Genomic DNA, 57017 nt, shown 5'->3' with positions numbered 1-57017 from the left:
TACGACCATCCGGCCGATGAGATTGCGCGGCGGCTGGCGGACCATGGGCTCACCCAGGTACTCTTCAACGCACCGCCCGGCGACTGGACCGCGGGCGAACGGGGCCTGGCCTGCCTGCCAGGGCGCGAGGCCCAGTTCCGCGCAGACCTGGCGCGCGCGCTGGAATACGCCGCCGCCCTGCGCTGCGAACGGGTGCATGTGATGGCGGGCGTGGTGCCGCCGGATGTGTCCATGGCGCGGGCCGAGCAGACCTTTGTGGAGAACCTGGCCTGGGCCGCACCGCAGGCGGCCGCCTGCGGCGTGCGGCTGCAGATCGAGCCCATCAACGGGCGCGACATGCCGGGCTACATGCTGCAGCGCCAGGCGCAGGCCCATGCCTTGCTGGAGCGCGTGGGTGCTGCCAACGTGCAGGTGCAGATGGACCTGTACCACTGCCAGATCATGGAGGGCGACCTGACCATGGCGCTGCGCCGCTATCTACCCACGGGCCGGGTGGGCCATGTGCAGATCGCCGGCGTGCCCGAGCGCCATGAGCCGGACCTGGGCGAGGTGCGCTACGAACACCTGTTCGGCGTGATCGATGCGTTCAGTGGCCCGGCGGGTTTTGACGGCTGGGTCGGGTGCGAGTACCGGCCGCGCGACGCGTCGGCCGGCGGCACCACGGCGGGGCTCGATTGGCTGCGCCTTTGGCGAGGTGGATCCCCCTGATGCCCGCATATGGATTCTGGGCGGGCCTGTACGCCACGGGGCAAGAGGGCCATCCTCTGCGCTTTCTGTAAAGGAGTGTTTCCATGAACCAGCCTGCCTCTGACACCACCGCTTCGACCGTCCGGCTGCACCGGGTGCTGCGGGCTCCGCCGGATCGTGTCTACCGAGCGTTTCTCGATGCCGACGCCATGGCCAAGTGGCTGCCGCCCTTCGGCTTCACGGGTCGCGTGCACAACATCGACGCGCGGGTGGGCGGCAGCTACCGCATGTCGTTCACCCACTTCGGCAATGGCCAGCAGCATGCCTTTGGCGGCACCTACCTGGAGCTGGTGCCAGGAGTGCGCCTGCGCTACAGCGATGCGTTCGAGGACCCGAACCTGCCGGGGCAGATGCTCACCACGGTGGAATTTCGCGCCGTGGCCGTGGGCACGGAGCTGATGGTGGTGCAGGAAGGCATTCCCGCCGCCATCCCGGCCGAGGCCTGCTACTTGGGATGGCAGGAGTCGCTGCTGCAACTGGCGCAGCTCGTCGAGGCCGAAGTGACGGGGTGATGCCGGTACTGGAGGGCGAAATATGAATGGAAAATGGCTCCGGCGCTTGTACATCAAGCGCTGATAGCTATTATTTTAGGAGTTGCGGGCTTTAACGCAGCACCAGCACCGGCACCGTGCACAGCCGCAGCAGGGCGGTGGTGGTGCTGCCCACGATGAGCTGGCGGATGCGGGAGTGCCCATAGGCGCCCAGCACCAGCAGCACGTTGCCGCGCGATTGCAGCAAGGCGGGCAGGGCCTCTTCAGGCACGCCGGGCACGATCTGGGTGGTGATGTCGAAGCCGGCCTGCTCCAGATGCGCCTGGGCACTCTGCAGCCGTTCCAGCATTTCCAGTGTGGGCTCGCCGGCCATGGCCAGCAGGCCGGGCATGCCGCGCAGCAGCGGGCTGCGGGCCACGGCCTCCACGGCGCGCCGGGCCGTATCGCTGCCGTCGAAGGCGACGACAAAGCCGGCAGGCGCGGTGAAGTCGGGTGTGGTCATCACCAGAACGGGCTGGCGCACGCTGCGGATCACGCTCTCCACGCGGTGGTCCAGCCGCAGCCTGCGCGGCGCTGTGGCACGGTGCTGGCGCCCCAGCACGAAGAGGCGGGCGCTGGGCTCGTGCTCCAGCAGTACGTCGGTCAGTTCGCCATGGCGCAGCAGCGCTTGCAGCGACGGCACGCGGCTGGCATCCACCCGGGCCTGGGCCTCGGCCAGCATGCGGCGCGCGGCCTCTTGCGCAACCTGGCTGCGCTCTTCGTCCAGCGTGTTCAGGCGCTGCAGCAGCAGATCCTGCGCGCCCATGCCGATCACGCCGCTGTAGTCGCCCACGGGGGGCATGGGCTCGGGCCGCTCCAGCGCGTGCAGCAGGGCCATGGGGGCCTGGAGGCGCTGCGCGGCCCAGAAGGCGCCATCCACCACGGCGTGGGTGGTGGCCAGTCCATCGATGCAGGCGTACACGGTGTGGGGGGTGGTCATGGGGCTCCTCCTGTGGCATCCGGGCAGGCCGGCGCGGGGCCGGTGGCGATGGGCACAGTGTGGCACCGCAGCGTGGTGCGCGCCAGCCTGCGTTGGTTGCGGGCCGGACTGGATCGGTGCAACGCCGGACGCGATCCGGGCAAAGGCCTCCGTCCCTGAAGAGAGGGCAAAAAGCAAAAAAGCCGCTAACTTGCATTAGCGGCTTTTTCTTTGTTTTGGTGCCCAGGAGAGGACTCGAACCTCCACGATGTTACTCGCTAGTACCTGAAACTAGTGCGTCTACCAATTCCGCCACCTGGGCATTTCAGGAAAGACTCAGATTGTATATCAAAAAAAATCACTCGAACGCACCCGTCTCGCAAAATTCATTGGACGAGATTGAGGGCAGCGTACAGGGCCACAGGGACGGGCATGGGTTTGTCATCCGCGACGATGGTGAGCCCGACATCTACATTCCTCCCAACGAGATGCGAGCGGTGCTGCACAAGGATCGCGTGCGGGTTCGCATCGTGCGCCAAGACAGGCGCGGCAGGCCTGAGGGGCGCATTGTCGAGATTGTGGAGCGGCCGCCGCAGCCCATCATCGGCAGGCTGCTGCAGGAGAGCGGTGTTTGGCTGGTGGCCCCCGAGGACAAACGCTATGGGCAGGACGTGCTGATTCCCAAGGGTGCCACGGGGGCTGCAACCGCCGGCCAGGTCGTCGTGGTGCAATTGACCGAGCCTCCGGCGCTGTTTGGTCAGCCCGTGGGGCGGGTGGTCGAGGTGCTGGGGGAGGTCGATGACCCGGGCATGGAGGTGGAGATCGCTGTGCGCAAGTATGGCGTGCCGCATGAGTTCTCCGAGGCCTGCCTGGAGCAGGCGAAGGCATTGCCGGACAAGGTGCGCGCGCAGGACAAGCGCCGCCGTGTCGATCTCACGGATGTCCCGCTCGTCACCATAGATGGCGAGGATGCGCGTGACTTCGACGATGCCGTGTACTGCGAGCCGGCGAAGATCGGCCGGAGCAAGGGGTGGCGCTTGCTGGTGGCCATTGCCGATGTGAGCCACTACGTGGAGACGGGCAGTGCCATCGACGTGGATGCCTACGATCGCGCCACGAGCGTGTATTTCCCGCGGCGTGTGATCCCCATGCTGCCGGAGAAGCTCTCGAATGGCCTGTGTTCACTGAATCCGTATGTCGAGCGCCTGTGCATGGTGTGCGACATGATGGTGACTGCCAAGGGGGAGATACACGCGTATCAGTTCTATCCGGCAGTGATGCTCAGCCACGCCCGCTTTACCTACAACGAGGTGGCTGCCGTGCTGGCCAATACGCGGGGCCCGGAGGCCGTCAAGCGCCAGGAGCGCGTGGCCGATCTGCTCAATCTGCACGATGTCTACCGTGCGCTGCTGGCGGCGCGGCAGCAGCGCGGGGCTGTTGACTTTGAAACCACGGAGACCCAGATCGTCTGCGATGACAACGGCCGCATCGACAAGATCGTGCCGCGCGTGCGGACCGAGGCGCACCGGTTGATCGAGGAAGCCATGCTGGCTGCCAATGTCTGCAGCGCGGACTTCATCGAGCAGGCTGGTCGGGCGGGCCTGTATCGCGTGCACGAGGGGCCCACGCCGGAGAAGCAGGAAATCCTGCGCGCCTACCTGAAGGCCATGGGTGTTGGCATGTCGATCGGGGATGAGCCGCGGCCAGCCGAGTTCCAGGCCATTGCGGAGGCCACCAAGGATCGGCCCGACGCGCAGCAGATCCACACCATGCTGCTGCGCTCCATGCAGCAGGCGATCTATACGCCGATCAACAGCGGGCACTTCGGTCTGGCGTTTCAGGCCTATACCCATTTCACCAGCCCCATTCGCCGCTATCCCGACCTGCTGGTGCATCGTGTCATCAAGTCCATTCTGGGCGGCACCAAGTACGCCTTGCCGGCCTTGCCGACCCCTGGGGAGGCTCAGTTCAAGCTGGCCAAGCGTCTCGCCGCCAAGGCTGCCGAGCCATCCATCCGTCCGCGCAAGGGCGGGGCCATCAGTGTCCGTGAAACCCAGGCCTGGGAGGCCGCCGGGCTGCACTGCAGTGCCAACGAACGCCGCGCCGACGAGGCCAGCCGCGATGTGGAGGCGTGGCTCAAGTGCCAGTACATGCGCGAGCATCTCGGGGAGGAATACAGCGGTGTCGTCAGCGCCGTGACCAGCTTTGGCATCTTCGTGACCCTGGATGCGCTGTACGTTGAAGGGCTGGTCCACATCACGGAGCTGGGTGGGGAATACTTCAAGTTCGACGAGGCCCGGCAGGAGTTGCGTGGCGAGCGCACAGGCATCCGCTATTCCATTGGCGCACGCGTGCGGGTGCAGGTGAGTCGCGTGGATCTGGACGGCCGCAGGGTGGATTTTCGGTTGGTGAACGAAGGGGGCGAGGCCCTGCCGACCAGGCCTTCGAAAGGGCGTGAGCCGTCCAAGCGCCGCTCGGCTGAGGAGGAGCGCTCGCGCGCGCAGGTGCATACGGCTGCCAAGGGCGGCGGAACAAGGCCGATGAAGGAGAAGGTCCAGGGTAAGCCGGCTGCTGGCAAAAAGCATGGCACCGGCAAGGGTGGTAGCAAGGGACGTCGGTCGCGAGGCTGACCGCAAGGTCGCTGTCCGTCCATACGGATGGATATCAAAACCAGGAAAGATCAGGCATGAGTGAGACTTCAAGGATTGCCATCGTTACGGGGGCGGGGACCGGCATTGGCCGGGCAGCGGCGCTGGCCTTGCTCAAGGATGGTTGGAGCGTGGCCTTGGCGGGGCGGCGTGAGCAGCCGTTGCTCGATGTTGTGCAAGAGTCGGGGGCCGGTGCGCGAGCCCTGGTCGTCCCGACGGATGTGGCGGATCCCGTGGCCGTGCACCAGCTGTTTGATGGAGCGGTGCAGCGGTTTGGGCGGGTGGATCTGCTGTTCAACAATGCGGGAGTGGGTGCGCCGGCCATTCCGCTCGAGGACTTGTCGGTGGAGCAGTGGAAGAGCGTGGTGGACATCAACATGAATGGCATGTTCTTCTGCATCCAGAACGCCTTTCGGGTGATGAAGGCGCAGTTGCCGCGCGGCGGGCGCATCATCAACAATGGCTCCATTTCGGCCCATGCGCCACGACCCAATTCCATCGCCTATACGTCCACCAAACATGCCGTGATGGGCATGACGAAGTCGGCCTCTCTCGACGGGCGCAAATACGACATCGCTGTGGGGCAGATCGATGTGGGCAATGCACAGACGGAGCTGGCGCAGCGCATGACGCAAGGGGTGCAGCAGGCCAATGGCCAGGTTGCCGCGGAGCCTCTGATGGATGTGGGCGTCGTGGGGCAGTCCGTGCTGTACATGGCGAATCTGCCACTGGAGGCCAATGTGATGTTCCATACCGTCATGGCCACGAAGATGCCTTTTGTGGGGCGTGGTTGAGGGGGCCTTGTCTTGCCCGTGATTGCTCTCTCGAGTGCCAGCAAGGTCTGGGGTAGGGTGAAAGACCGATACGATCAATGCCCGCCGCGCTAGCGAGCGTTTTTTGAGCGGAAGGACTGATCGCATGGATATCAAGACCGCGTGGCCGGCGCGGGCTCCATCTTCCTCGGAACGGCAGCCCTGGTGGGTGGTGTGCCTTTGCGCGCAGTGGTGTGGGGTGTGCCGTGAATACCGGAGTGCCTTCGAGGCGCTGGCAGGAGATTGGCCGCAGGTTCGATTTGAGTGGGTGGACGTGGAGGACGAGGAGGCGGTCGTGGGGGACGTCGATGTGGAAACCTTCCCCACCATTTTGATTGCCGATGGCCGGGTGGCGCGATTTTTTGGGCCGGTGCTGCCTCAGTCGAGGGTTCTGGGGCGCATGCTGCAAGGCTTGCAGGAGGATCCGGATTCACACCCTGCCGATGCCCAGGCGCAGGCGCTGTTTCAGCGGATTGCTGCCAGCAGGTAGCAATGGCGGGATGCAAGATGCGTGCCGCTGGTCTTTGCATGGCGGCGCGTTAGCGGCTACAATACCCGCTTCACGACCAAAACGGGCGGGTACTCACCGCCCGTTTTTTTTGGGCGTTTGCTTTTTGGTTTGCGGCTGCTGGTGATTTTGCGGGCCGCGCAAGCCTTTCAACTGGAATTGGATAGAGCGCACACACGTGGCATTGCAGCAAATCGTTGAACAGACCGTGGCCGGGTTGGGCTATGACCTGGTGGAGATTGAGTGCTCCGCGGGAGGCTTGCTGCGCATCACCATTGATTTGGTGTGGGCTCCTCCTGCAGAGGGCGCCGAGGCCCAGGTCGCCGAGCAGTTCATCACCGTCGAGGACTGCGAAAAGGTCACGCGCCAGCTGCAGTTTGCGCTGGAGGTCGATGGCGTGGATTACAAGCGCCTGGAGGTGTCCTCGCCCGGGATCGACCGCTTGCTGCGCAATGAACAGGATTTCACGCGCTTCGAGGGCGAGGTGATCGATATCACTCTCAAGCAGCCCATGGGAGCCGCGGCAGGTGGGCAGGTGCATGCCAATCGCAAGAAGTTCCGTGGCGTGCTGGAGCGTGCGCAGGCCGGCGGCTGGCAGATCGTCTGGAGCGATGAGCCGCCGGTCAAGCCGGGGCAGCGTGTGAGCAAAAAACGTATACCTGCGCCACTGCAGGCCCTGGGGTTCACGCTGGATGAACTGCGAGAGGCGAGGCTCGCGTCCATCGTGGACTTTAAGGGGCGGGGTGCTAAGCCCGGCAGCTTGGGCTGAGGGTCTGCAAACAGGGGCTGGCGTGTCATGGCGGCAGCCCGCCAGGATCGAGAAACAGGAGAGTCGTCGCATGAATCGCGAATTGTTGATGTTGGTAGAGGCCATTTCGCGCGAAAAGAACGTGGAACGCGATGTGGTCTTGGGTGCGGTGGAGTCGGCACTGGCGCAGGCCACAAAGAAGCTGTACCAGGGCGAGGTGGACATCCGCGTGTCCATTGACCGTGACAGTGGCGAATACGAGACTTTCCGCCGTTGGCTGGTGGTTCCTGACGATGCGGGGCTGCAGAACCCCGAAGCCGAGGAGCTGCTCATGGATGCCCAGGAGCGTGTTCCCGACGTCGAGGTGGGCGAGTACATCGAAGAGTCGGTGGAGTCCGTTCCCATCGGGCGCATCGGAGCCATGGCGGCCAAGCAGGTGATCCTGCAGAAGATCCGCGATGCTGAGCGAGAGATGCTGCTCAACGACTTCATGTCGCGTGGCGAAAAAATCTTCACCGGCACCGTCAAGCGCATGGACAAGGGCGACATCATCGTCGAGTCCGGCCGCGTGGAAGGGCGCCTTCGCCGCGGCGAGATGATCCCCAAGGAAAATCTGCGCAATGGCGACCGTGTGCGCGCCATGATCATGGACGTGGATCTCACGCTGCGTGGCGCGCCCATCATCCTCTCGCGCTCTGCGCCGGAGTTCATGATTGAGCTGTTCCGCAACGAGGTGCCCGAGATCGAGCAGGGTCTGCTGGAAATCAAGAGTTGCGCACGCGACCCCGGCAGCCGCGCCAAGATCGCCGTGCTCAGCCATGACAAGCGGGTGGACCCGATCGGCACCTGTGTGGGCGTGCGCGGCACGCGGGTGAATGCCGTGACGAACGAGCTGGCCGGAGAGCGCGTGGACATCGTGCTCTGGTCGGATGATCCGGCGCAGTTCGTGATTGGTGCCTTGGCACCGGCCAACGTAACATCCATCGTCGTCGACGAGGAAAAGCACGCCATGGACGTGGTGGTGGACGAGGAAAACCTTGCCATCGCGATTGGTCGGGGAGGTCAGAACGTGCGTCTGGCCTCCGATCTCACGGGCTGGAAGATCAACATCATGGACGCCGCCGAATCGGCGCAGAAGCAGGCCGACGAAACCGATGCGGCCCGCAAGCTGTTCATGGACAAGCTCGATGTGGACGAGGAAATCGCCGACATCCTGATCCAGGAAGGTTTCGAGAGCCTGGAAGAGGTGGCCTACGTGCCGCTGCAGGAAATGCTGGAGATCGAGAGCTTCGACGAGGACACCGTGAACGAACTGCGTGCACGGGCCAAGGATGCGCTGCTCACCATGGAAATCGCTCGTGAAGAGAGCATGGACAACGTGTCGCAGGATCTGCGGGACCTCGAAGGGCTGAACGCCGAGTTGATCGCCAAGCTGACGGCTGGCGGAGTGCATACACGTGACGACCTGGCCGACCTGGCCATTGATGAACTGACCGAACTGACCGGGCAGTCTGCTGAAGATGCGACGGCCTTGATCATGAAGGCGCGCGAACACTGGTTCACGGGACAAGAGTAAAGGTCAGGGAGGTTCGAATCCAATATGTCGAGTAATACTGTTGCTGAGTTCGCTGCAGAGCTCAAGAAATCGCCTGATACCTTGCTGGATCAACTCAAGTCAGCCGGTGTGGCCAAGTCCTTGCCGTCCGATGTCCTGAATGAAGCCGACAAGCAGAAGCTGCTGGCCTTCCTTCAGGCAAGCCATGGAACGGCAGGCGGCGATCGCAAGAAGATCACGCTGGTGAAGAAGTCCACCAGCGAGATCAAGCAGGCCGATGCCACCGGCAAAGCCCGCACCATCCAAGTGGAAGTGCGCAAGAAGCGCACCTTCATCAAGCGCGACGACAGCGCCGAGTCCGCGTCCGAGTCCGTTGCAGCGGCGCCGTCCGCAGAGGATCTGGAGCTGGCCCGCCGCGAGGAAGAGGCGCGCCGCCAGGCCGCGTTGATCAGCCGGCAAGAGGAAGAACTGGTCGCTGCGCGGCGCGAGCGCGAAGACCGCGAGCGGCGCGAGCGTGAGGCCGAGGAGCGCGCGGCGGCCTACGCCGCGCAGCAGGCCGAGAAAAAGGCGCAGGAATCCGCGGAGCGCGCGGAGGCCCAACGTGAGGCAGTGGCCGAGGCCGAGGCACGCAACGCGGCCCAGGCAGAGGCACGCGCCAAGGCCGAGGCCGAATCCAAGGCCCGCGCGGCTGAAGAGACAGCGCGCGCCGCAGACCTGGACGAGCGTCGCCGCAAGGCCCTGGCCGAGGCCGAGGCCATCCGTGCCATGATGGCGGCCCCCAAGAAGGTGCTCGTGGCGAAGAAGCCCGAGGAAGCCAAGCCCGTCGCCAAGCCTGGGACCACGGCCGACGCCAAGAGGGGCACGCTGCACAAGCCGGCCACCGGTTCGAGCGGTGTTGCCCGGGCAGGGGCGCCCGCAGCACCGGGAAGCGGCGCTGGCAAGGAAGTGAAGTCGGCCAAGCTCTCGTCGAGCTGGGCCAACGACACGGCCAAGAAAAAGGAAATCAAGACCCGCGGCGACAGCAGCGGTGGCGTGGGCCGTGGCAACTGGCGTGGTGGGCCGCGTGGCCGCCGCGGCAATGACCGCGATGCCCAGCCCCAGCAGCAGGCGCCGGTCGAGTTCCGCGCGATCGAGGTCCATGTGCCCGAAACCATCACCGTGGCCGAACTGGCCCACAAGATGGCCATCAAGGCGTCGGAGGTGATCAAGGCCCTCATGAAGATGGGCCAGATGGTCACTATCAACCAGCCGCTGGACCAGGACACCGCCATGATCGTGGTGGAGGAAATGGGCCACACGGCCAAGGTGGCGGCTCTGGACGATCCGGAAGCCTTCACCGACGAGGAAGTCTCCAGCGCGGATGCCGAGCTGCTGCCCCGCGCTCCCGTGGTGACCGTCATGGGCCACGTGGACCACGGCAAGACCTCGCTGCTGGACTACATCCGTCGTACCAAGGTCGCTTCGGGCGAAGCCGGCGGCATCACCCAGCACATCGGTGCCTATCACGTGGAAACACCGCGCGGCATCGTCACCTTCCTCGACACCCCGGGTCACGAGGCCTTCACGGCCATGCGTGCCCGCGGTGCGCAGGCCACCGACATCGTCATCCTGGTGGTGGCGGCGGACGACGGCGTGATGCCCCAGACCAAGGAAGCCATCAAGCACGCCAAGGCGGCCGGTGTTCCGCTGGTGGTGGCCATCACCAAGTCCGACAAGCCCGATGCCAACCCCGAGCGCGTCAAGCAGGAGCTCGTGGTGGAAGAGGTGGTGCCCGAGGAATACGGTGGCGACTCGCCCTTCGTGGCCGTGTCCTCCAAGACCGGCATGGGCATTGACGAGCTGCTTGAGCAGGTGCTGCTGCAGGCCGAAGTGCTGGAGCTCAAGGCGCCGGTCGAGGCCGCCGCCAAGGGTATCGTGATCGAAGCCCAGCTGGACAAGGGCCGCGGTACCGTGGCCACCGTGCTGGTGCAGTCCGGTACGCTGAAGGTGGGCGACGTGGTGCTGGCGGGCCAGACCTACGGCCGCGTGCGTGCCATGCTGGACGAAGACGGCAAGCAGACCAAGGAAGCCGGTCCGTCGATCCCCGTAGAAATCCAGGGCCTGAGCGAAGTGCCGCAGGCCGGCGATGACTTCATGGTGCTGAGCGACGAACGCCGTGCCCGTGAAATCGCCACCTACCGCGCCGGCAAGTTCCGCAACACCAAGCTGGCCAAGCAGCAGGCGGCCAAGCTGGAGAACATGTTCGCCGAGATGAATGCGGGCGATGTGCAGACGCTGCCCATCATCATCAAGGCCGACATGCAGGGCTCGCAGGAGGCCTTGGGCACATCGCTGCTCAAGCTGTCTACGGACGAGATCAAGATCCAGCTGGTGTACTCCGGCGTGGGTGGCATCAGCGAGTCGGACGTCAACCTGGCCATTGCCGCGAAGGCGGTCATCATCGGCTTCAATGTGCGTGCCGACGCCCAGGCCCGCAAGACGGCCGAAGGCAACGATGTGGATATCCGCTACTACAACATCATCTACGACGCCGTGGATGAGGTGAAGTCGGCCATGTCGGGCATGCTGGCACCCGAGAAGCGCGAAGAGATCATCGGCATGGCCGAGATCCGCACCGTGTTCGTGGCAACCAAGATCGGTACGATTGCTGGCTCTTACATCACGCAAGGCCATGTCACCCGCAATGCCCACTTCCGCCTGCTGCGCGACAACGTGGTCATCTACACGGGCGAAATCGAATCGTTGCGCCGCATGAAGGACGACGTCAAGGAAGTCAAGGAAGGCTTCGAGTGCGGTATCAAGCTCAAGAACTACAGCGACATTCGCGAAGGCGACATGCTCGAAGTGTTCGAGATCAAGGAAATCGCCCGTACGCTGTAAGGCAGGCTCCAGATGGCTGCGAAGAAATCCTCCACGCCCAACCGCGGCTTCAAGGTCGCGGACCAGATCCAGCGCGATCTGACCGAGCTGATCCGCGAGTTGAAGGACCCGCGGATCGGCATGGTCACGCTGCAGGGCGTGGAAGTCACGCCCGACTATGCGCACGCCAAGGTGTTCTTCAGCGTGCTCGTGGGTGATGCCGAGGCGACCCAGGAGGCGCTGAACCAGGCTGCAGGCTTCCTGCGCAACGGCCTGTTCAAGCGCCTGCATATCCACACCGTGCCCACGCTGCACTTCGTGTTCGACCGCACCACCGAACGGGCGGCCGACATGAATGCGCTGATCGCGCGCGCGGTGGCCTCCCGTTCCAAAGACGACGACGAAGCATGACCGCGCGCGCTCCCCGCATCCGGGTGCAGCGGCGCCCGGTGCACGGAGTGCTGCTGCTCGACAAACCCCTGGGCCTGTCCAGCAACGACGCCTTGCAGAAGGTGAAATGGCTGCTGCGCGCCGAAAAGGCGGGCCACACGGGCACGCTGGACCCTCTGGCCAGCGGCGTGCTGCCGCTGTGCTTTGGCGCGGCCACCAAGTTCAGCCAGTTGCAGCTGGAGGCGCCCAAGACCTACGAGGCCGTGGCGCTGCTGGGTGTCACGACGAGTACCGGCGATGCCGAGGGCGAGGTGCTGCAGCGCTGCGAGGTGGATCCCGCGCAGCTCACGCCCCAGCGCCTGGCCGCCGTGCAGCAGCAGTTCACCGGCCCCATCCGGCAGGTGCCGCCCATGTACAGCGCGCTCAAGAAGGATGGCAAGGCGCTGTACGAATACGCGCGCGCCGGCATCGCCGTGGAGCGCGAGGCGCGCGATGTCACGATTCATGCATTAAAACTGGCCCTAACGCAGACCAGTCAAGCGCAAATAGCTATAAAAATAATAGTAACCTGCAGCAAGGGCACCTACATCCGCACGCTGGGCGAGGATATCGGCCAGGCGCTGGGTTGCGGCGCGCATCTCACCTTCCTGCGCCGCATCGACACCGGGGGCATCGGCGTGGAGCGCTGCGTCACCCTGGAGGCGCTGGAGGCCATGGACGAGGCTGCACGCATGGCCTGCGTGCAGCCCGTGGAAACGCTGCTGGCGCAGCATGCGGTTGTCACGCTGGACGACGACAATGCCGGGCGTTTCCTCTCAGGCATGCGCCGGCGTGGGGCCTGGCCCGATGCGCCGGCCGTGGCCGTGTTCGGTGCGCGTCCGCGCGCACTGCTGGGCGTGGGCCATGTGCTGCGGGGCGAGCTGATTCCAGATCGGCTGCTCAGTCCCATCGAAATTCAACAAATTCTGGAGAGCTCGCCGCGGGCTGAACGCGGCACATTGGAAGCAACAACGCTATGAGCAAACAAATCCGCAACATCGCCATCATCGCCCACGTCGACCATGGCAAGACCACCATGGTGGACCAGCTGCTGCGCCAGTCCGGCACCTTCGCCGAGCACGAGAAGGTCGTCGACACGGTGATGGACAACAACGCCATCGAACGCGAGCGCGGCATCACCATCCTGGCCAAGAACTGCGCCGTGAGCTGGGGCGGAACGCACATCAACATCCTGGACACACCTGGCCACGCGGACTTCGGCGGCGAGGTGGAGCGCGCCCTGTCCATGGTGGACGGCGTGGTGCTGCTGATCGACGCGCAGGAAGGCCCCATGCCCCAGACGCGCTTCGTGACCAAGAAGGCGCTGGCCCTGGGCCTCAAACCCATCGTGGTGGTCAACAAGGTGGACAAGCCCGGCGCGCGCCCCGACTACGTGGTGAACGCGGCCTTCGACCTGTTCGACAAGCTGGGCGCTACCGACGAGCAGCTGGACTTTCCCGTGGTCTACGCCTCGGGCATCAACGGCTGGAGCGCGCTGGAGCAGGGCAACCCCGGCGAGCAGTGGGGCCCCGACATGTCGGCGCTGTTCGAGACCATCCTCAAGCATGTGCCGGCCGTGAAGGGCGACCCGGCCGCGCCGCTGCAGATGCAGGTCTCGGCGCTGGACTACTCCACCTTCGTGGGTCGTATCGGCGTGGGCCGCATCACCCAGGGCACGCTCAAGGCGGGCCAGGAGGTGCTGGTGATGGCCGGCCCTGATGGCGAGAGCTACAAGGGCCGCATCAACCAGATCCACCAGTTCCAGGGCCTGGACCGCGTGCAGGTGAGCGAGGCCGGCCCCAGTGAGATCGTGCTCATCAACGGCATCGAGAACGTGGGCATCGGCGAGACCATCACCGATCCCGCCAACCCGCAGCCGCTGCCCATGCTCAAGATCGATGAGCCCACGCTGACGATGAACTTCTGCGTGAACACCTCGCCGCTGGCGGGCCGCGAAGGCAAGTTCGTGACCAGCCGCCAGATCTGGGACCGCCTGCAAAAGGAACTGCGCTCCAACGTGGCGCTGCGCGTCAAGGAAACCGATGCGGACGGCATCTTCGAAGTGTCGGGCCGCGGTGAGCTGCACCTGACCATCCTGCTGGAGGAAATGCGCCGCGAAGGCTACGAGCTGGCCGTGTCCAAGCCCCGCGTGGTGATGCGCGACATCGACGGCGTGCGCTGCGAGCCCATCGAGCTGGTGACGGCCGACATCGAGGAAGGTCACCAGGGCGGCGTGATGCAGGCGCTGGGCGAACGCAAGGGCGAGCTGGTGAACATGGAGGCCGACGGTCGCGGCCGCGTGCGCCTGGAGTACCGCATTCCGGCGCGCGGCCTGATCGGCTTCACCAACGAATTCCTGAACCTGACCCGCGGCTCCGGTCTGATCGCCAACATCTTCGACAGCTATGAGGCCCACCGCGGCGACATCGGCGGCCGCAAGAACGGCGTGCTGATCTCCATGGACGACGGCGAAATCTTCACCTATGCCCTGGGCAAGCTGGACGACCGCGGCCGCATGTTCGTGAAGGCCAACGACCCCGTGTACGAGGGCATGATCGTCGGCGTGCATAACCGCGACAACGACCTGGTGGTGAACGCCACGCGCACCAAGCAGCTCACCAACTTCCGCGTGAGCGGCAAGGAAGACGCGATCAAGATCACGCCGCCGATCGACCTCACGCTGGAATACGGCGTGGAGTTCATCGAGGACGACGAGCTGGTGGAGATCACGCCCAAGAGCATCCGCCTGCGCAAGCGCTATCTGAAGGAACACGAGCGCAAGCGCGCCAGCCGCGACGGCGCGTGACGCCAGGGCGTGCGAGCGCCTTGTGCTTCCACCGCGGACCGGGCGGCGATGCCCGCGGGCCGCACATGACAGGGCGAGCCCGTCCGCCAGGACGGCTCGCCCTTCGCACATCCGGGAGCGAGGGCGGCTGCCAGCCGCTACCATGGCCGGTGGCCCCGCCACCCGTGGTGGCCAAGATGTCGCTGGCCGTAGCCGGGCGCTGACAAGCGCCGGCCACGGCCGTGCCGATGGGGGGTGCACCGGCGGCCGGTGTGCCCGTTTTCAATGCAATGCTTGGATGGAAGGAATAACAATGACGGAGATGACGGCGGAAGTCGTGACCGAGGTGCGCGGCCAGGTGGGCTGCATCACACTGAACCGCCCGAAGGCGCTCAACGCCCTGTCGCTGGGCATGGTGCGCAGCCTCATGGCCACGCTGCTGGCCTGGCAGCAGGACGACAAGGTGCTGGCCGTGGCGATTCGCGGCAACGGCCGCGAAGGCCCGTTCGGCGCCTTCTGCGCGGGCGGTGACATCCGCTTCCTGCACGCCGCGGGCAGCTCGGGCAACCCGGAACTCGAGGATTTCTTCACCGAGGAATACGCCCTCAACCACCTCATCCACACGTTTGGCAAGCCCTACATCGCCTTCATGGACGGCATCGTCATGGGCGGCGGCATGGGCATCAGCCAGGGCGGCAGCCTGCGCATCGTGACCGAGCGCACCAAGATGGCCATGCCCGAGACGGCGATCGGCCTGTTCCCCGACGTGGGCGGCGGCTACTTTCTCTCGCGCTGCCCCGGCCGCGTGGGCGAGTGGCTGGCCCTGACGGGCGACGCCATCGGTGCGGCGGACGCCATCGCATTCCAGCTGGCCGATGGCTTCCTGCCATCGGAGCAGCAGGTCGCCGTCTGGGAGGGGCTGGGCGCGCAGACGTTCGCCGACGGCACCGCCGTGCAGCAATGGGTTGCTTCACAATTTGTAGCTGCTGGCGCTTGTTCTGTAAGTGCTAGAGGCCAAATTGACCAATATTTCGCCCTGACCGACGTGCCGGCCATCGTGGCCGCCCTGGAGGCCGCGGGCGACGACTGGTCGCGCGCCACGGCCGCCACGCTGCGCAAGCGCTCGCCGCTGATGCTGCATGTGGTGCTGGAGCAGATCCGCCGCGCACGCGCCATGGACCTGGCCGACGACCTGCGCATGGAGCGCGACATGGTGCGCCACTGCTTCTACCTGCGCCCCGGCCAGAGCGAGACGGTGGAAGGCATCCGCGCGCTGGCGGTGGACAAGGACCACCAGCCGCGCTGGGAGCCCGCACGCATCGAGGACGTGTCGCCCGAGCTGGTGCAGTCCTTCTTCAAGAGCCCCTGGCCGGCACACTCGCACCCGCTGGCGGCGCTGCGCTGAGCGGCAGCTGCCGGTACACGGCCGTGGCCAGCGCCTGCAGCGCCGGCCGCGGCAGTTCACCGCTGAGCGCGTAGCCAAAGCCCTGCTCCACCCAGTAGAAGCCGTGCACCGGCCCTTCGCTGTGGAAGTGGAAGGCCGTGGCCTGCGCGCCCTGCGCGTCCTCCAGTGCGCCCAGGTACAGCGTGATGCGCACGCCCGCGGCGTTCTGGTACATGAACTGCGCGCGCGCGCCGGCGCCTCCGGGCAGCAGCCGGCCGCCCACAAGTTCGAAGCCTTGCTCCTCCAGGTGCGGCACCGTGAGCGGCCGCGCCAGGCGCTTGGACAGCCATTGCACCAGGTGGTCCTGCTGCGCCGCCGTCACCTCCACGGGGTGGCGCTGCTCCGGCTGGTAGACCGCGTGGGCCAAGGCGGCCTGCTGCGCGAACAGTTGGGGCGCGGACGGTGCCGTGGCCAGCGTGGCGGCGCGGCCGGGCGGCGCACCCCAATGCCCATGCACGGCCCAGCCCAGGCCGAAGGCCAGCACCCACCCCGCGGCCATGCCGCCCCAGGCCGCCCAGCGTTGGCGCTCGGCGCGCACTTCCTGCAGCCGGTCGGCCGCGTGGCGCAGGGTGTCGGGCACGGGGCGCTCCAGCCAGTCGCCATGCAGCTGCCGCAGCAGCAGGCGCTGGTGTTCCCAGGCCTCCGTCTCGCCCTGCGCGGGGGCATCGAGGCTGGTGCGCAGTCGCGCGGCCTCGTCGGGCGGCAGACGGCCGTCCACCAGGGCGTGCAGGCGGGCGTCATCCTGGGGTGAGGGGCGGGGGGCGTTCATGGCGGACTCAGGTGAATAGCAGGTCAGCGGGTCGGGGCGCAGGGGGGCTCATTTCATGCGCCGCAAGGGGGCTGCGGCGGCCGCATGGGGCCGGGGCGTGTGGCCGGGTGCCTGTTCCAGCAGTTCGCGCATGCGCGAGCGGGCGCGGGACAGGCGCGACATCACCGTGCCCACCGGAATCTCCAGCACACGCGCCACATCGGCATAGGCCATGTCTTCCAGCGTCACCAGCAGCAGCACGGCGCGCTGCTCTGCCGGCAGGCGCTGCAGGCAACGGTCCAGGTCAATGGCGGTGTCGCCCGCCACGCCGTCCGCGCCCGGCAGCGCGGCCAGGGCCTCGGCATCGAGTGCCTGAACCGCCAGCAGGCCCCGGCGCTGGTTCAGGTAGAGGTTGTGCATCAGCGTGAACAGCCAGGCGCGCAGGTCGCTGCCGCTGCGCCACAGCAGCCATTTGCGGCAGGCGCGCTCCAGGGTGTCCTGCACCAGATCATCGGCCGCCCAGGCGTCGCCGGTGAGCGCGCGCGCGTAGCGGCGCAGCCCTGGCAGCTGTTCCTGGATCTGGGTGCGGTTCATGGGCGCATTGTTGCGCTCATGGCGTGGCGGCGCGCCACACGTTGTTCACGCCATCGCCGCCTTTGTCGCCGGGCTTGGTATCCTTGCTCCAGTAGTACAGCGGTTTGCCCTTGTAGGCCACCTGTTTGGCGCCATCGTCGCGCTGGATCAGGCTGTAGCCGTCGCCGCTGGGCGCCGCCGTTGCCGTCAGCGGGGGCCAGTTGGTGGCGCAGGCACCGTTGCAGGCGGACTTGCCGCTGCCGGCCATGTCCTTGTCGAAGGTGTAGAGCGTCATGCCATTGGGGCCGGCAAGGACGCCGCCCTGTGTACTGACCTGTGCCTGGGGCATGGAATAGCAGCCGGCCAGGGCCAGTGCGACGAGCAGGGGGCTGAATTTGGTCATGGTGTTCTCCGTGGGTTTGCCGGCCCGCTGAAATGGTGGCCGGACGCAGGGATAAACACCGGGGCGCGGGCGCTTATTCCAGGCCCGCTGCAAAAAAATCAGCGGTGACGGCTCTTCATCACGCGCTCCACCTCGCGCTTGCCCTCGCGCTCCTTGATGGTGTCGCGCTTGTCGTGCTCTGCCTTGCCCTTGGCCAGGGCGATATCGCACTTGGCGCGCCCATCCTTCCAGTGCAGGTTCAGCGGCACCAGCGTGTAGCCCTTCTGCTCGACCTTGCCGATGAGGCGGCGGATCTCGTCCTTGTGCAGCAGCAGCTTCTTGATGCGCGCGGCGTCGGGGCTCACATGGGTGGAGGCCGTCTTGAGCGGGTTGATCTGGCAGCCGATGAGGAACAGCTCGCCGTCCTTGATGACCACGTAGCCGTCGGTGAGCTGGACCTTGCCCTCGCGCAGCGCCTTCACCTCCCAGCCGTGCAGCACCATGCCGGCCTCGTGGCGTTCCTCGAAGAAGTAGTTGTATGCCGCCTTCTTGTTGTCGGCGATGCGTGACGCTGTTTCAGGTTTCTTGGCCATGGTGAATAGATGCGGCGCAAACCGGGAGATCAAAGGCCTCCCTACAATTGTTGTCGTCTCGCTCCCCTGATTCTAGGCCGGGTGCTCCGCGACGCCGTCTTTAGGAGCAATGGCCCGGGCCGGTTTGCCAGCGCCCGATTCCCTCAGCCCTCATGAAAACCGTCAACAAGTCCGTCCTGATCTGGTACAGCCCCGAAGAAATGTTCGCCCTCGTGACGGACGTGGCCCAGTACCCGCAGTTTCTTCCGTGGTGCGACCGCGCCGTCGTACTGGAGCGCGATGCGCAAGGCATGCGGGCGGAGGTCGGCATTGCCCTCGGTGGCATTCGCAAGTCCTTCGTGACGCGCAATACGCACGAGGAGGGGCGCCGCGTGAAGATGGAACTGGTCGAAGGCCCGTTTTCCAAGCTCGATGGGGATTGGCATTTCCACCCCGTGGGCGATGGCACGCAGCGGGCCTGCAAGGTCGAGCTGCAATTGCACTACGGTTTCGACAGCAAGACGCTGGCGACCTTGGTGGGGCCGGTGTTTGACCGCATTGCCGCCACGTTCGTGGATGCCTTCATCAAGCGGGCCGAGCAGGTCTATGGCTGACGACGGCCTGCTGCGCATCACCGTGGCGGCTTCGCTGCGGCCGGCGCAGGTGCAGGAATGGCATCTGCGACTGCCGGCAGGCGCCTGCGTCGCGCAGGCCCTGCAGGCCTGCGGCCTGGATCCGCGGGACGCGCGCTTCACGTACGGCATCTGGGGCAGGGCGGCTGAGCCTGGTGACCCGTTGCGCGACGGTGACCGCGTGGAGTGTTGCCGGCCGCTGACGGTAGACCCCAAGCTGGCGCGCCGTCAGCGCTTTGCAAGCCAGGGCGCGCGGGCCGCGGGCCTGTTCGCCAGGCGCAGGCCGGGCTCCAAGGCGGGGTACTGAGCAGGCGGTGAATGCGAAACGGCCGCCCGGTCCATGCAGGAGGGCGGCCGTTGTCTTGGCGGCGGCGACAGGCGCAGGGCTCGGGTGCGCGGCCTATTTGCAGTCGGAGGCGATCACCGCATCGGCCCGGCGCAGTTCTGCCGCCCGTGTTTCATCGTCCATGAAGCCGCGTTCCCCCTTGGCGTTGACATGGCCGATCAGCTTGCCTGGGGCCAACTGGGCCTTGGCCCGCTTGGCCTGCGCGCAGTTGTCGGCGCGTGCCTTGGCGATGCGGTCCTCCTCGGCCTTTTTCTTCGCGGCTTCTGCGGCGTCGGCCTTGGCCTTGTTTTCCTGCAACTGCTTGTCCTTGCCGGCTCCGGGGGCTGCTTGAGGCGCGGCCGTAGTTTCGGATGCCGCCGATGCCGGCGCCGCCGCAGGGCGTGCCTGCTTGACGGTGAACTGGGGCTGCTTAAGGATGCTCTTCTCGGGGATGTCCTGTGGCGGCGGGCGGTCGCTGAATACTTTGCGACCATCCTTGTCCACCCATTGCCATTGGGCGGAAGCGCCCATGGCCCACGCGCAGGCCAGTGCCAGAAGAAGAAGCTTGTGCGGTTTCATGCGGGCAAGTGTAGCCGGGCAGTGGCCGGCCCACTAGCGGGCATTCGGAGGCCCGCTGCGCGGATTGTCGCGCGGCAGGTACAATCTTTCTTTTGGAGCTTTCACATGCGCCTTCTTGGAAAAGCGCTCACCTTCGACGATGTGTTGTTGGTGCCGGCGTACTCCCAGGTCCTGCCCAAGGACACCACCCTTGTCACGCGCTTCACGCGCAATATCTCCCTTAATCTTCCCCTCGTGTCCGCCGCCATGGACACCGTCACCGAGGCGCGCTTGGCCATCGCCATCGCGCAAGAGGGGGGGATTGGTGTCATCCACAAGAACATGACGGCCGAGCAGCAGGCTGCCGAGGTGTCCAAGGTCAAGCGCCATGAATCCGGCGTGGTGCACGATCCCGTGGTGATCACGCCCGAGCACACGGTCTTGCAGGTTCTGGAGCTTTCCGAGAACCTGGGCATCTCGGGCTTCCCCGTGTGCGATGGCGGCAAGGTGGTGGGCATCGTCACCAGCCGTGATGTGCGGTTCGAGACGCGCTACGACGTCAAGGTGCGCGAGATCATGACGCCGCGCGAGAAGTTGATCACCGTCAACGAGAAGGAAGGCACGACGCCGGCACAGGCCAAGGCGCTGCTGAACAAGCACAAGCTTGAACGCCTGCTGGTGGTGAACGATGCCTTTGAGCTCAAGGGCCTCATCACCGTCAAGGACATCAACAAGCAGACCACCTTCCCCAATGCGGCACGTGATTCCGCAGGCCGCCTGCGCGTGGCTGCGGCCGTGGGTGTGGGAGCAGGTACGGAAGAGCGGGTCGAGCTGTTGGTCAAGGCGGGGGTGGACGCCATCGTGGTGGACACGGCCCATGGCCACAGCAAGGGTGTTATTGACCGCGTGCGCTGGGTCAAGCAGAACTATCCGCAGGTGGATGTGATTGGCGGCAACATCGCCACTGGTGCGGCAGCGCTGGCACTGGTCGAGGCCGGTGCCGACGCGGTCAAGGTCGGGATCGGCCCCGGTTCCATTTGCACGACGCGCATCGTGGCCGGTGTGGGCGTGCCCCAGATCATGGCCATCGACAGCGTGGCCACTGCGCTCAAGGGCACGGGCGTGCCGTTGATTGCCGACGGTGGCATCCGCTTCTCGGGCGACATCGCCAAGGCGCTGGCCGCTGGGGCGTCGACCATCATGATGGGTGGCATGTTCGCCGGCACCGAAGAGGCGCCGGGTGAAGTCATCCTGTACCAGGGTCGCAGCTACAAGAGCTACCGTGGCATGGGCTCCATTGGCGCCATGCAGCAGGGTTCGGCCGATCGTTACTTCCAGGAAGCCACCACAGGCAATCCGCATGCGGACAAGCTCGTTCCCGAGGGGATTGAGGGGCGCGTGCCTTACAAGGGCTCCATGGTGTCCATCGTGTTCCAGATGGCGGGCGGCGTGCGTGCAGCCATGGGTTACTGCGGCTGCGCCACCATCCAGGAGATGAATGACAAGGCCGAGTTCGTGGAGATCACGGCTGCCGGTATCCGGGAGTCGCACGTGCACGACGTGCAGATCACCAAGGAAGCGCCCAACTACCGCGCGGACTGACGTTCCGCTACTCGCAGGCCCGAACCCGCTACCAGGCGTTCGGGCCTTTGTCTTTTCCTGACCCTGTCGCCCTCCATGCAACACGACAAGATCCTCATTCTCGATTTCGGCTCCCAGGTCACCCAGCTCATCGCGCGCCGCGTGCGCGAGGCCCATGTGTATTGCGAGGTCCATCCTTGTGATGTCAGCAGCGAATGGGTGCGTGAGTTCGCTGCCGATGGCAAGCTCAAGGGCGTCATCCTGTCGGGCAGTCATGCCAGCGTGTACGAGGTGGACGACAGGGCGCCTGACGCGGTGTTCGAACTTGGCGTACCTGTGCTAGGCATCTGCTATGGCATGCAGACCATGGCGGCACAACTCGGTGGCAAGGTCGAAGGCTCCCACACCCGCGAATTCGGTTATGCGGAGGTGCGTGCCCATGGCCACACCGCGCTGCTCAAGGGTATTGAGGACTTCGCCACGGCCGAAGGCCACGGCATGCTCAAGGTCTGGATGAGCCACGGCGACAAGGTCACCGAACTGCCCCCAGGCTTCAAGGTCATGGCCTCCACGCCGTCCTGCACCATCGCCGGCATGGCCGACGAGGCGCGCCGCTTCTACGCCGTGCAGTTCCACCCCGAGGTCACGCACACCGTGCAGGGTGCGGCCCTGCTCAATCGATTCGTGCGCGAGATTTGCGCGGCCAATGCCGACTGGATCATGGGCGACTACATTGAGGAAGCCGTCGCCAAGATCCGCGAGCAGGTGGGCGACGAGGAGGTCATTCTCGGCCTGTCGGGCGGCGTGGACTCCTCCGTGGCTGCGGCCCTGATCCACCGTGCCATCGGCGACCAACTGACCTGCGTGTTCGTGGACCACGGCCTGCTGCGCCTCAATGAGGGCGACATGGTCATGGACATGTTCGAAGGCAAGCTGCACGCCAAGGTGATCCGCGTGGACGCCAGCGAGCTGTTCCTGGGCAAGTTGGCCGGCGTCAGCGAGCCAGAGGCCAAGCGTAAGATCATTGGTGGCCTTTTCGTCGATGTGTTCAAGGCCGAGGCAGCCAAGCTCAAGGCAAGCGACGGCGGTCACAAGGGTGCGACCTTCCTGGCCCAGGGCACGATCTATCCCGACGTCATCGAGTCGGGTGGAGCCAAGAGCAAGAAGGCTGTCACCATCAAGAGTCACCACAACGTGGGTGGCCTGCCAGAGCAACTGGGCCTGAAGCTGCTGGAGCCCCTGCGCGATCTGTTCAAGGATGAGGTGCGCGAGCTGGGCGTGGCTCTGGGCCTGCCCCGCGAGATGGTCTACCGTCACCCGTTCCCCGGCCCGGGACTGGGCGTGCGCATCCTGGGCGAGGTGAAGAAGGAGTATGCTGACCTGCTACGCCGCGCCGATGCCATCTTCATCGAAGAACTGCGCAACTGGATGGATGAATCCAGCGGCAAGAGCTGGTACGACCTCACCAGCCAAGCCTTCACCGTCTTCCTGCCCGTCAAGAGCGTGGGCGTGATGGGGGACGGTCGTACCTATGACTATGTGGTGGCCCTGCGCGCCGTGCAGACCAGCGACTTTATGACGGCCGACTGGGCAGAACTGCCCTATGGCCTGCTCAAGAAGGTGTCGGGCCGCATCATCAACGAGGTGCGTGGCATCAATCGCGTCACGTACGACGTGTCGAGCAAGCCGCCTGCGACCATCGAGTGGGAATAATCGACGGCTATCTGTGACAAACGGACCCATCTGAGCGTGAATCCGACGGTAGCCGCCAGCTATCGGATCGGACTAGGTTCAACCACTAGACTGTTCGGGCTCATGACGGAAAGAAGCTAGCGAGAAGCTTGAGTTCCATGCAGGTTCGGGTGGGGTTTGCGGTCTGTGGCAGGGTTGACGGTATGACCCCCGACCGGGGGACGCAACACCCTATGCCTGGTCTCTGATCGCTATCAGAGGTAGGGCAACCAGTGGTTGTCGAATTGCAATGCCGAGCCCCGGCCCCTTGTGATGTCCGTGGGGATGGGCATCGTCAAGGCCCGGCTTGCTTTGCCTGCCAAGGCGCTGGAGCTGCCAGCGTTCCACCAAAGCTCTCCAAGACCAGCGAGTGCGCAGGACTGGGGGTGTTTGATGGCAGAGACGAAGCGTGCATCGGCCGAGAAGATGGCCAAGACGTCGGCGCGGGGGCACCCCACGGCGAACCCGCCTTGGGCGAGGGCGAGGACGTCACCGCCATATCCCTGCAGAGGGGGCTGACCTTGAGCCGGTGTCAGCGAATGGCCATCCCATATGGCCAGTATCGGGGCGGTCTTGCGTTCCTGCGTTGTCGGATGTTCGGCTTGCAAGGCGATGCCCAGACGCTGCGAACGCTTGTCCCAGGCAAGGTGGCGAATGCTCAGGAAGGGGTCCTCCAAGCGCCACTGACCCAGCAGCGCCCCACGCAGCGGATCGAGTGCGACCAGGGATGCGTCCATCCGTTCACCATGCTGCTTGCTGCGCCCTGTTTCTGAGCGTGCGGCAATGCCTCCGTTGGCCACCAGCACGGTGCCGACCGGCCAGCGCACCAGTGCTTGCGGCAGCACGATCAGTTGGTGCGGGTCACGGCCATGGGTGGGCCAGGTGTCCAGCAGTGCGAGCGTGGCCCGATCTCTCACCCCTAACCAGCCTGCGTCCGTTTCACGGTCGGTCTGGGTGGTCAGCAGCACATCGGTGCCGGGCAGCAAGACGCCGTGGCCGTTCAAGCGGTGGTCGTCCTCCAGCCAGGACCATTGGGTCTGGCCGGTGGCGGGGCTCCAACGCAGCAGCCAATCGCCGGGCCGGCGCGCCAGGGCAAGCACGCTGCCGTCGCGTTCAACGATCAGGCCATGGGCCCGGGTGGGTAGCGGCAGGGCCGGCCCCCTTGTATCGATGCGATCCTGACTTGCGCGCAGCAGCCCAATGTGCTGCTGCGCACCATGCTGCTACAAGGGTGGCGGATGGTGGGGTGTCGGCCCAAGTGGCCGAACCGGCCAGGCCCGTGAGTGAAAGAAGCAATTGGCGTCGCTGCATGGTGTGCTCTTTCAGTCACCGTCCGCGCTGGAAAAGCCCAGCGGGACATCCAGCGCCGCTGCCACCTCGCCCTGGTAGAGCGAGCCCACAGCCTTGAGGGAGGAGGACAAGGCCAGCAGCTCGCGCTCCGAGGGCCGCGCAGAAAGCGACTCCATCGCGGACGTTGCGGCATCTATGGCCTTGCCCCACCGTTCAGCGAGAGCGATGTGGCCCTTGCCTAAAAGCAAGGCTTCGATGGGCGCCAACGCCTTGCCGGGCTCGGGCGGGTTGTTTGGCACTCCTGCCGCCAAGCGGGCCTGTGCCCGCAGCGATTGCCACTGCGCACGCCAGTCCGCGACGTTGTCCTCCATGCGCCTGCGTGCAAATGAAGGTGGCTGTCCCGCTTTGGTGGTGCGGGCCTTCTGAATGGGCAGTTCCATCTGTTGCCAACGAAGGCTCTCCAGTCCCCCGAGCCACTGGTTGACCCATTCGGCAAATCCGCTGCGAGCCGCCTCTTCGTCGGTAGTCCAGTCCTTGACCGCCAGCTCTGCGAAGGCCTTGGACAGGGCCTGGGCTTCTGCCTCGATGCCCTCGGCAATGAGGACAAGGTAAGGGCAGTGCGCGGCCGGGGACACCCTAAAGAGCAGCGTTTCCATTGTCGGAAACCCTTTGGCGGGGCCGCCCACGCGTTCCATCTGCGCCAGGCTCTGCGGCCGGTTGGCCAGGGCGCGTTGGAGCAGCGCGGGGCGTGCCGGCCAGAAGTCGATTTCTCGTTGGCTGCGCCGCTGGATCACCGGCCCTACGGCTGGATTCGACGCCGCTACCCACACCAATCGCGCGCGCTCCCAGGCGTGCATGAGGTCTGCAGCCTGTTCCCGGCCTGCGCAGTGCTGCCTGGCCGCCTGCGTCAAGGCGGCAGCCTCATGCTCGAACGCTTGCCAACGCACCGGATAGTGGTGCGTGTAGATGCCCCGCAGTGCATGCTCGGCGCGGTAGACCGGGAAGGCCACAACTCCTTGTGCGTGGGCGGCTGGTGTCAGTGCCATCCACCAGCCCACGCTAAGGAGCACCGACGCGATCCGCTGCATCGATCTTGAACGGATGTGAACCATCACAACGACTCCACAAACCTGGCCAAGGCCTGGCGATCGGCTTCATTGAACTGGAGCACCTGTTGCTTGCTCGCTTCGGCCTCGCCGCCGTGCCACAGAATGGCTTCGATCACGCCATTGGCGCGTCCATCGTGCAGCAAGCGCGTGTGGCCGTTGACGTCCTTGAGCAAGCCAATGCCCCACAGCGGTGGCGTTTTCCACTGTTGTCCATTGGCCCGGAAGTCGGGGCGGCCATCGGCCAGGGCCTTGCCCATGTCGTGCAGCAGCAAGTCGGTGTAGGGCCAGATGGTCTGGCCTGACAGAGCCTTGCTGGTCAGGCGCGGAAAGGGGCCATCTTCCGTCTGGTAGGAGGGGCGGTGGCAAACCGCGCATTGCGCCTGCGCAAACAGGGCCTGTCCACGCAGCACCTGCGCATCGTGCATATTGCGGCGCGCCGGGGGGGCCAGCACTGCCTGGTAGAAGATCACATCGTCCAGCGTCTTGTCTTCGATCTCCACACCGCCAGGCTCGGCCCCGGTGGGCGCTGCCAGGCAGTCCCTTTGGGGCGGCATGCAGGCCTCAGCCGGAAACTTCGTCGATGTGATGCCGATGTCGCCAAGGAAGGCCGCGGCTGTCTGGTGCGCTACGGTGGCCACATTGGCCTTCCAACCGAAGCGGCCCACCAACTCGCGTTGTGCGAAGACATCCCACACGCGATTGGGCTGGCCCTTGATCGGGCCGGGCATGCGGGCCTGGGACTCGGCGTTGGCCAGGATTTCGCGCTCGGGAATGGATTCGAGCAGCCCGACGCCGATGACCTGCGGCGCGATGCGCGGGCTGATCATGGTGCCTTGGCCCAGCGGGCCGTAGCCCGGCCTGTCGATCTCGTAGATGGGCTTTTGCAGGGTGTAGCGGGTGCCGTCGGCAAAGCGGCCATGCACCGGTTCCCAGCGCATGCGCACGCGGCCCTCGGGCTTGACGCCCTGGACGCCCACGGTGTTGAGCTGGTCGCCGTACGCGGGGTGGGGCCGCGGCCCTCCGTGGGCATCGGTGCCCGGCACCGACAGGCGCAGCAGCAAGGCCAGTGGCTCTTGTTCCGAGAGCCCGCGCGTCCACGGGGGTGGCTCACCGCGTCCGTCGTGCATGTGGCAGGCCGCGCAAGACCGTGCCAGAAAATGCGGCCCCAAGCCGTCGCGGGCCGTGGTGCTGGCCGGTGTTTCGACCCAGTTGCGCTTGAAGAATGAGTTGCCGATGACGAAGCGCGTGCGCTCGTCGTTGGGCAGGTTGGCTGCGGGGAAGGAGAACGCATTGCGCCCGGTGGCCCATACGGTGGTGTCGCCGCCGGTCTTCTCGCCCAGCGGGTCGACTCCGGCGCCGTTGGCGCGGGTGTCGGGAGCGGTCAGCGCGGCCGCGCCGGCGGCCACCGCCACTGCGATCGCCAGGACTGCCTTGATCAAAGCGCCGCCTCCATCACGGTTGTGCCAGGGTGAGTTTCTGGATGCCCACCGCCGCCGCGGCGGCGACGATCTGGTCCGACTGCACCGTCAGGCTCTGAATGGCGGCCTCGATCTTGGCGCGCCCGGGGTGGCCCTGCACGATGGCGCGGTCGAACGGCGCCGGAATCGCCTCGGCGGCCTGCACCGAGCTGCGGATCTGCTGCGTGGTCTGGGTGGCCAGGGCCGCGTCCTTCGCGGCCACCAGGTCGCGCAGGCTGGGGCCCTGCACCGTGCTGCCGTCGGCGCGCACATAGCGCCCAAGCCACACATTCTCGATGCCCTGGGCGTTGCGCACCGTGTCCCGGTGGGTGTTGTCCGAGAAACAGCTGTGCTCGTCTTCCTGGTCTTGGCTGGACAGGGCCACTTCCATCCGCTCGCCGGCAAGCTCGCCGCGCGAGAGCGAGCCCATGGCCACGAACATCTTGCGCAGCGACTCGTTGCCGCCCTTCTCGAACTTGGTGCGATAGTTGTTCTTGGCGCCCGGAGCCCAGGCCTTGACGAGGTAGCTCAGGTCGTCGATCAGCAGCTCGGTGACGACGTTGAGGTACTGGCGGCGGCGGTCGGCGTTGGGGGCCTTGCCATCCACGAAGTCTTCGAAGTTGCGGTTGCCCGGGCCGGTCTCCGACAGGTCCTGGCCCCACAGCAGGAACTCGATGGCGTGCCAGCCGGTGGCCACGTTCTCTTCGCCGCCTTTCTCGTTCTGGGCGGCCAGCGCTTTCTTGGTGAGGGGCTGCTTGCGGTTGTTGATGAGGCCGGCGGTCTTCTTGCCTTCGATGCAGTCCACGTAGGACTCGTCCATCGGCCAGGCGTTGAGCTGGCCTTCGGGGCCCTTGTCGTCATCGATCGGACCGCCATAGAACCGGAAGGCCTCGGTCAGGCCGTAGAACTCGCGGGCGTCAAGCCAGGCCTTGCGGGCGGTGTCCAGCGTGGCTTGCGAGGGCGATGTGGTAAAGGTCTTGATCGCCGTCTGCATGGCCTTGGCCGCGTTGAGCGTGTCCTCGTAATTGGCGTGCACCAGCGTGGCGTAGTGCTCGACCACCGTGGCGGGGGTGGCGGAGAACTGGGCGTAGGCGGTGCCCGCCAGTGTGAGCGACAGGGCGGTGGCGGCGAGGAGGGGTTTGAGAGGCATTGGAGAACTCCTGTGAATATGGTTAATGTAAATGAGAATGATTGCTATAAATCCTTTTGACACGATGCGTGTATTTGCAAATGGCAATAATTATCATTTCAATGGGTGCCGTAGGTCAGCCGCCGCCAGCCTTCACTTCCCCCGGTGCTCCACCTTTGCCAACCACACCTGGGTCTTTCCGTGCTGGAGCGCTACCACCGCGAACTGCTGAACTTCCTGACCCGCCAGGTCAGTGACCGAGACACCGCCGCCGACCTGGCGCAGGAAAGCTATGTACGCGTGCTGACCGCCCAGTCTTCCGGCCAGGCCGTACTGGACATGCGTGCTCTGCTGTACCGCGTTGCGCGCAACCTGGTCATCGACCAGCATCGGCGTGCCGAAGTGCGCTGGCATGACGCCATCGACATGCTCCCGGAAGACCAGCATCCGGCTGCACCCCTGCACCTGCAGCCCGAGGAACTGCTGGCCTCCCGGCAAGTGATCCACGCCTACGTGAGCACCATCGAGGGCCTGCCGCCTCGTTGCCGCGAGGCTTTCGTGCTGTATGTCTTCGATGAATGCGGCCAGGGGCAGATCGCCCAGCGCATGGGCATCACGGTCAGCATGGTGGAAAAGCATGTGGTGCGGGGCATGGTGGCCTGCAGGCTGTGCGCGCGCAGGCTGCAGGAAGCAGGCCGGGCGCCCTATGCGCCGGAGAAGCCCTGACCCCGCCAGGGGATGAGGGGATGAGGGACCGCCCCGGTTCATGCGTCTACAGAGATACCCGGTCCCACCATTGCCGCCCTACATGCCCAAGCCCATGCCCCCACACCACCGACTGCCCACGCCCGGTGCGGAAGCGGATGAACGCGAGTTCGAGGCCTTCGCACAGGCACAAGACCCGCTGGATATCGACGCCGCCACCTGGGTGCTGCGCCGGCGCAGCGGGCTGGACGACAGCGAAGAGGCGCAATGGCAGGCATGGCTGGATGCCGACCCGCGGCATGCCGCCGCCTTCGACGACATGGAAGCCACCTTGGGCGATGTGCAGCGACTCCCCGATGGCGAAGTTCAGGCGCTCAGGGCGGGTCTGCCGGGCGGGCCATCGCCGTCCGCGCCCTTGCCACGCGCCGCGCCGCCCGATCCACCGCACCGTGCGCTGGGCTCCGGCCTGCGCCTGTGGCTGGCAGGCTGGGGCCATCTGTTCCCACAGGCGGCCGCCGCCGCACTGGCCTTGGCCGCGGTGTGCGGGGGCTGGATGGGCTGGACGCACTGGCAGCAACAGCCGACTTTTGCGCAGACCTTTGCCACCCAGCAGGGGCAGCAACTGACGGCGCATCTGCCCGATGCCGGCAGCCAGGGTAGCACCCTGCAGCTGGACACCGGCACCCAGGTGCAGGCCCGGCTGTACCGCGATCGGCGCGAGGTGCGCCTGGAGAGCGGCCAGGCCATGTTCACGGTGGCGCCCGATGCAAAGCGGCCGTTCCACGTCGTGGCGGGCGCGCTGCGCATCACGGTGGTGGGAACCCGTTTTTCGGTCCGGCACACCCTGTCCGGTTTGGACGCGGGTCAGACCGTCGTTTCGGTGGAGGAGGGACAGGTGCGCGTCGCCCGAACTGACCCGGCAGCGGGCGACGGGCGAGCGGTGAGCGCTGTGGCGGAGCCGGCGATGCCCGCCATTCATCTGACCGCCGGGCAACGCGTGGTGGCCGACGGGGCCGGCCGCATCAGCCCGGTGAGCCGCGTGCCATCGGCCTCCATCGCCCCCTGGCGCGATGGCCGGATCAGTTTCGACCAGACGCCCCTGGGCCAGGCCATCGCCGAATTCGAGCGCTATGGCCGTACCCGGCTGGTGGTGCGTGACCCCGCCGTGGCCGCCATGCCCGTGGGCGGCAGCTACAGCCTGGGCCAGTGGCAGCGCTTCGCCGACACCTTGCTGCTGGTGCTGCCCGTGCGCCTGGTGCGGCGGGGCGACGCCATGGAGGTGGTGGCAAGGTAGCCCTTGGCGATTCATCGAAAAATTCTTGCTGGCAGCACATGGGGATTCGGCATGCCTGGTGCGTCTTCATCGCTAGGAGCGGGCGGCCCCTGTGGGGCGGGCCCGGATGCAACGACCGACCGAGGAGCGATTTCTTTCATGCGCCATACGCAGCAACCCCAGCGCCCAAGCCGCGCCCCCCTGGCCCTGGCGGCCGCCGTCACGCTGGCCTGGGCGGCAGGCCATGCGCCAACCAGCCTGGCCCAGCAACCGAGCGCGCCCACCACGGCGGCCCTTGTCGCCATCCATATTCCAGCCCAGCCGCTGGGGCAGGCGCTCAATGAACTGGCCCGCCAGGCTCATCTGGAGATGACCTTCGACGCCACCCAGGTAGCGGGCAGGACATCACCCGCGGTGTCGGGGCGGTTGAGCGTTGCGCAGGCGCTGGACCGATTGCTGGCCGGCACCCCGCTCGCCGCATCCATCGACGGCGCCAGGGTGCTCGTGAAGCGGGCGCCGGCCCCGTCCGCCGATGCAGGCTCCTTGCCCTCGGTGACGGTCACCGGCCCGCGCGAAAGCGCCACCGGGCCGGCCAACGGCTTCCTGGCCCTGCGCAGCGCAGCGGCCAGCAAGACCGATCAGCTGTTGTTCACGACGCCAGGTTCGGTGTCCGTCGTCACGCAGCACCAGATCGAGGCCCAGGCCACGCGCAGCGTTTCCGAGGCGCTGCGCTACACCGCGGGGATCTCGTCTGAGTACGAAGGTGTCGATGCGCGCTTCGACACCCTGGCGTTCCGGGGCTTCAACTCCGGCTCCGTCAGCTGGCTCAACGGCCTGAAGCTGGACGGCGGTGCGGGCGCGGGCAACAACTGGACGCGGCCGCAGGTCGATCCCTACATGCTCAACCGCATCGAGGTGCTGAAGGGGCCGGCCTCCGCGCTCTACGGCGCGATGGTGCCGGGGGGGCTGATCGCCATGTCCAGCAAGCGCGCGGACACCGAGCTTTCCAACCAGAGCATAGAACTCACGGCCGGCAACAACGGCCAGCGCCGCCTCGGCGTGGACCTGCACGGCAAGGCCGAACAGAACAAACTGGCCTGGCGCCTGCTGGCGCTCGACAGCGCCAGCGACAGCCAGGTGGACTTTGCCGAACGCAAGCGCCAACTGCTCGCGCCCTCCGTGCGGATCGACCTAGCCAACCGGGGCGAGCTGCAGCTGTGGGCGGCGCTGCAGCGGGATCGCGGCGGCAACGACTCCCAGTGGCTGCCCGCCTATGGCACGCTGTACCCGAACCCGAACGGCCCGCTGCCCACGGGCTTGAACATTGGGGAGCCGGCTTTCGACCGTTTCGACCGCAACCAGGACATGGGCGGCCTCTCGCTGAAATACGCCCTGGCCGATGGCCTGACGCTGCGCCACGAAAGCCGCGCGCAGCGCATCAAGACGGACCTTGCCATGGTGCAAAGCGACATGTACTCTGAGCCCGACCCGGCCGAGGGCGCGTGGGACTGGCGCAGCATCCGGCGCTATGCCACGCGCGGGCGCGGCGCCGCCAACTCCCTGGCGAGCGACACCCGGCTGGACTGGCAGGTGGCCACCGGGGCGGTCCAGCACACGGTCACCGTGGGCTTCGACTACTACCGGGACCGCTTTTCCGCGAGCCGCGACACGGCCACCGTAGGCCCGGGGGGCAGCGACGGCGTGCTCGACATCTATGCGCCGGACTACGGCATGGAGGTCGGCCCGCTCAAGGCGCTGTCCAGCATCCAGAGCCGGCAGAAGATGGCGGGCCTGTATGTGCAGGACGCCCTGCGCTGGGAGCGGCTGCACCTCATCGCCGGCCTGCGCCACGACCGATCCCGGGTGACTGGCGGCAGCACCCGGCGGGGCGAGACGGCAGACCTGGGGCAACGCAGCAGCGCCACCAGCGGCCGCATCGGCGCGCTGTACGACGCGGGTGGGTGGGCGCCCCATGTGAGCTACGGCACCTCCTTCGAGCCGGTGGCGGGCGTGACCGCGGCGGGCGCGCCGTTCCAGCCCATGCGCGGGCGGCAGCTGGAGGTCGGCGTCAAGCTGCAGCCGCGCAAGGACTGGATGCTGGCCGTGGCGGCCTTCGACATTCGCCAGACGAACCGGCTGACGGACGACCCGGTCCTGGGGTTTCCCGAGCAGGTGCAGACCGGCGAGGTGCGCTCGCGCGGCGTGGAGGTGGAGCTGAACGGCAGGCTGTCCAGAAACTGGTCGGTCATCGGCTCCTACACGCACTTGGATACCAAGGTCCTGCGCAGCGAGATCCCGGAAGAGCTGGGCCAATCGCTGCTCTTCGTGCCACGCCAGCAGGCCGCGCTGTGGATGGACTACACGCTGACGGGCGCGCATGCGCTGCAGGGCGCGGTGCTGGGCGCGGGCGTTCGCCATGTGGGCAAGGCCTACAACGGCGACATTGCCATGGCCGGGGGCGGGTACGCGGGGCTGGAGATTCCGTCGCACACGGTGTTCGATGCGCGCCTGTCCATGCTGCTGGGCACCCTGTGGCCGTCGCTGCGCGACAGCGAGCTGGCGCTGAACATCAGCAACCTGACCGACAAGCGCTACGTGTCCACCTGCGGATCGCTCTGGACCTGCAACTGGGGGCTGGGGCGCCAGGTCAGCGTCACGTTCACGGGCCGGTGGTGATGGGGCGCGCCGTCTTTGGCGGGCTGCCGCTTGTCGCGTTGCTGGCCGCGCTGGCCGCGCCAATGCCTTCGGTGGCGGCCGCGCCGGGCTGCGCCTGGGTGCGCACCGAGGGCGGCGATGCGGCCACGTTCGGGGCCAGCGGGCTGGCCGACCTGGCCACCGGGCGGGTGATCGACGCCGACACCCGCTTCAACCTCGCCTCCGTCTCCAAGCAGTTCACCGCGTTGGCCATCCTCCTGCTGGCCGAGGACGGGCGGCTGACGCTGCAGGACGCGGTGGGCCAGCACCTGCCCGAGCTGCGCGGTGCGTTGCGCCAGCCCACGCTCCAGCAGATCCTGCTGCACCGCGGCGGCTTGCCGGACTACATCGATCCCCTGGAGCGGGCCGGGCGCGCGGCCGAGCGGGTCACCAGCGCGGAGACCCTGGACCTTCTCGCCGGCATGCGCCGCTTGCGCTTCGCGCCCGGCAGCCGCTTCGAGTACAGCAACACCGGCTACTTCCTGCTGGCGCAGGTGGTGCAGCGCGTCAGCGGGCAGACGCTGGCGGCGTTCTCCGCGCAGCGCATCTTCGGGCCGCTGGGCATGCGCTCCACCGACATCGTGGACCGCTATCCCACGGACTTGGATCGCCTGGCGCGGGGATGGAAGCGCGGCCCGCAGGGCTGGTTGCTCGACGAATCGCCCTGGGAGCAGACCGGCGACGGGCAGGTGCATTCGACGGTGGCCGACATGCGCCGATGGCTGTGGCATGTGCACCGCAACGCGCCGCTGCGGCGCGCCGACGCAAGTGCCACCCCCGGCGTGCGCAGCATGCTGCTGCCGGCGTTGGGCCAGGCCCGGCCGGCAGGGGAGCGCGGCATCTATGCCCATGGTTGGGAGTATTTCCAGGTCCAGGGCCAGGCCGTGGTGGCGCATGGCGGCGGCTGGGCGGGCTACCGGTCGTACTGGGCGTACTCGCCGGAGTCGGGCCGGGGCGCGGCCGTGCTCTGCAACCATGGCGACAGCCAGCCGAAGCGGCAGGCCCTGCGCCTGCTGTCCGGCTCACCGTGAGGCCGCGCCGGGCTCGGCGGGCGGCATGGCCGCCTCAGCCGCGGCGCTCGAAGCGCACGAAGTGGTAGGGCAGGCCGCCCGCGCTCACATGGCTGCTGCGCGCGGTCTCCACCCACTCGGGGCCCAGGGTGGGGGCGTAGGCATCGCCCTCGTAGTCGCGGGCGATCTCGGTCACCTCCACGCGCGTGGCCAGGGGCAGGGCCTGGGCGTAGATCTGGGCGCCGCCCATGATCCAGGTGGTGGTGTTTGATTGCTCTGCTATTGATAGCGCTTCGCGCAGGCTGGATGCGCGCTGCGTGCCATTTTCATGCCAATCCGCTTGCCGGGTGACGACGATGTTGGTGCGCCCGGGCAGCGGGCGAAAGCGCACGGGCAGCGAGTCCCAGGTCTTGCGGCCCATGATGACCGGGTGGCCCTGGGTCAGCTGCTTGAAGTGCGCCAGGTCTTCCGGCAGGTGCCAGGGCATGGTGCCGTCCCGGCCGATGACGCCGTTGGCCGCGCGGGCGTAGATGAGGGCGATTTCCATGGTTCAGTGGCTGGAGGCGTGGGTGGGGGACGGCCGGCCGCGCGGGGCCCAGGCGGCCTCCTGCAGGGCCTGCGGCAGCTCGTGCGCCAGCGCCGTGTGCTCGCGTTCGTGGTGGTGCTCCAGCACATGGCGCAGCGCGTGGGCAGCGTCCAGCAGCATGAGCACGGCGGCGCGCGTGGCACGCTGGCCGCGCGGGGGGCGGGCGGCGACGGCCTGCACCTTGGCCGCGTATTCCTCGGCCAGCAGCAGAATGCGCTCGTGCTCCAGCAGGTACACGCGCGCTGCCCAGCGCGCGCCCTCGGGCACATGCGGCAGCAGGCGGGTGTTCTCGATCTCGACATGGCGCCGCAGGCCCCGGTGCCAGCGCTCCAGGCGCTGGAGCGCCCGGGCGAAATCGGCGCCCACGATGTCCAGCAGGTGGGCGTGCAACTGGGCGTCCAGGCGCTGGTGCTGGCGCTCGAAATGCTGCGTGGCGGTGGCTGGCATGGGCGGGGTCAGACCGCTACCGGCGCCTTGATGGCGGGGTGGTGTTCGTAGCCCAGCACCTCGAAGTCCTCGTACGCGTAGTCGAAGATCGACGCCGGCCGGCGCCGGATGTGCAACTGCGGGTAGGCGTGGGGCTGGCGCGCGAGCTGGGTCTGCACCTGCTCGAAGTGGTTGCTGTAGATATGGCAGTCGCCACCGGTCCAGATGAAGTCGCCCACCTCCAGGTCGCACTGCTGCGCCACCATGTGGGTGAGCAGCGCGTAGCTGGCGATGTTGAAGGGCACGCCCAGGAAGATGTCGGCGCTGCGCTGGTAGAGCTGGCAGGACAGCCGTCCCTCGGCCACGTAGAACTGGAAGAACGCGTGGCAGGGCATGAGGGCCATCTTGTCCAGCTCGGCCACGTTCCAGGCGCTGACGATGATGCGGCGCGAGTCGGGGTTGTTCTTCAGCGTGTCGATCACCTGCGCGATCTGGTCGATGTGCCCGCCATCGGGCGTGGGCCAGCTGCGCCACTGCACGCCGTACACGGGGCCCAGGCCGCCGTCGTCGCGCGCCCATTCGTCCCAGATGGTGCAGCCGCGCTCCTGCAGCCAGCGCACGTTGCTGCTGCCCTGCAGGAACCACAGCAGCTCCAGGATGATGGACTTCAGGTGCACCTTCTTGGTGGTCACCAGCGGAAAGCCCTCGCGCAGGTCGAAGCGCATCTGGTGGCCGAACACGCTGCGCGTGCCCGTGCCCGTGCGGTCGCCCTTGGCCACGCCGTGCTCGTACACATGGCGCATGAAGTCTTCGTATTGGGAGCGGACGGGGTGGTGCTGGGACATGGAGGACATTCTGGAATCAGGCGGGCGCATGCAGGATCTTCGCCGAAGCGCTGTGCCGGATCCTGGGGCGTCTGGGGTGTGCGTGGCATGCCGGCTTCCTTGACGGCCCCCACGGCCGAATCACGAAGCGCGGCCCATGGCCCACGCGCTGCAGGGCAGCATTTTCGCGCAACCGCCGGCGGCCACGGAAAGCCCTTGGCGGCGCGGCGCCTTGTCACCGCCATGAAGTACATTCAAACAGGCCTGCAACGCATGTACTGCAAGCGCTGGCAGCTATGTTTTTTGCGTGTTTCGGCACGCAGCATGTGGAGAATACCGATGAAATTGTTGCAACTGTCCGGCGCCTGGCGCCTGCCGGTGGCGCTGGCTGTGGCGGGGACGCTGGCCGCCTGCGAGCCATCCAGCCCCAAGCCAGAGAGCGCGGCAACGCCGCCGGCGGCGGGCTCGGAAGCCGTGGCCGCAGCGCCTGCGGCCAGTGCGCCGCAGCAGGGCAGCGCGTCGCCGCTGGCATCCTTGCGCGCGCATGTCGGAGCCTACCCCCATGATGGCCAGGTGAACTTCCTGGAGCAGGGCGCGCTGGCCGAGCGCCTCCAGCAACTGCTGGGCAAGGACTACCCCACGCTGCTGGCCAACATGCGCACCGTGGGCCCGCTGACCGAGGACCAGGGCCGCTGGTTCATCACCGGCAACCGCCCGCACGAAGGCGGGGCCGAGGCCGCGGCCATCGTGGTCGATGCGGCCCAGAACGCGGTGCGTGTGTGGATGCTGCACGAGGGCGCGGCCCGTGAATTTCTCGACCCGCAGGGCGCGGCCGTCCCCTGGCCGCAGGACGTGCAGACCCTGCTGGACAACCACAAGAACGCGCCCAAGGGGTGACTGCCCCGGGCGCTCTGGGGCAGTGACGCCACGCCACGCTGTGCCGTGGCGTTTTTTTACTTCGGGGGTTAACCGCGGCCCGGGGACTGGAGCACGCAGCCGGGGTTCATGAGGCCCTGCGGGTCCAGCGCCTGCTTGATGGCGTGCATCATCCCCAGGGCCACGGGCGACTTGTACTGGGCCAGCTTGTCGGCCTTGAGCACGCCCACGCCATGCTCGGCCGAGAACGAGCCGCCAAACTGCGCCACCGCGTCGTAGACCAGCGCGTTCACGCGCGCTTCCTGCGTGCGCAGGAACTCGCGGGCGTCGCCACCCTCGGGTGCCTGCACGTTGTAGTGCAGGTTGCCGTCGCCCAGGTGGCCGAAGTTGACCAGGCGCACGCCGGGGATTTCGCGCGCCAGCAGGGAGTCGGTGTGTTCCACGAAGTCGGGGATGCGCGACGCGGCGATCGAGATGTCGTGCTTGATGTTCAGCCCTTCCTCGGCCTGGGCCAGCGGAATGCTCTCGCGGACATGCCACAGCTCATGCGCCTGCGACAGGCTCTCGGCCACCACGGCATCGAGCACGCAGCCTTCCTCGAAGGCCAGTTCCAGCAGCGCCTCGAAGCGCTGGCGCGCATGTTCCTCGGATTCGCTGTCGCTGTTTTCCAGCAGCACGTAATAGGGCGGCGCACCGTCCAGCCCCGCGAACGGCACGCGCAGCTGGGGCATGTGCTTGATGACCAGCGCCAGCGCGAACTGCCCCATCACCTCGAAGCCGGTCAGGCCCGCGCCCAGGTGCCGGTGCGCCAGGCCCAGCAGGCGCACAGCGTCCGCCATGGACGGCACGGCGGCGAAGGCCGTGAGCTGCGCGGCGGGCTGGGGAAACAGCTTCAGGGTGGCGGCGGTGATGATGCCCAGCGTGCCCTCGCTGCCGATGAACAGGTCGCGCAGGTCGTAGCCCGTGTTGTCCTTGCGCAGGCCGCTCAGGCCGTCCCACACCTCGCCCTGGGGCGTGACAACCTCCAGGCCCAGGCACAGCTCGCGTGCGTTGCCGTAGCGCACCACCTGCGTGCCGCCGGCGTTGGTGCCCAGGTTGCCGCCGATGGTGCAACTGCCCTCGGCCGCCAGGCTCAGGGGAAACAGCAGGCCCGCCCGGTCGGCCGTTTCCTGCAGGCTCTGCAGGATGCAGCCGGCCTCCACTGTCATGGTGAGGTTGTCGTGGTCGATGGCGCGCACCGCGTTCATGCGCGTGAGGCTCAGCACCACCTGCGTGCCGCTGCCGTCGGGCGTGCTGCCCACCGACAGGCCGGTGTTGCCGCCCTGCGGCACGATGGAGCAGCCCGCCGCCGCGCAGGCGCGCACCACGGCCGCCACCTCGGGGGTGGAGGCGGGGCGCACCACGGCCAGGGCCTTGCCCCGCACGCGCTTGCGCCAGTCTTGCTCGTAGGCGGCCAGGTCGCCCTCAGTGAGCACATGGGCGGCGCCGACGATCTGGCGCAAGGTGTCGAGCAAGGCGGTGGTCATGGAGATGGCTCCGGTGAAGGTCAGGCCGATACGGCGGCGCGGGCGGCCTTGGCGGCACGCAGGCGCAGGCGCACATGCAGCGCGCAGGCGGTGAACAGCAGCAGGCACAGCACGATCTCCAGGCCGGCCAGCCAGTTGCCGGGGGCCGGATCGCTCCAGGCGCGCACCACGCCCTCGGTGAAATACAGCCACACCAGCAGGCTGACCCAGCGGTAGGTGTACATGCGCCGCTTGAGCAGGCCGGCCAGCGGCACGGCCAGCGGCAGCGCCTTGAGCGCCAGCCAGGAGCCGCCGGGGCGCAGGGGGGCGAGCCACAGCTCCCAGGCCAGGCTCAGCACGATCAGGCCCAGCAGGCTGCCCACGGCCAGCCAGCGCGTGGCCGCCACATCGGTGGCCACGCCCGCGGCGGCGCCGGGGGCCGGGGTAACGATTTCGGAATGCATGGGGCTGGCATCATATCGGCCATGCCCTTGTCCCTACAGTCCATCGCGCAGCGCATCGAGGCGTGGCTGGTGGAGCTCTCCCACTTCCCCTGGCGCACCACGGCCCAGACGCTGCGCGAGCGCTTTCGCGAGGACCGCCTGGGCCTGACGGCCAGCAGCCTGACCTTCACCACGCTGCTGGCGCTGGTGCCGTTCATGACGGTGGCGCTGGCCGTGTTCACCGCGTTTCCCATCTTCGGCAAGATGCAGCTGGTGCTGCAGCGCTGGCTGGTGGACAGCCTGGTGCCCGACAGCATCGCGCGCCCGGTGCTGGGCTACCTCACGCAGTTCGCGGCCAAGGCCAGCGGGCTGGGGATGGCGGGCCTGTCCATCCTCATGGTGACGGCGCTGACGCTGATCCTCACCATCGACCGCACGCTCAACAACATCTGGCGCGTGCGCCGCCTGCGCCCGCTGGGCCAGCGCGTGCTGATCTACTGGGCGGCCATCACGCTCGGGCCGCTGGTGCTGGCGGCCAGCCTGGCGCTGACCACGTCGGTGGCCTCGGCCGCGTCGCGCGGCATTGGCGACACGCTGCCGGGCAGCGCGCGCCTGCTGTTCGACGCCATCGAGTTTCTGGTGCTCGCCAGCGGCATGGCGGCGCTGTACCACTACGTGCCCAACACCCAGGTGCACTGGCGCCACGCCTGGGCGGGCGGCGTGTTCGTGTCCGTGGGCATGGAACTGGCCAAGAAGGTGCTGGCGCTGTACCTGGCCTCTGTGCCCACGTACTCGGTGCTCTACGGCACCTTCGCCACGCTGCCCATCCTGCTGCTGTGGGTCTACGTGGCCTGGGTGATCGTGCTGCTGGGCGCGGTGGTGGCCGCCTACCTGCCCAGCCTGCTGGCCGGCGTGGCGCGGCCGGTGGGCGGGCAGGGCTGGTCTTTCCTGCTGGCCGTGGAGGCATTGCAGCGGCTGCACCAGGCCCGCCAGCGGCAGGTCTATGGCCTGACGGCGCTGGAGCTGGCGCGGGACTTGCGCGTGGACGTGCTGCACATCGAGGCCGTGCTGGAGACGCTCACCGTCCTGGACTGGGTGGTGCAGGTGAACGAGACCGCCGCCGGCGCGCCGGATTCGGTGGATGCGCGCTACGTGCTGCTGGCCGATCCCGCCACCACCAGCATGGAGCCGCTGGTGCAGCGCCTGCTGCTGGAGCGCTCCGAGCCGCTGGAGCGCTTCTGGGGCAACACCGGCCTGGAGGTGCTCAGGCTGGCCGATGTATTACCTCGATAGCTATCAAAAATATAGCTAATTGCGCTTGATAGGTAAGGCTTGGGGCGCAAAAATGCCTTGAAATCAGCGCGTCTGCGATGCGGTGTGCGGCGCCAAGATGCGCTGGATCAGCTGGTCATAGCCGATCAGCACGGCAATGCCGACGGCGATGATGCCCGTGAGAATGGGCAGGTCCATGGAGCTGACCACCGCAAAGCCCTCGGGGCTGGCAAAGCGTTGCGTGGGCTGCGCGGTGCAGACGAAGTCCGCGGCCGACATGCCCACGTAGTGCATCGAGCACACGGCTGCGCCCATGACCATGGCGGCGACTGCCCGCAGCGCCATCGAGCGGGTGCGAAAGGCCAGCCACAGCGCGGCGCAGGCGGCCGCGATGGCGATCAGCACCGACAGCGCCACCCGGTCCATGGACCAGGTGATGTAGCCCGGAAAGCGCATGCCGTACATGCCCAGGTAGTGCATGAAGGCCACGCCCAGGCCCAGCACCACGCCGGCGCCCAGCATGCGCAGGGGGCTCTGGGGCCGCAGCGCGACGAAAGCCAGCGCCCCCGACGTGGCGGCCACCGCCGCCACCAGGGAGATCAGTGTTTCCACCATCGAGTAGCCCGAGCCCATGCCCAACTGCAGCGCCAGCATGCCCGTGAAGTGCATCGCCCACACGCCGATGCCGCCCAGGGCCGCGCCGGCGGCCAGCACGTTGAGCCAGTTCAGGCGCCGGTCCTCCCGGATGCGCTGCGCGGCCGCCAGGGCCACGAAGGAGCCCAGCACGGCGATGGCATAGGACAGGGCCACCAGGCCGAATTCATAGGAAGTCTGGACGATCTCGCCCGCTTGCAAGCTTGTATTCATGGGAAAAGGATGTCCCTGGGCCTTGTGGGCGCAGGGGAGTTTTCGACAATCGATGAAACGTCAAGTGGTTTTCTTTGACATTTATCACTGAATGTAAAATTCTATGGAGATTAAAAACCCCATAGTGATGCCTTGGACAATTGTTCACAATCGTGACACCGCCCGGACGCACGGCGCGCGGGCGGGTGAGCGGGTTCTTGGGGGGAGGAAGGCGTGACGGGCACGCAAGGCCCCGAGGGCCTGGGTGTGGCCTGGGGCGGGCGGGGGAATGTCTAGGCGCAGAGCGCCTGCGCCGCAGCGGTGCCGTGCAGCACCGCCCCCTCCAGCGTGGCGGGGTAGGGCCCGGCCACATAGTCGCCGCAGGCCTGCAGGCCCGGTGCGATGTGGCGCGGCGGCCGCGCCAGCCCCGGCGTGCAGGCGAAGGTGGCGCGCTTTTCCACCACCGTCTGCACCACGCGCAGGTCGGGCAGGGCCAGGTCTTCGGCGGCCTGGGCCAGCACATCGCGCTCCAGCTGGGCGCGTTCGCCCTCGAAGGCGCTCACCACGAAGGCCAGCATGCCCGCCGGTCCGCCCAGCGGTTGGCGGTCAAAGACGAACTGCGCGGGCCGCCCGGCGCGCGGGCGCAGCGCCAGCATGGGCGCGGGCAGCAGCGGCGCGCCCGTGGCGCCGGCGCCGGGCCGCTCGGCATAGACGGTGGCAATCGCGCCAAAGCGCAGGGCCTGGGCGGTGGCGGCCCAGGCCTGCAGGGCGGGGCGGTGGGCGGCGGGGGCGCCGGCCTCGGCCACCAGGCGTGCGGCCTCGGTGCTGCTGGCGGCCAGCAGCACGGCGTCGAAGGGCTCGCCGTCCACCCGCCAGCCGGCGTCGCCATCGTCCCGGGCCAGCGCCTGCACGCGCCGGCCCAGGCGCACGGCGTGGCCGCGCGATTGCAGCCACGCGGCGGCGGGCGCGGGGAACAGCGCGCCCAGGTCGGCGCGCGGCAGCAGCAGGTTGGAGCCGCCGCGGCCGCTGAACAGGCTGTCGTGCAGCACGCGCAGGAACACTTGACCGCAGGCCGCCTGCGCGGGCGTGTTCAGCGCCGACACGCACAGCGGGTCGATGAATTCGCGCACCAGCCGTTGCGGCAGTCCGGCGCACAGGTTGGCCACGCTGGCGCCCGGCGCGCAGCGAAAGCCGCCGAGCCGCCAGCGCGCCGCGCGGGCCAGCAAGGCCAGGCGCTCGCGCGCGCTCCAGCCGCGCGCGCGGGCGATGCCCGCCAGCGCGTCCCAGGGTGGCGGCGCATCGGGCAGGGCCAGGCCCGTACCGTCGGGAAAGACCAGCGCCAGCGGCAGGCGCAGCAGGGCGGATTCGGGCTGCACGCCCACGGCGCGCATCAGGCGCAGGCATTCGGCGTAGGCGCCGATCAGGATGTGCTGGCCGTTGTCCAGCAGCAGGGGCTGGCCGTCGGCCTGCTGTGCGGCCACGGCGCGCGCGCGTCCGCCCAATGTGCGGCTGGCCTCCAGCACGGTGACCGCATGGCCGGCCTGGGCCGCCTGCACGGCGGCGGCCATGCCGCCCCAGCCGGCCCCGATGACGGCGACCTTCACAGCCGGCCCAGCGCCTGCACTTTCCACGCCAGCCACAGCTTGCGCAGCGGCGTGAGGCTGGTGCGCTGGTGCAGCACCTGGAAGTTGTCGGCCTCGATCTCGCGCAGCAGCGTGCGGTAGATGCTGGCCATCATCAGGCCGGGCTTTTGCGTGCGGCGGTCGGCCGCGGGCAGCAGGGCCAGGGCCTCGTCGTAGAGCCGGTGCGCGCGCTCGGCCTGGAAGCGCATCAGCGCGGTGAAGCGGTCGGAGTATTCGCGCTTGGTGATCTCGTGCGCCTTCACGTCGAACTGTTGCAGCTCGCTGATCGGCAGGTAGATGCGCCCGCGCATGGCGTCCTCGCCCACGTCGCGGATGATGTTGGTGAGCTGGAAGGCCAGGCCCAGCCGGTGCGCGTACTGGGTGGTGCGCTCGTCGGTCTGGCCGAAGATGCGCGCCGCCACTTCGCCCACCACGCCAGCGACCAGGTGGCAGTAGCGCGCCAGGCCCGCGAAGTCCAGGTAGCGCGTCTGCTCCAGGTCCATCTGGCAGCCCTCGATCACGGCCTGCAGGTGGCTTTGCTCCAGCCCGTAGACGGGCACATGTGGCATGAGTGCCTGCATCACCGGATGGCTGGGCTGGCCGGCGAATGCCTTGGCCACCTCGCCCTGCCACCATGCCAGCTTGGCATGGGCCACGCTGGCGTCGGAGACCTCGTCCACCACGTCGTCCACCTCGCGGCAGAACGCGTAGAAGGCCGTGATGGCCGCGCGCCGCTCGCGTGGCAGGAACAGAAAGGCGTAATAGAAGCTGCTGCCGGAGGCGGCGGCCTTTTGCTGGACGTACTGGTCGGGACTCATGGGGGCGTGATTGTCCCATGGCATGCGGCGCGTTCCTTGCGCGCCCGATACGGCCTGCGCGGCCGCGCTGGCGCGCCACCGCAACGTCACCGCGGCGACGCGGAAATGTCACGCCGCTGTCGTGGCGCCTGCCCACCATGCAAACGCATGAAGCGCGACGATGCTTTCCTCAACGCCTGGAAATCCTCCGCGGCGCTGCTGCCGGACGATCCGGCCGACGACGCCTGCGACCCGGATCGGCCGCCGCTGCGTTGCCGCACGCTCTGGATCTCGGACCTGCACCTGGGCACCCCCGGCTGCCAGGCCAAGGCGCTGCTGGACTTTCTCAAGCACACCGAGTGCGAGACGCTGTACTTGGTGGGCGACATCATCGACGGCTGGCAGCTGCGCCGCCAGTGGTACTGGCCGCAGGCGCACAACGACGTGGTGCAGAAGCTGCTGCGCAAGGCCCGCAAGGGCACGCGCGTGATCTTCATCCCCGGCAACCATGACGAGTTCGCGCGCCGCTACGTGCAGCTCAACTTCGGCGGTGTCGCCGTGGCCGAGGACTGGGTGCACGAGACGGCCGACGGCCGCAAGCTGTGGGTGATCCATGGCGACCTGTTCGACGGAGTGATCCAGTGCGCCAAGTGGCTGGCCTATGTGGGGGATTCCCTCTACGAATTCACGCTCAAGCTCAACCGCTACCTGAACACGCTGCGCGCGCGCCTGGGGCTGCCGTACTGGTCGCTATCCAAGTACCTCAAGCTCAAGGTCAAGCGCGCCGTGAACTACGTGGGGGACTTCGAGAACGCCGTCGCGCGCGAGGCCCGCAAGCGCGGTCTGCACGGGGTGGTGTGCGGTCACATCCACCATGCCGAGCTGCGCGACATTGACGGCATCCTGTACGCCAACGACGGTGACTGGGTGGAGAGCCTCAGCGCGCTGGCCGAGCATGCCGACGGGCGGCTGGAAATCCTCCACTGGGCCGAGCACATGCCCGCCGCCCGGCGCAAGAACGGCGTCGCCATGGCGCCGCACACCCCTGTCACCACGATCTGAAGCCCATGGCGCCTGATGCTGCCCCCCTGGTTGAGCTGGTTTATTTCAATGCGGGGGGCGGCCACCGCACGTCCGCGCTGGCGCTGGAGGCGGCCATTGCACGCACTGGCCTGCCTTGGCGGGTGAGCCGCACGCATTTGTTCGAGGTGCTCGATCCCCGGGCGCGCTTTCGGCAGTGGACCGGCATGGAGCCGGAGGATGTCTACAACAAGCGCCTGGCGCGGGGCTGGACGCTGGGGCTGTCGCACGAGCTGCGCCTGCTGCAGGGCATGATCCGCTGGCGCCATGGGCGGCTGGTGCAGTCCTTGCGCCGGCACTGGGCGAATAGCCGCCCGGCGATGGTGGTGTCGCTGGTGCCCAACTTCAACCGCGCCATGGCCGAGGCGCTGGAACAGGCCCTGCCGGGCACGCCCTTCGTGACGGTGATGACCGACCTGGCCGACTGCCCGCCCAGCTTCTGGATGGAGCCGCAGAGCCGGCAGGCCCTGGTGTGCGGCTCGCCCTATGCCGTGGCCCAGGCGCGCGCGGCGGACATCCCCGAGCACCGCATCTGGCAGACCTCCGGCATGCTGCTGGGGGAGCAGTTCCACGCCGAGGCGGACATGGACCGCGCCGCCGAGCGCCAGCGTCTGGGGCTGGACGCCGAACGCCCCGTGGGGCTGGTGCTGTTCGGCTCCGAAGGATCCCGGGAGATGCTGCCGATCGCCCGCCGTCTCAGCGATACGCCGCTGATCCTTGCCTGCGGGCGCAATGCGGCGCTGGCGCAGGTCTTGCGCGCACTCCCGCGCAATGCGCCCACGGTGGTGCTGGAGTACACGCGCGAGATGGCGCGCACCATGCGGCTGGCGGACTTTTTCATTGGCAAGCCCGGCAGCGGCAGCCTGAGCGAGGCGGTGCACATGGGGCTGCCACCCATCGTGGTGCGCAGTGCCTGGACCATGCCGCAGGAGCGCTATTGCACGGAATGGGTGCGCGACCATGGTCTGGGGCTGGTGCTGCCGCATTTCAGGGCCATCGCGCCCGCGGTGCGCAGCTTGCTGGCCGACCTGCCGCGCTACCAGGCCGCGACGCGGCGCATGGGCAACCGCGCTGCGCACGAGGTGCCGCAGGTGCTGGCGCAGATCCTGCGTAACGCGCAGGAGCGGGCGGAGCGGCTGGGGCGCCTGGCGGCGTGACCCGCCGCCTCAGGTCGCCAACCCGTTCCTACATGCGCGCGGCGCGCCACAGCATGCGCGGGCCGTCGCAGGCGGTGATGCGGGGGCGCCGCAGCAGGCTGGCGCCGTGCAGCGCCTCCACCTTGTCCAGGATGCGCAGGCCGCCTTGCACCACCAGGCGCAACTCCCAGCCCGCGCGGCCCGGCAGGCGGTGCACCAGCGGGCCGCCCTGCAGCATGGTGGCGCGGGCCCAGGCGGCGCAGTCGAGCACCAGCCGGTCGCTGGCGGCCGAGCGGCGCTGCTGCGCCAGGTCGGGGCGCGCGACGCCGAAGGCGGCGCAGTCGGCGTCGGTGAGGTAGTGGCGCCCGCGGGGCAGGTCCACGCTCAGGTCCTGCCAGAAGTTGATGAGCTGCAAGGCGGTGCAGATGGCGTCGCTCTCGCGCAGGGCCGCATCGCCCCGCACGCCGTACAGGTGTAGCAGCAGGCGGCCCACGGGATTGGCCGAACGGCGGCAATAGTCCAGCAGCGTGGCGCGGTCGACGTAGGTGGCGCCGGCCTCCGTCATGGCCACGTCCTGCAAGAAGGCATCGATCAGGTCGTCCAGCAGCGGCACGGGCAGGGCATGGCTGTGCAGGACGGCCTGCAGCGGCCCGAAGATGGCGGCCCAGCGGGGCGTGGGCGCTTGGCCGGCGGCGACGGCCTGCAGCTCGGCACGGTAGGCGCGCAGGTCGGCCAGGCGCTCGCTGGCGCTGGCCGTGCCCTCGTCGGCCAGGTCGTCGGCCGCGCGGGCGAAGGCGTAGATGGCGGCGATGGGCTGGCGCAGGTGCGGCGGGCACAGCAGCGAGGCGACCGGGAAGTTCTCGTAATGCGTGACGGGCGGCGCCACGGCAGGCGCTGTGGCTTCGGCGGGGGCGTGGGTAAGGGCGGAGGGCTCGGGATGCTTCACACCGCCATTCTCGCGCTTGACAAGATCGCTCGGCTTCTCATAGATTACTAACCAGTCAGTCAGTAACTTGATTCACCGGATGTTCCCATGAAGACTCCCGCCGCATTGCGCCCGCAGGGCCCGTCGAGGCCGCCTGTGCACCAGCCCCGTCCCGGGGTTTTTTTACGGGTGCCGCGCGCCGGCGTGCGCATGGGGGCGCTGGCGCTGGTGCTGGCCGCGCTGGGGCTGTCCGGTTGCGCACGGCGCGAGAGCGCGCCCGAACCCATCCGTGCGGTGAAGCTGCTCACCGTGGGGCAGTCTCCTTTGCAGATGCAACTGGAGTACGCGGGCGAAGTGCGCGCGCGCGTGGAGTCGCGCCTGGGCTTTCGGGTGGCCGGCAAGATCGTGCAGCGCCAGGCCGAGCTGGGCCAGCGCGTGCAGGCGGGCCAGGTGCTGGCCCAGCTTGATCCGCGCGACTACGAGCTGGCCGCGCAGGCCGCGCGCGCGCAGGTGGCCGCGGCCACCACGCAGCGCGATCTGGCGGCGGCGGATTTCGAGCGCTTTTCCAAGCTGCGCGCGCAGAACTTCATCAGCGGTGCGGAGCTGGACCGCCGCGAGGCCCAGTTGAAGGCCGCGCAGGCGTCGCTGGACCAGGCCCGCGCGCAACTGGCGTCGCAGGGCAACCAGGCGGAGTACACGCGCCTGGTGGCCGACGCGGCGGGCGTGGTGACCGGCATCGACGCCGAGCCCGGCCAGGTGGTGGCCGTGGGAGCGTCGGTGGTGCGCATTGCGCGCGACGGCCCGCGCGATGCGGTGTTCTCCGTGCCCGAAGACAAGGTGGGCCAGCTGCGCGTGGGCCAGAGCGTGCAGGTGCGCGCCTGGACGGCCGATGCGCTGATGCAGGGCCGCGTGCGCGAGGTGGCCGCCAGTGCCGACCCGGTGACGCGCACCTTCCTCGTGAAGGTGGCGGTGGACGGCGCCGAGGTGCCGCCGCTGGGCGCCACGGTGTACGTGGCGCCGCAGGCGCTGGCGCGTGACGGCGTGCAGGCCATCAAGCTGCCGACGAGCGCGCTGCGCCAGGAGGGCGGGCAGACGGCGGTGTGGGTGTTCGAGCCCGCGCAGGGCGGCGCCGGCGGCACCGTGCGCTCGCAGCCGGTGCAGATCGCCACGGCCGATGGCAACGAGGCCGTGGTCGCCGCGGGGCTGGCGCCCGGCATGCGGGTGGTGGCCACCGGCGTGCATGTGCTGGCGCCAGGCCAGAAGGTGACGGTTTACAAGCCAAAATCGGCTCCAGCGCCCGTGGATCAAGCGCAAGGTGCTATTAATATAGGAGCTGATGAGCAGCGCCCAGCATCGCCGGCGGCGCGATAAGGGGCGCCGCCATGTCGAACACACCGCAGAGCGAACCCAAGGCGGGCTTCAATCTTTCCCGATGGGCGCTGGAGCATGCGGCGCTCACGCGCTACCTGATGGTGGTGCTGATGCTGCTGGGCTTTGCAGCGTACTTCCAGCTGGGCCAAGACGAGGATCCGCCCTTCACCTTCCGCGCCATGGTCGTGCGTACCTACTGGCCGGGCGCCACGGCGCAGCAGGTGGCCGAGCAGGTGACCGACAAGCTCGAGCGCACGCTGCAGGAGGTGCCCTACGCCGACAAGATCCGCAGCTACAGCAAGCCGGGCGAGTCGCAGATCATTTTTGAAATCAAGGATTCGTCCCGGCCCGCCGAGGTGGCCAACGTCTGGTACCAGGTGCGCAAGAAGATCGGCGACATGCGCTACCAGCTGCCGGGCAACATCCAGGGGCCGTTCTTCAACGACGAGTTCGGCGATGTGTTCGGCGTGATCTACGCGCTGCAGGGCGAGGGTTTCAGCGATGCGGAGCTGAGGGACTTTGCCGACGACGTGCGCCAGCAGCTGCTGCGCGTGAAGGACGTGGCCAAGGTCGAGCAGTTCGGCGTGCAGGACGAGAAGGTCTGGATCGAGGTCTCGCAAAAGCGCCTGGCCCAGCTCGGCCTGGATTTCAACGCGGTGCTGCAGCAGCTCGGCGCGCAGAACGCCGTGGAAAGCGCGGGCGTGATCCAGTCGCCGCAGGACATGGTGCAGGTGCGCGTGGGCGGGCAGTTCACCAGCGTGGAGCAGCTGCGCGCCATGCCGATCCGCGGCACCTCCGGTGCGCAGCTGCGCCTGGCCGACATTGCCGAGGTGCGGCGCGGCTACGTGGAGCCGCCATCGGTGAAGGTGCGCTTCCAGGGGCAGGCGGTGATCGGCCTGGGCATCTCCATGGCCAAGGGGGGCGACATCGTCGCGCTGGGCAAGGCCCTGCGCAGTGCGGTGGCGGACATCCAGTCCAAGCTGCCCGCGGGCGTGCAGCTGCACCAGGTGCAGGACCAGCCCGCGGCCGTGGCCGATTCGGTGGGTGAATTCATCAAGGTGCTGATTGAGGCCGTGGTCATCGTGCTGGGCGTGAGCTTCGTCTCGCTGGGGCTGCACAAGGGCGGGCGCTTCGGCTGGTACATCGACTACCGGCCGGGCCTGGTGGTGGCCATCACCATTCCGCTGGTGCTGGCCGTCACCTTTCTGGCCATGCACTACTTCAACATCGGGTTGCACAAGGTGTCGCTGGGCTCGCTGATCATCGCGCTGGGCCTGCTGGTGGACGACGCCATCATTGCCGTGGAGATGATGGTGCGCAAGATGGAGGAGGGCTACGACAAGGTGCGCGCCGCCACCTTTGCTTACGACATCACGGCCAAGCCCATGCTCACCGGCACCCTGATCACGGCGGCGGGCTTCCTGCCCATCGGCATCGCCAAGTCGGTGACGGGCGAGTACACCTTCGCCATCTTCGCGGTGACGGTGATTGCGCTGGTGCTGTCATGGATCGTCTCGGTGTACTTCGTGCCCTACCTGGGCACGCTGCTGCTGAAGGTCAAGCCCCACGACCCCGGCGCGCCGCCGCACGAGCTGTTCGACACGCCGTTCTACGCGCGCTTTCGGCGCGCGGTGGGCTGGTGCGTGGACCACCGCTGGATCACCATCGGTGCCACCGTGGCCATCTTCGCGCTGGGCATCGTGGGCATGGGACGCGTGCAGCAGCAGTTCTTTCCCGATTCCAGCCGGCCCGAGATCATGGTGGACATCTGGTTTCCCGAAGGCACCTCCTTCGCCGCCAACGAGGCCGTGGCGCAGCGGCTGGAGCGGCGGCTGATGGAGCAGGACGGCGTGGCCAGCGTGGCCACCTGGGTGGGGTCGGGCACGCCGCGCTTTTACCTGCCGCTGGACCAGGTGTTTCCGCAGAGCAACGTGTCGCAATTCATCGTGCTGGCCAAGAGCCTGCCCGAGCGCGAGGCCGTCCGCCTGCGCCTGCCCCAGGTGCTGGCCGAGGAGTTCCCCGAGGTGCGCGGCCGCGTGAAGCTGCTGCCCAACGGGCCGCCGGTGCCGTACCCCGTGCAGTTCCGCGTGGTGGGCAGCGACCCGGCCGTGCTGCGCCTGCGCGCGGACGAGGTCAAGACCGCGATGCGCGCCAACGCAAACCTGGTCGGCGTGAACGACAACTGGAACGAATCGGTCAAGGTGATCCGCCTGGAGGTGGACCAGGACAAGGCGCGTGCGCTGGGCGTGACCAGCTCGGGGCTGGCGCAGGCATCGCGCACCATGTTCACCGGCACCAACGTGGGCCAGTACCGCGAGAACGACAGGCTTATCGACATCGTGCTGCGCCAGTCGCGTGATGAGCGCGAGGCCATCTCGGATATCGGCAACGCCTATCTGCCGACGGCCTCCGGGCGCTCGATTCCGCTGACCCAGATCGCCAAGCCCGTGTTCACCTGGGAGCCTGGCGTGATGTGGCGCTGGAACCGCAGCTACGCCATCACCGTGCAGGGCGATCTGGTGGAGGGCCTGCAGGGCGCCACCGTCACGGCGCAGCTGCTGCCCGAACTGCGTGCGCTGGAGGCGCGCTGGCGCGCCGACGGCGACAACGGCGTGCGCATCGAGGTGGCCGGCGCGGTGGAGGAGAGCAGCAAGGGCTCGGCCTCCATCGTCGCGGGGGTGCCGGTGATGCTGTTCATCGTGTTCACGCTGCTCATGCTGCAGTTGCACAGCTTCAGCCGCTCGGTGCTGGTATTCCTGACCGGGCCGTTGGGCATAGCGGGCGTGGCGGCGGCCCTGCTGCTGCTGAACCGGCCGTTCGGCTTTGTGGCACTGCTGGGGGTCATCGCGCTCATGGGCATGATCCAGCGCAATTCGGTGATCCTGATCGACCAGATCGAGCTGGACCGCGCGGCGGGCGTGCCGACCTGGAATGCCATCGTGGAGGCCGCGGTGCGGCGCCTGCGCCCCATCGTGCTCACCGCGGCCGCCGCGGTGCTGGCCATGATCCCGCTGTCGCGCAGCGTGTTCTGGGGGCCGATGGCCGTCGCCATCATGGGCGGGCTGATCGTGGCCACGGTGCTCACGCTGCTGGCTCTGCCTGCCATGTATGCGGCCTGGTTCCGCGTGCGCAGGCCCGATCCGCAGGCCGCGCAAAACAACTAAATCCGAAGAGGTCTGCGACAAGGTAAAATCTGCCGTTTGACCTATTTCACCGGGATGGCCTGCAGTGCCAGCCATCCGGGTGGCTTTAGAACTGCGCGGGTGGCGAAATTGGTAGACGCACCAGGTTTAGGTCCTGACGCCAGCAATGGTGTGGGGGTTCGAGTCCCCCCCCGCGCACCAACGTGAGACTTTGGCGGAGCGTGGTGCAGGCTTGCACTGCAAGTCGGCACGGTCCACATCCCTGACACTAGGAACAACCATGGCCGTAACTGTTGAAACCCTTGAAAAGCTTGAACGCAAGATCACGCTGAGCCTGCCTCTCACCACCATCCAGACCGAAGTGGATTCGCGCCTCAAGCGTCTGGCCCGTACGGTGAAGATGGACGGCTTCCGTCCTGGCAAGGTGCCCATGAGCGTGGTGGCCCAGCGCTATGGCTACTCCGTGCAGTACGAAGTGCTGAACGACAAGGTGGGCGAGGCCTTCGCTCAGGCGGCCAACGAGGCCAACCTGCGCGTGGCCGGCCAGCCCCGCATCACCGAGAAGGATGGCGCGCCCGAGGGGCAGGTGACGTTCGACGCGGTGTTCGAGGTGTTCCCGGAAGTCAAGATCGGCGACCTGACGGTGGCTGAAGTGGAAAAGCTCTCGGCCGAAGTGACCGACAGCGCCATCGACAAGACCGTCGACATCCTGCGCAAGCAGCGCCGCACCTTCGCCCAGCGTGCGCAGGGCGCTGCCGCCGAAGACAGCGACCGCGTGACCGTGGACTTCGAGGGCAAGATCGACGGCGAACCCTTCTCCGGCGGCAAGGCCGAGGACTTCCAGTTCCTGGTCGGCGAAGGCCAGATGCTCAAGGAATTCGAAGATGCCGTGCGCGGCATGAAGTCGGGCGAGAGCAAGACCTTCCCGCTGGCCTTCCCCGAGGACTACCACGGCAAGGATGTGGCCGGCAAGACGGCCGACTTCATGGTCACCGTGAAGAAGATCGAAGCCGCCCATCTGCCTGAAGTGAACGAACAACTGGCCAAGTCGCTCGGCATCGCCGACGGCACGGTGGACGGTCTGCGCGCCGACATCAAGAAGAACCTGGAGCGTGAAGTCAAGTTCCGCCTGCTGGCCCGCAACAAGCAGGCCGTGATGGACGCCCTGGTGTCCAAGGCCGAACTGGATCTGCCCAATGCCAGCGTGCAGGCCGAAATCGCCCGCCTGCTGGAAGGCGCTCGTGCCGACCTGAAGCAGCGCGGCATCAAGGATGCCGACAAGGCAGAGATCCCCGAGGACGTGTTCCGTCCCCAGGCCGAGCGCCGCGTGCGTCTGGGCCTGGTAGTGGCCGAACTGGTGCGTGCCAACGAGCTGCAGGCCAAGCCCGAGCAACTGAAGGCCCATGTGGACGAGCTGGCCGCCAGCTACGAGAAGCCCGAGGACGTGGTGCGTTGGTACTTCAGCGACCGCAACCGCCTGGCGGAAGTGGAGGCCGTGGTCATCGAAAACAATGTGACCGACTTTGTGCTGGGTAAGGCCAAGGTCAGCGAAAAGGCCGTGTCGTTCGATGAGCTGATGGGCCAGGCCTGACACGCCCCAGCGGCGCGTCCTGCAGCGGCGCGCCAGGGGTGAACTTTGCGGGGCTTGTGCTTTGCTGCACAAGCCCCAATTGTTTTCTGGGTACAGTACCGCCTGACTGGAGAAATACATGAGCGCACTTGAAACGCAGGCCTTGGGCATGATCCCCATGGTCATCGAGCAGTCGGGCCGCGGCGAGCGGTCCTACGACATTTATTCGCGCCTGCTGAAGGAGCGCGTGATCTTCCTGGTGGGCGAAGTCAACGACCAGACTGCCAACCTGGTGGTGGCGCAGCTGCTGTTCCTGGAAAGCGAAAACCCGGACAAGGACATTTCGTTCTACATCAACTCCCCGGGTGGCAGCGTCACTGCTGGCATGGCGATCTACGACACCATGCAGTTCATCAAGCCGGACGTGTCCACCCTGTGCTGCGGCTTCGCCGCCAGCATGGGCGCCTTCCTGCTGGCCGCGGGCGCCAAGGGAAAACGCTTCTCGCTGCCCAATTCCAAGATCATGATCCACCAGGTGCTGGGTGGAGCGCGCGGCCAGGCGACCGATATCGAAATCCACGCCCGCGACATCCTGCGTACCAAGGACCAGATGAATCGCATCTTGGCCGAACGCACCGGCCAGCCGATCGAGAAGGTGAAGGCGGATACCGAACGCGACTATTTCATGACTGCGGACGAGGCCAAGGACTACGGCATCGTCGACCAGGTGATCTCCAAGCGTCCTTGAGCGTTTTGCCTCTTGAGCGCGGCGTTTCCCACACGGGGAACGCCGTTTTTATTTCGTTATCATCTTGACAACATCCCCCGTCATAAGGCATTGCCCCCATGGCCGAAAAAAAAGGCTCTTCCAGCGAAAAAACCCTTTACTGCTCGTTCTGCGGCAAAAGTCAGCATGAAGTGAAGAAGCTCATCGCCGGTCCGTCAGTCTTTATTTGCGACGAGTGCATTGACCTGTGCAATGAGATCATCCGTGACGAGCTGCCCTCTGGCGAAGCCACGCGCGAGGGGCGCGGCGACCTTCCGACGCCGGCCGAGATCAAGACCAACCTCGACAACTACGTGATTGCGCAGGATACGGCCAAGCGCACGCTGGCGGTGGCCGTGTACAACCACTACAAGCGCCTGCGCCACAAGGACAAGGCGGGTAAGGACGAGGTGGAGCTGTCCAAGAGCAATATCTTGCTGATCGGCCCTACTGGCTCCGGCAAGACGCTGCTGGCGCAGACACTGGCCCGTCAGCTCGACGTGCCCTTTGTGATGGCAGATGCCACCACATTGACCGAGGCGGGCTATGTGGGCGAAGACGTGGAAAACATCGTCCAGAAGCTGCTGCAAAGTTGCAACTACGACGTGGAGCGAGCGCAGCGCGGCATCGTCTACATCGACGAAATCGACAAGATCTCGCGCAAGTCCGACAACCCCAGCATCACCCGCGACGTCTCGGGTGAAGGGGTGCAGCAGGCGCTGCTGAAACTGATCGAAGGCACCATGGCCAGCGTACCGCCGCAGGGTGGGCGCAAGCATCCCAACCAGGACTTCCTGCAGATCGATACCACCAACATCCTGTTCATCTGCGGCGGTGCTTTTGCCGGGCTGGAAAAGGTCATTGAAAACCGTACGGAGGCATCGGGCATTGGCTTCGGCGCCGCAGTACGCAGCAAGAAGCAGCGCTCCCTGACCGAGGTGTTCCAAGACATCGAACCCGAAGACCTCATCAAGTTCGGCCTGATTCCTGAGCTGGTGGGCCGCATGCCCGTAGTGACGGCGCTGGCAGAACTCGGTGAAGACGCGTTGGTGCAGATCCTCACCGAGCCCAAGAATGCCCTCGTGAAGCAGTACAGCAAGCTGCTGGCCATGGAAGGTGTCGACTTGGAAATCCGGCCGGCGGCACTCAAGGCCATCGCTCGCAAGGCCATCGCCCGAAAAACCGGTGCACGTGGCCTGCGCTCCATTCTGGAGCAAGCGCTGATCGGCACCATGTTCGATCTGCCCAATGTTTCTAATGTGGAGAAGGTCGTGGTAGATGAGGCCACCATTGACGAAAGCAAGGCGCCTTTGCTGGTTTACCGCGAGACAGCCAAGACGGCCTGAGGCCGGCATGGGCCGCGTCCGCCCTGTGACGGCCGGCCAAAGCTGTTCTGCCAGTGCTCCCCATGCCCGAGCGGCTATGCCGCCGGGTTGAAAAACTCTGCCCATGGACCATATTCCATGGAATTACTGAGGATTGCCCATGTCCGGACATACGCTCCTGCCTGCCACGCCCCTGGACCTGCCACTGCTGCCCCTGCGCGACGTGGTGGTCTTCCCCCACATGGTGATCCCGCTGTTCGTAGGGCGCCCCAAGAGCATCAAGGCTTTGGAGCTGGCCATGGACGCCGATCGCCGCATCATGCTCGTGGCCCAGAAAGCGGCCGCCAAGGATGAGCCGCAGGTGTCGGACATGTTCGAGGTGGGCTGCATTTCCACTATCCTGCAAATGCTCAAGCTGCCCGACGGTACGGTCAAGGTGCTCGTTGAGGGGCAGCAGCGCGCCCAGGTAACTGCGGTGCAAGACGGCGAGACGCATTTCACCGCCACGGTGACACCCGTGCAGGTTGAGGGGGAAGACGGCAAGCCCAGCGAAATCGAGGCGCTGCGCCGCGCCGTGATGCAGCAGTTCGATCAGTACGTCAAGCTGAATAAGAAGATTCCGCCGGAGATCCTGACCTCGATCTCCAGCATCGATGATCCAGGTCGTCTGGCCGACACCATTGCTGCCCACCTGCCACTCAAGCTCGAGAACAAGCAGCTCGTACTCGACCTGGCGGATATCAAGCAGCGCTTGGAAAACCTCTTCGAGCAACTGGATCGCGAGGTGGACATTCTCAATGTGGACAAGCGCATCCGCGGTCGCGTGAAGCGCCAGATGGAGAAGAACCAGCGCGACTTCTACCTCAACGAGCAAGTCAAGGCGATCCAGAAGGAGCTGGGCGAAGGAGAGGAGGGCGCGGATATCGAGGAGATCGAAAAGAAGATCAAGTCCGCTAAGATGCCCGCCGAAGCTCGCAAGAAGGCGGAGGGTGAGTTCAAGAAGCTCAAGCTGATGTCACCCATGTCGGCCGAGGCCACGGTGGTGCGCAACTACATTGATGTCCTCACGGGCCTGCCCTGGAGCAAAAAAACCAAGATCAAGCACGACCTAGCACATGCCGAGGAGGTCCTCAACGAGGACCACTATGGCTTGGAAAAGGTCAAGGACCGGATCCTGGAATACCTCGCGGTGCAGCAGCGTGTGGACAAGGTCAAGGCTCCCATCCTGTGCCTGGTCGGCCCCCCAGGCGTGGGCAAGACGTCGCTGGGCCAGTCGATCGCGAAAGCCACAGGGCGCAAGTACGTACGCATGGCGCTGGGCGGCATGCGTGACGAGGCCGAGATTCGTGGCCATCGCCGTACCTACATCGGCGCCATGCCGGGCAAGGTGCTGCAAAGCCTGAACAAGATCGGCACGCGCAATCCGCTGTTCCTGTTGGACGAGATAGACAAGCTGGGGACGGATTTCCGGGGGGATCCGTCAAGCGCGCTGCTGGAGGTGCTGGACCCCGAGCAGAACCACAAGTTCGGCGACCACTATGTCGAGGTCGATTTCGATCTGTCCGACGTGATGTTCGTCGCAACGTCGAATTCGCTGAACATCCCGCCGGCATTGCTGGATCGCATGGAGGTGATCCGTCTCTCGGGCTACACGGAGGACGAGAAGGTCAACATCGCCATCAAGTACCTGCTGCCCAAGCAGATGGAAAACAATGGCGTGAAGGATGAAGAGCTGCGCGTGGCCGAGTCGGCGGTACGCGATATCGTGCGTTACTACACGCGCGAGGCGGGCGTGCGTTCGCTGGAGCGAGAGCTCTCCAAGATCTGCCGCAAGGTGGTCAAGGGACTGCAGCTCAAGAAGCTCCAGCCGCAGGTCGAAGTGTCGGCGGCCAATTTGTCCGAGTACTTGGGCGTTCACAAGTACAGCTATGGGCGGGCCGAGCAGCAAAACCAAGTGGGGCAGGTGGTCGGGCTGGCGTGGACCGAAGTGGGGGGCGATCTGCTCACCATAGAGGTGGCCACCATGCCGGGCAAGGGCCACATCACGCGAACGGGTTCGCTGGGTGACGTGATGAAAGAGTCTGTGGAGGCCGCGCGTACCGTGGTGCGCAGCCGGGCACGGGCGGTGGGCATTCGCGATGAGGCGTTTGAAAAACGCGACTTGCACATTCACGTGCCCGACGGGGCGACGCCCAAGGATGGTCCAAGTGCCGGCATCGCCATGACGACGGCCATTGTCTCGGCGCTCACGGGCATTCCCGTGCGAGCCGATGTGGCCATGACGGGCGAGATCACGCTGCGTGGTGAGGTCACTGCCATTGGTGGATTGAAGGAGAAGCTGCTCGCGGCACTGCGCGGCGGCATCAAGACGGTCCTCATCCCGGAGGAGAACGTGAAGGACCTGCAGGAGATACCGGACAACGTGAAGAGTGGGCTGGAGATCGTGCCTGTGAAATGGATCGACAAGGTGCTTGATGTGGCGCTGGAGCGCAAACCCATTGCCCTGACCGACGACGAGGTGCCTCCGGGCGTTCCATCGACGGCTGGTGGCGATGCTGAGCGTGGTTCGGTGAAGCACTGACGGAAAAATTGCAAGTTTCTCCGTGGGCCCATAAAAATGGGCTACAATTCATTCATCGACGCTAAACGTTATATAATGTGAGGCTTCGGTAAACGCGGGAATAGCTCAGTTGGTAGAGCGCAACCTTGCCAAGGTTGAGGTCGTCGGTTCGAACCCGATTTCCCGCTCCA

49 protein-coding genes and 3 tRNA genes (1 of these 52 running past the window's edge) are annotated in these 57017 nt (G+C 66.9%); 32 read left to right on the top strand and 20 right to left on the bottom strand.

Annotated features, from left to right (window positions below):
- Positions 1-708, top strand: the 3' portion of a protein-coding gene (otnI, locus tag BP68_RS14865) for a 2-oxo-tetronate isomerase (protein ID WP_496373116.1). 111 nt of this gene lie to the left of the window's left edge; 708 of the gene's 819 nt are visible here — the last part of the coding sequence; its start codon lies beyond the left edge, outside the window; the stop codon is at positions 706-708.
- Positions 709-791: 83 nt separating this feature from the next.
- Positions 792-1259, top strand: a complete 468-nt coding sequence (locus tag BP68_RS14860; RefSeq protein WP_496373114.1) for an SRPBCC family protein — start codon at positions 792-794, stop codon at positions 1257-1259.
- A gap of 91 nt (positions 1260-1350) precedes the next feature.
- Here BP68_RS14860 and BP68_RS14855 read toward each other — a convergent pair whose 3' ends face one another.
- Positions 1351-2217 (bottom strand): universal stress protein, encoded by an 867-nt coding sequence (locus tag BP68_RS14855; protein WP_496373112.1) that lies wholly within the window; start codon positions 2215-2217, stop codon positions 1351-1353.
- A 216-nt stretch (positions 2218-2433) separates the two neighbouring features.
- Positions 2434-2518 (bottom strand) — tRNA-Leu (locus BP68_RS14850).
- Positions 2519-2537: 19 nt separating this feature from the next.
- Between BP68_RS14850 and rnr the strand changes: the two genes are divergently transcribed.
- The 10 genes from rnr (at position 2538) to BP68_RS14800 (ending at position 15945) form a co-directional block, all read left to right on the top strand.
- Entirely contained in the window at positions 2538-4826 is a 2289-nt protein-coding gene (rnr, locus tag BP68_RS14845; RefSeq protein ID WP_496373110.1) for a ribonuclease R, read from the top strand.
- Between the two features lie 56 nt (positions 4827-4882).
- Positions 4883-5638, top strand: coding sequence for an SDR family oxidoreductase (locus BP68_RS14840; RefSeq protein WP_496373108.1), 756 nt, complete (start codon positions 4883-4885; stop codon positions 5636-5638).
- A 124-nt stretch (positions 5639-5762) separates the two neighbouring features.
- Positions 5763-6146 (top strand): thioredoxin family protein, encoded by a 384-nt coding sequence (locus BP68_RS14835; RefSeq protein WP_496373106.1) that lies wholly within the window; start codon positions 5763-5765, stop codon positions 6144-6146.
- Between the two features lie 196 nt (positions 6147-6342).
- The gene (gene rimP, locus BP68_RS14830; RefSeq protein ID WP_496373104.1) at positions 6343-6933 is read left to right on the top strand and encodes a ribosome maturation factor RimP; all 591 of its coding nucleotides are present in this window, start codon (positions 6343-6345) and stop codon (positions 6931-6933) included.
- 70 nt (positions 6934-7003) lie between these two features.
- Positions 7004-8488 (top strand): transcription termination factor NusA, encoded by a 1485-nt coding sequence (gene nusA / locus BP68_RS14825; RefSeq protein WP_496373102.1) that lies wholly within the window; start codon positions 7004-7006, stop codon positions 8486-8488.
- 24 nt (positions 8489-8512) lie between these two features.
- Entirely contained in the window at positions 8513-11347 is a 2835-nt protein-coding gene (infB, locus tag BP68_RS14820) for a translation initiation factor IF-2 (RefSeq protein ID WP_496373100.1), read from the top strand.
- Positions 11348-11359: 12 nt separating this feature from the next.
- Positions 11360-11737 carry a 30S ribosome-binding factor RbfA gene (rbfA, locus tag BP68_RS14815; RefSeq protein ID WP_496373098.1) on the top strand — a complete coding sequence of 126 codons (378 nt, stop codon included), beginning with the start codon at positions 11360-11362 and terminating at the stop codon, positions 11735-11737.
- The gene (truB, locus tag BP68_RS14810; protein ID WP_496373096.1) at positions 11734-12735 is read left to right on the top strand and encodes a tRNA pseudouridine(55) synthase TruB; all 1002 of its coding nucleotides are present in this window, start codon (positions 11734-11736) and stop codon (positions 12733-12735) included. Before rbfA ends, truB begins: the two co-directional genes overlap by 4 nt.
- Positions 12732-14561, top strand: a complete 1830-nt coding sequence (gene typA / locus BP68_RS14805) for a translational GTPase TypA (RefSeq protein ID WP_496373094.1) — start codon at positions 12732-12734, stop codon at positions 14559-14561. The genes truB and typA overlap by 4 nt, the downstream gene beginning before the upstream one ends.
- Before the next feature lie 292 nt (positions 14562-14853).
- Entirely contained in the window at positions 14854-15945 is a 1092-nt protein-coding gene (locus tag BP68_RS14800) for an enoyl-CoA hydratase/isomerase family protein (RefSeq protein WP_496373092.1), read from the top strand.
- On the opposite strand, the gene BP68_RS14795 is transcribed toward BP68_RS14800, so the two are convergent.
- The 4 genes from BP68_RS14795 to smpB all read right to left on the bottom strand — a co-directional run bounded on the left by BP68_RS14795 (position 15896) and on the right by smpB (position 18280).
- Positions 15896-16753 carry an anti-sigma factor family protein gene (locus BP68_RS14795; protein ID WP_496373090.1) on the bottom strand — a complete coding sequence of 286 codons (858 nt, stop codon included), beginning with the start codon at positions 16751-16753 and terminating at the stop codon, positions 15896-15898. The genes BP68_RS14800 and BP68_RS14795 overlap by 50 nt on opposite strands.
- A gap of 48 nt (positions 16754-16801) precedes the next feature.
- On the bottom strand, positions 16802-17326 hold the full coding sequence (locus BP68_RS14790) for an RNA polymerase sigma factor (RefSeq protein WP_496373088.1): 525 nt from the start codon (positions 17324-17326) through the stop codon (positions 16802-16804).
- 16 nt (positions 17327-17342) lie between these two features.
- A complete protein-coding gene (locus tag BP68_RS14785) occupies positions 17343-17708 on the bottom strand; it encodes a COG4315 family predicted lipoprotein (RefSeq protein WP_496373086.1) in 366 nt (121 codons plus the stop codon).
- A gap of 98 nt (positions 17709-17806) precedes the next feature.
- Entirely contained in the window at positions 17807-18280 is a 474-nt protein-coding gene (gene smpB, locus BP68_RS14780) for an SsrA-binding protein SmpB (RefSeq protein ID WP_496373084.1), read from the bottom strand.
- A 152-nt stretch (positions 18281-18432) separates the two neighbouring features.
- On the opposite strand from smpB, the gene BP68_RS14775 reads away from it, so the two are divergent.
- Together BP68_RS14775 and BP68_RS14770 are read left to right on the top strand one after the other, a co-directional pair.
- Complete coding sequence (locus BP68_RS14775) at positions 18433-18873, top strand: type II toxin-antitoxin system RatA family toxin (RefSeq protein ID WP_496373082.1); 441 nt, start codon at positions 18433-18435, stop codon at positions 18871-18873.
- Positions 18866-19198, top strand: coding sequence for an RnfH family protein (locus BP68_RS14770; protein ID WP_496373080.1), 333 nt, complete (start codon positions 18866-18868; stop codon positions 19196-19198). The genes BP68_RS14775 and BP68_RS14770 overlap by 8 nt, the downstream gene beginning before the upstream one ends.
- Before the next feature lie 93 nt (positions 19199-19291).
- Here the strand turns inward: BP68_RS14770 and BP68_RS14765 are convergent, their stop codons facing one another.
- Entirely contained in the window at positions 19292-19795 is a 504-nt protein-coding gene (locus tag BP68_RS14765) for a DUF4124 domain-containing protein (RefSeq protein WP_496373078.1), read from the bottom strand.
- A gap of 105 nt (positions 19796-19900) precedes the next feature.
- On the opposite strand from BP68_RS14765, the gene guaB reads away from it, so the two are divergent.
- On the top strand, positions 19901-21376 hold the full coding sequence (guaB, locus tag BP68_RS14760) for an IMP dehydrogenase (protein WP_496373076.1): 1476 nt from the start codon (positions 19901-19903) through the stop codon (positions 21374-21376).
- 75 nt (positions 21377-21451) lie between these two features.
- A complete protein-coding gene (guaA, locus tag BP68_RS14755) occupies positions 21452-23068 on the top strand; it encodes a glutamine-hydrolyzing GMP synthase (RefSeq protein ID WP_496373074.1) in 1617 nt (538 codons plus the stop codon).
- 233 nt (positions 23069-23301) lie between these two features.
- On the opposite strand, the gene BP68_RS14750 is transcribed toward guaA, so the two are convergent.
- The 4 genes from BP68_RS14750 to BP68_RS14735 all read right to left on the bottom strand — a co-directional run bounded on the left by BP68_RS14750 (position 23302) and on the right by BP68_RS14735 (position 28092).
- Positions 23302-24186, bottom strand: coding sequence for a DUF1513 domain-containing protein (locus BP68_RS14750; protein WP_496373072.1), 885 nt, complete (start codon positions 24184-24186; stop codon positions 23302-23304).
- A gap of 222 nt (positions 24187-24408) precedes the next feature.
- On the bottom strand, positions 24409-25488 hold the full coding sequence (locus tag BP68_RS14745; RefSeq protein ID WP_496373070.1) for an imelysin family protein: 1080 nt from the start codon (positions 25486-25488) through the stop codon (positions 24409-24411).
- Positions 25488-26924 (bottom strand): di-heme oxidoreductase family protein, encoded by a 1437-nt coding sequence (locus BP68_RS14740; RefSeq protein ID WP_496373068.1) that lies wholly within the window; start codon positions 26922-26924, stop codon positions 25488-25490. Before BP68_RS14740 ends, BP68_RS14745 begins: the two co-directional genes overlap by 1 nt.
- A gap of 13 nt (positions 26925-26937) precedes the next feature.
- Positions 26938-28092 carry an imelysin family protein gene (locus tag BP68_RS14735; protein ID WP_496373066.1) on the bottom strand — a complete coding sequence of 385 codons (1155 nt, stop codon included), beginning with the start codon at positions 28090-28092 and terminating at the stop codon, positions 26938-26940.
- Between the two features lie 180 nt (positions 28093-28272).
- Here BP68_RS14735 and BP68_RS14730 point away from each other — a divergent pair, with 180 nt between their 5' ends.
- From BP68_RS14730 to BP68_RS14715, 4 genes are all read left to right on the top strand, one after another.
- Complete coding sequence (locus tag BP68_RS14730) at positions 28273-28797, top strand: sigma-70 family RNA polymerase sigma factor (protein ID WP_496373064.1); 525 nt, start codon at positions 28273-28275, stop codon at positions 28795-28797.
- 94 nt (positions 28798-28891) lie between these two features.
- Positions 28892-30070: a FecR family protein gene (locus BP68_RS14725; RefSeq protein WP_496373062.1), complete on the top strand. Its 1179-nt coding sequence runs from the start codon at positions 28892-28894 to the stop codon at positions 30068-30070.
- 138 nt (positions 30071-30208) lie between these two features.
- Positions 30209-32725: a TonB-dependent siderophore receptor gene (locus tag BP68_RS14720; RefSeq protein ID WP_496373060.1), complete on the top strand. Its 2517-nt coding sequence runs from the start codon at positions 30209-30211 to the stop codon at positions 32723-32725.
- Positions 32725-33774 (top strand): serine hydrolase domain-containing protein, encoded by a 1050-nt coding sequence (locus BP68_RS14715; RefSeq protein WP_496373058.1) that lies wholly within the window; start codon positions 32725-32727, stop codon positions 33772-33774. The genes BP68_RS14720 and BP68_RS14715 overlap by 1 nt, the downstream gene beginning before the upstream one ends.
- Before the next feature lie 34 nt (positions 33775-33808).
- On the opposite strand, the gene BP68_RS14710 is transcribed toward BP68_RS14715, so the two are convergent.
- From BP68_RS14710 to BP68_RS14700, 3 genes are read right to left on the bottom strand one after another with little or no spacing between them, the layout of a single operon-like run.
- A complete protein-coding gene (locus BP68_RS14710) occupies positions 33809-34300 on the bottom strand; it encodes a dihydrofolate reductase (protein ID WP_496373056.1) in 492 nt (163 codons plus the stop codon).
- Between the two features lie 3 nt (positions 34301-34303).
- Positions 34304-34786 carry a hypothetical protein gene (locus BP68_RS14705; RefSeq protein WP_496373054.1) on the bottom strand — a complete coding sequence of 161 codons (483 nt, stop codon included), beginning with the start codon at positions 34784-34786 and terminating at the stop codon, positions 34304-34306.
- Between the two features lie 8 nt (positions 34787-34794).
- Complete coding sequence (locus BP68_RS14700) at positions 34795-35610, bottom strand: thymidylate synthase (protein WP_496373052.1); 816 nt, start codon at positions 35608-35610, stop codon at positions 34795-34797.
- Between the two features lie 318 nt (positions 35611-35928).
- On the opposite strand from BP68_RS14700, the gene BP68_RS14695 reads away from it, so the two are divergent.
- On the top strand, positions 35929-36486 hold the full coding sequence (locus BP68_RS14695) for an Ivy family c-type lysozyme inhibitor (protein WP_496373050.1): 558 nt from the start codon (positions 35929-35931) through the stop codon (positions 36484-36486).
- 68 nt (positions 36487-36554) lie between these two features.
- Here BP68_RS14695 and BP68_RS14690 read toward each other — a convergent pair whose 3' ends face one another.
- Both BP68_RS14690 and BP68_RS14685 read right to left on the bottom strand, forming a co-directional pair.
- A complete protein-coding gene (locus BP68_RS14690; protein WP_496373048.1) occupies positions 36555-37991 on the bottom strand; it encodes an FAD-binding oxidoreductase in 1437 nt (478 codons plus the stop codon).
- A gap of 20 nt (positions 37992-38011) precedes the next feature.
- On the bottom strand, positions 38012-38434 hold the full coding sequence (locus BP68_RS14685; protein WP_496373046.1) for a DUF2069 domain-containing protein: 423 nt from the start codon (positions 38432-38434) through the stop codon (positions 38012-38014).
- 21 nt (positions 38435-38455) lie between these two features.
- Here BP68_RS14685 and BP68_RS14680 point away from each other — a divergent pair, with 21 nt between their 5' ends.
- Positions 38456-39706, top strand: coding sequence for a YihY family inner membrane protein (locus BP68_RS14680; protein ID WP_496373044.1), 1251 nt, complete (start codon positions 38456-38458; stop codon positions 39704-39706).
- Between the two features lie 63 nt (positions 39707-39769).
- Here the strand turns inward: BP68_RS14680 and BP68_RS14675 are convergent, their stop codons facing one another.
- From BP68_RS14675 to hpnD, 3 genes are all read right to left on the bottom strand, one after another.
- The gene (locus BP68_RS14675) at positions 39770-40552 is read right to left on the bottom strand and encodes an MHYT domain-containing protein (RefSeq protein WP_496373042.1); all 783 of its coding nucleotides are present in this window, start codon (positions 40550-40552) and stop codon (positions 39770-39772) included.
- A 272-nt stretch (positions 40553-40824) separates the two neighbouring features.
- Complete coding sequence (gene hpnE, locus BP68_RS14670) at positions 40825-42135, bottom strand: hydroxysqualene dehydroxylase HpnE (protein ID WP_496373040.1); 1311 nt, start codon at positions 42133-42135, stop codon at positions 40825-40827.
- On the bottom strand, positions 42132-42971 hold the full coding sequence (hpnD, locus tag BP68_RS14665; RefSeq protein ID WP_496373233.1) for a presqualene diphosphate synthase HpnD: 840 nt from the start codon (positions 42969-42971) through the stop codon (positions 42132-42134). The genes hpnE and hpnD overlap by 4 nt, the downstream gene beginning before the upstream one ends.
- 147 nt (positions 42972-43118) lie before the next feature.
- Here hpnD and BP68_RS14660 point away from each other — a divergent pair, with 147 nt between their 5' ends.
- Both BP68_RS14660 and BP68_RS14655 read left to right on the top strand, forming a co-directional pair.
- Positions 43119-44012 carry a UDP-2,3-diacylglucosamine diphosphatase gene (locus BP68_RS14660; protein ID WP_496373038.1) on the top strand — a complete coding sequence of 298 codons (894 nt, stop codon included), beginning with the start codon at positions 43119-43121 and terminating at the stop codon, positions 44010-44012.
- Positions 44013-44017: 5 nt separating this feature from the next.
- A complete protein-coding gene (locus BP68_RS14655; protein WP_496373036.1) occupies positions 44018-45187 on the top strand; it encodes a glycosyltransferase in 1170 nt (389 codons plus the stop codon).
- 28 nt (positions 45188-45215) lie between these two features.
- On the opposite strand, the gene hpnC is transcribed toward BP68_RS14655, so the two are convergent.
- Complete coding sequence (gene hpnC / locus BP68_RS14650; protein ID WP_496373034.1) at positions 45216-46112, bottom strand: squalene synthase HpnC; 897 nt, start codon at positions 46110-46112, stop codon at positions 45216-45218.
- Positions 46113-46199: 87 nt separating this feature from the next.
- On the opposite strand from hpnC, the gene BP68_RS14645 reads away from it, so the two are divergent.
- The 8 genes from BP68_RS14645 to BP68_RS14610 all read left to right on the top strand — a co-directional run bounded on the left by BP68_RS14645 (position 46200) and on the right by BP68_RS14610 (position 57017).
- On the top strand, positions 46200-47462 hold the full coding sequence (locus BP68_RS14645) for an efflux RND transporter periplasmic adaptor subunit (RefSeq protein WP_496373032.1): 1263 nt from the start codon (positions 46200-46202) through the stop codon (positions 47460-47462).
- 11 nt (positions 47463-47473) lie between these two features.
- Positions 47474-50626: an efflux RND transporter permease subunit gene (locus BP68_RS14640; protein WP_496373030.1), complete on the top strand. Its 3153-nt coding sequence runs from the start codon at positions 47474-47476 to the stop codon at positions 50624-50626.
- A 93-nt stretch (positions 50627-50719) separates the two neighbouring features.
- Positions 50720-50806: transfer RNA gene (locus BP68_RS14635), tRNA-Leu, on the top strand.
- A gap of 79 nt (positions 50807-50885) precedes the next feature.
- Positions 50886-52196 carry a trigger factor gene (tig, locus tag BP68_RS14630; protein ID WP_496373028.1) on the top strand — a complete coding sequence of 437 codons (1311 nt, stop codon included), beginning with the start codon at positions 50886-50888 and terminating at the stop codon, positions 52194-52196.
- A gap of 118 nt (positions 52197-52314) precedes the next feature.
- Positions 52315-52923, top strand: coding sequence for an ATP-dependent Clp endopeptidase proteolytic subunit ClpP (gene clpP, locus BP68_RS14625; protein WP_406624974.1), 609 nt, complete (start codon positions 52315-52317; stop codon positions 52921-52923).
- A 98-nt stretch (positions 52924-53021) separates the two neighbouring features.
- Positions 53022-54287 (top strand): ATP-dependent Clp protease ATP-binding subunit ClpX, encoded by a 1266-nt coding sequence (gene clpX / locus BP68_RS14620; RefSeq protein WP_496373025.1) that lies wholly within the window; start codon positions 53022-53024, stop codon positions 54285-54287.
- 139 nt (positions 54288-54426) lie between these two features.
- Positions 54427-56847 carry an endopeptidase La gene (lon, locus tag BP68_RS14615; RefSeq protein ID WP_496373023.1) on the top strand — a complete coding sequence of 807 codons (2421 nt, stop codon included), beginning with the start codon at positions 54427-54429 and terminating at the stop codon, positions 56845-56847.
- Positions 56848-56941: 94 nt separating this feature from the next.
- Positions 56942-57017: transfer RNA gene (locus BP68_RS14610), tRNA-Gly, on the top strand.

It is taken from the genome of Diaphorobacter oryzae DSM 22780 (assembly GCF_059568935.1).
This window is presented reverse-complemented; position numbering and strand designations above follow the sequence as displayed.

Excerpts from the sequence above, each read along its gene's own strand:
- lon (WP_496373023.1), top strand. The coding sequence starts at position 54,427 with ATGTCCGGACATACGCTCCTGCCTGCCACGCCCCTGGACCTGCCACTG.
- BP68_RS14770 (WP_496373080.1), top strand. The coding sequence starts at position 18,866 with ATGGCTGACGACGGCCTGCTGCGCATCACCGTGGCGGCTTCGCTGCGG.
- BP68_RS14835 (WP_496373106.1), top strand. The coding sequence starts at position 5,763 with ATGGATATCAAGACCGCGTGGCCGGCGCGGGCTCCATCTTCCTCGGAA.
- BP68_RS14700 (WP_496373052.1), bottom strand. The coding sequence starts at position 35,610 with ATGTCCCAGCACCACCCCGTCCGCTCCCAATACGAAGACTTCATGCGC.
- truB (WP_496373096.1), top strand. The coding sequence starts at position 11,734 with ATGACCGCGCGCGCTCCCCGCATCCGGGTGCAGCGGCGCCCGGTGCAC.
- BP68_RS14745 (WP_496373070.1), bottom strand. The coding sequence starts at position 25,488 with ATGGTTCACATCCGTTCAAGATCGATGCAGCGGATCGCGTCGGTGCTC.
- BP68_RS14715 (WP_496373058.1), top strand. The coding sequence starts at position 32,725 with ATGGGGCGCGCCGTCTTTGGCGGGCTGCCGCTTGTCGCGTTGCTGGCC.
- BP68_RS14640 (WP_496373030.1), top strand. The coding sequence starts at position 47,474 with ATGTCGAACACACCGCAGAGCGAACCCAAGGCGGGCTTCAATCTTTCC.
- tig (WP_496373028.1), top strand. The coding sequence starts at position 50,886 with ATGGCCGTAACTGTTGAAACCCTTGAAAAGCTTGAACGCAAGATCACG.
- rbfA (WP_496373098.1), top strand. The coding sequence starts at position 11,360 with ATGGCTGCGAAGAAATCCTCCACGCCCAACCGCGGCTTCAAGGTCGCG.
- smpB (WP_496373084.1), bottom strand. The coding sequence starts at position 18,280 with ATGGCCAAGAAACCTGAAACAGCGTCACGCATCGCCGACAACAAGAAG.
- BP68_RS14725 (WP_496373062.1), top strand. The coding sequence starts at position 28,892 with ATGCCCCCACACCACCGACTGCCCACGCCCGGTGCGGAAGCGGATGAA.
- guaA (WP_496373074.1), top strand. The coding sequence starts at position 21,452 with ATGCAACACGACAAGATCCTCATTCTCGATTTCGGCTCCCAGGTCACC.
- BP68_RS14655 (WP_496373036.1), top strand. The coding sequence starts at position 44,018 with ATGGCGCCTGATGCTGCCCCCCTGGTTGAGCTGGTTTATTTCAATGCG.
- BP68_RS14695 (WP_496373050.1), top strand. The coding sequence starts at position 35,929 with ATGAAATTGTTGCAACTGTCCGGCGCCTGGCGCCTGCCGGTGGCGCTG.
- BP68_RS14775 (WP_496373082.1), top strand. The coding sequence starts at position 18,433 with ATGAAAACCGTCAACAAGTCCGTCCTGATCTGGTACAGCCCCGAAGAA.
- BP68_RS14705 (WP_496373054.1), bottom strand. The coding sequence starts at position 34,786 with ATGCCAGCCACCGCCACGCAGCATTTCGAGCGCCAGCACCAGCGCCTG.
- BP68_RS14860 (WP_496373114.1), top strand. The coding sequence starts at position 792 with ATGAACCAGCCTGCCTCTGACACCACCGCTTCGACCGTCCGGCTGCAC.
- nusA (WP_496373102.1), top strand. The coding sequence starts at position 7,004 with ATGAATCGCGAATTGTTGATGTTGGTAGAGGCCATTTCGCGCGAAAAG.
- clpX (WP_496373025.1), top strand. The coding sequence starts at position 53,022 with ATGGCCGAAAAAAAAGGCTCTTCCAGCGAAAAAACCCTTTACTGCTCG.
- infB (WP_496373100.1), top strand. The coding sequence starts at position 8,513 with ATGTCGAGTAATACTGTTGCTGAGTTCGCTGCAGAGCTCAAGAAATCG.
- hpnD (WP_496373233.1), bottom strand. The coding sequence starts at position 42,971 with ATGAGTCCCGACCAGTACGTCCAGCAAAAGGCCGCCGCCTCCGGCAGC.
- BP68_RS14645 (WP_496373032.1), top strand. The coding sequence starts at position 46,200 with ATGAAGACTCCCGCCGCATTGCGCCCGCAGGGCCCGTCGAGGCCGCCT.
- BP68_RS14710 (WP_496373056.1), bottom strand. The coding sequence starts at position 34,300 with ATGGAAATCGCCCTCATCTACGCCCGCGCGGCCAACGGCGTCATCGGC.
- BP68_RS14660 (WP_496373038.1), top strand. The coding sequence starts at position 43,119 with ATGAAGCGCGACGATGCTTTCCTCAACGCCTGGAAATCCTCCGCGGCG.
- BP68_RS14800 (WP_496373092.1), top strand. The coding sequence starts at position 14,854 with ATGACGGAGATGACGGCGGAAGTCGTGACCGAGGTGCGCGGCCAGGTG.
- BP68_RS14790 (WP_496373088.1), bottom strand. The coding sequence starts at position 17,326 with ATGAACCGCACCCAGATCCAGGAACAGCTGCCAGGGCTGCGCCGCTAC.
- guaB (WP_496373076.1), top strand. The coding sequence starts at position 19,901 with ATGCGCCTTCTTGGAAAAGCGCTCACCTTCGACGATGTGTTGTTGGTG.
- BP68_RS14795 (WP_496373090.1), bottom strand. The coding sequence starts at position 16,753 with ATGAACGCCCCCCGCCCCTCACCCCAGGATGACGCCCGCCTGCACGCC.
- BP68_RS14765 (WP_496373078.1), bottom strand. The coding sequence starts at position 19,795 with ATGAAACCGCACAAGCTTCTTCTTCTGGCACTGGCCTGCGCGTGGGCC.
- typA (WP_496373094.1), top strand. The coding sequence starts at position 12,732 with ATGAGCAAACAAATCCGCAACATCGCCATCATCGCCCACGTCGACCAT.
- BP68_RS14785 (WP_496373086.1), bottom strand. The coding sequence starts at position 17,708 with ATGACCAAATTCAGCCCCCTGCTCGTCGCACTGGCCCTGGCCGGCTGC.
- BP68_RS14690 (WP_496373048.1), bottom strand. The coding sequence starts at position 37,991 with ATGACCACCGCCTTGCTCGACACCTTGCGCCAGATCGTCGGCGCCGCC.
- BP68_RS14735 (WP_496373066.1), bottom strand. The coding sequence starts at position 28,092 with ATGCCTCTCAAACCCCTCCTCGCCGCCACCGCCCTGTCGCTCACACTG.
- BP68_RS14855 (WP_496373112.1), bottom strand. The coding sequence starts at position 2,217 with ATGACCACCCCCCACACCGTGTACGCCTGCATCGATGGACTGGCCACC.
- BP68_RS14720 (WP_496373060.1), top strand. The coding sequence starts at position 30,209 with ATGCGCCATACGCAGCAACCCCAGCGCCCAAGCCGCGCCCCCCTGGCC.
- clpP (WP_406624974.1), top strand. The coding sequence starts at position 52,315 with ATGAGCGCACTTGAAACGCAGGCCTTGGGCATGATCCCCATGGTCATC.
- BP68_RS14840 (WP_496373108.1), top strand. The coding sequence starts at position 4,883 with ATGAGTGAGACTTCAAGGATTGCCATCGTTACGGGGGCGGGGACCGGC.
- BP68_RS14685 (WP_496373046.1), bottom strand. The coding sequence starts at position 38,434 with ATGCATTCCGAAATCGTTACCCCGGCCCCCGGCGCCGCCGCGGGCGTG.
- BP68_RS14680 (WP_496373044.1), top strand. The coding sequence starts at position 38,456 with ATGCCCTTGTCCCTACAGTCCATCGCGCAGCGCATCGAGGCGTGGCTG.
- BP68_RS14675 (WP_496373042.1), bottom strand. The coding sequence starts at position 40,552 with ATGAATACAAGCTTGCAAGCGGGCGAGATCGTCCAGACTTCCTATGAA.